Source organism: Rhodococcus sp. MurmanLake-1, from assembly GCF_056945715.1.
In genome coordinates this window covers 172,319-229,844 of sequence record NZ_JBWZNF010000002.1, presented here as the reverse complement: position 1 = coordinate 229,844, position 57,526 = coordinate 172,319, and the positions used below count along the sequence as shown (strand labels likewise).

Here is a 57,526-nt window from a genome sequence, read left to right as displayed (position 1 = left end):
CGAGGAATCTGTTGTCTCCATGAATGTTCGGGGCTTGATCACCATGCCCTCGAGGACTGTCGAGACGATATCGAGTTCCGGCGCGTAGGACTGCGCAGATTCGGCGGCGAATGCCGAACCAACTCCACCACCAGCGATTCCGAACAACGCAATCTCCGCATCCGGATTCAGCTCGGAATCCTGCAGCTGAAATGCTGCGCGCACTGCATCCAACTGGGCGTGCCCGGCGAACTTACCCGCGAAGACACCGTGGGGATCACGGTCTCCGTTGTTCCCGACGTCGGAAATCACTACGGCATAACCTTTTCCGAACATCAGCGCCAGTGGACCCAAGCCCGACCAGGAGGCGCCGTCCAGCGGATCGCCGCCGGTCCAGTGTGAACTCGGATGACAGTAGCCGCCGACGCTGTCGTTGGCCTCCTGATAGCTGATGATCTTCTTCTCCGACGCCGGCGTTCCGTCGATCGGGATCATCATGATTCCAGTGCTCACTACCGGCGTCGAACCGTCGATTCCGGTTGTGACATACATGATCTTGTAGGCGTCGAGCTGTCCCGGTTTGTATCCGGTGAACAGTACATCCACCTTCTTCGACTTCAGGAGATCACCGGGACGCTCGGCGCCGGTCAACACCGGCTCGTCGTAAAACGGATCATCGGCGGTGAGAGCAGTGAAGATCTCCTCTTCGGATGCGAACTCCCCTGAACTGAGAGCACCGACGGTGAACCCGTTGAATACCTCTCCCAGAGTTGGGGTGTCGGTCCGAAACTCCTCGGATACAGGAGTTTGCACGTCTTTCGGGACATCATTGTCCGGCACCCCAGCTCCGGCCGTTGCTGGCAGGACCAGCGCAACGGTCAGCGCTACCAGCGGCGCCGACCTTCGGAATGTCGCCGACGACATCACTGAACCGTCACTTTCAAACTGGAGAGGGCCGATTCGAGAGTTTGTGGGAGGGTCATCATCGGGCGGTGGCTCTCCAATTGAATTTCGTAGGGAACACTCAATGTGGCTACGAGCCGTGGCCAATCTTCTTCGACCATCGCTCGGTACTTCGGCAATAGCTGTGAGGTGATGTAGTCCCACCGGTCCTCGTACACCGACCAGTTCCAATCCGGCAGTGGCATCGTCACGTTCGCGGTGCGTCCGTCGGCGAGTGTCGTCGTGAACTCGAGGGGCCGGAACGAGCGAGGCGGGACCACGCCGGCGACCGAGGGCGAGCCGGCAACGGTCGATGCGTAGGTGATCGCTTCTCCCACATCACCTTTGTAGGCGCGCACGGTATCCCACTGGTCGCGGATGATCACCCCTTGCTCACGTTGGAGCAGCGCAACGTTCCCCAGTGCGATCCGATTCGAATCACTGGACGCGACATCACGCCAGGCGTCCATGACATCCTTGCCGAATAGTCCGGCACTCTGCATTTCCTCCAGTGCAGGAAGCCCTTCGTCCACGTATGCCTGATGCATCGGCATCAGATCCGAGAAGATGTTCTTCTGCATCACCAGGATCATCCCCAGCACATAATCCAAGTCGTCCGCCGTGACGTTCCTGCCCACCGCCGCGAGTGCGCGCAGCCCTGCCGGCAATTGGTTCAGCGCTTGCACGCCAACCTGATCCGTGACCTGAGAAACTATCGAATTGGCAACCTGCTGGAGATTCGGAAACGAGTACACGTCCGCCATCAGTTCGAAGTCGATCAGTCCCCCGCCGAAGTCCGCGCCTACCTGTCCGCCCATGCCCGCCCACTGCAATTCCGGGTGACCGAGTTGCAGATCCTCGTAGTAGCGGTACGACTTCACCAGGTTCGTGCGATTAGCCGACACTCCGGCGCGCGGATTCCACGATGAGAGATCGATTCCGGCGGCTTCCGTGGCAGCGACCAATCGATACTGAAACAGCAAGGCCGCATAGGATTCCGGATTGCGACCACTGGCGCGGGCTTCTTCCACAAGGGCTTGCAAGGTGCCGAGATCAGTCGGCAACGCGGGATGGACACCGCCCGGACCGTGTTCGGCATTCCGATTCACCAAAGGCAAATTCAAATACTCGTCCAGTTCGGACGCCGACGCTGATGTCTGGACAGACAGCAACGCGGACATCGCCAGCGCACATGCCGCCGTGGCTGCCAATACGTCTCGCGCCCAACGACGTCGCCGAACTACGGCCCCCAGGTGAAACCGCATATCGGTCCTCGTACTCAGGTCGGCAATCGCCCCGATCGATTGCCGAATTCATACTTACTTTGCAGTAAGATAGCTGAATCTGTAAGAAATACCAAATGCCGAATCAACATCTCCGCAGCGTCTGAAGCCATTGCAGATGAGAATCCTTTACCCCGCATGGCCGGCATCGAAACCCACTCGTCAAGCGATCGACCAGCTATCCGCGCTCCCAATCTGCGGCTCACATCCGCTCCGATCACAGTTCATTTTCAGCTCCCTCCCAGTAGATTCGTCAAACTTCCGAAAATTGTTGCACAACATACAGTTAGCTCTCACAACTCGTCACGCTCGGACGTTTGTCCGACTAGAATTCGGAGTTGTGAAAACTATCAGTTACCCATCTCGAAAGCCTGGTGCGCTATGGAGCACAGTCATTGGGATACTCACGGCCCTCGTACTTGCACTGGTGGGCGGAGCGCTGATGCCGTCGCTCGCTCACGCAGCGGACGGTGAGAGTGGAATCATCGAGTACTCCGCAGACCACTCGACCTGGGGAGATACTTCCAAAATCGTCTGGAGCACAGACATACTCATCCCGGGTGGGACCAACACAACCACATTTTACGTCCGAAACGCATCGGACCGCGCAGGTGAGGCACGCTTCTACGTCGGAGATTACGAAATCAGCGACGGCATGGAAGCATTCCTTCGTGTCGACGTAAACGGCGTCGCCGGCAATCCGCTCACCGTCACCGGCGATGCCGCCACACCAGGGACCCAGTTGAACTCGGTCCGCCTCGCACCGGGCCAAAGTGCCAAGGTTGTCTTCGTCATCGGAATGCCCTTCGAGGCAGGGAATTCGTCGCAGAACGGCAGTATTACGCCGAACTGGAGTGTGGACCTCACGCTTGATTCCACCGATACACCCGTCACGCCCGGCGGAACCGGATCACTCGATTTCGGTTCCCTGAATTTGGGGTCGGCGAGCTTCGGTTCACTCGACACCGGATCAGTAAAGACCGGATCTGCCAGCTCCGGATCGCTTGATGTCGGATCGCTCGGCGAGTCGGTCACATTCATCGGATAACCGCCCCCTACAACAATTCACAAAGTGAGGCCGGGTAGCAAATCTGCTACCCGGCCTCACTTCTGAACAGCTATTACGCTGGCGTCGACCGCACCGATATCATGCAGGTATCTGCACCAGATTCACGTCGAATCGCGCCAAGTTCAACGACTGATCCATTGACAACGCTGTCGCCGAATCCTTGTCGAAGGTGAAACGTATTGCCACATCGACGATCTTGCCGTCCTTCGACGTACTGACCACAGTTCCGTCCGCACCGACCGGCACTGGTACACCATCGAGCTTGACTTCCGTGACCGGCTTCAGCTGGGCAACCAGAGCAGCTCCGCCGGAGACACCCAGATCACTGGTCGACAGCTTTGCCTTCATTTCAGTTCCCTTGATCTCCAACGCGAAACTGGCGCGATAGGTCAGAACGTCGCCCGGCACGACAACCATTGTCGAAAGGTCGATCGGACCGTTCTGATCCGTCCATGTTGGTGCAGTGACGGTTTTCAGCGCCAACGAACCGGATTCGACCGGAGTAGTCACGACAGGGGTAGTCGTAGCCGGAACGGAAGTGGTCGTGGTGGGCTTGCCGCCGCCTGAGGAACCCAGCGAGCCGGTATCAGCACAGCCCGTCAGGAATGCCGCTCCGCCGAGTACGACCAGCGATACCCCGATCATTCTGGTACGTCTCGCGTTCCATCGACTTGCGGGAACGATACGATCATTCATCCGAACTCTCCCGTCCCCGAATTCCCTCTGTTCTTTATTCATCACTTCTGCCCGTCGATCCAGGCAGCGATCTCTGCGGGAGCTTCGCCGGAGGGGTTCTTCTCCGAGACACCCGTTGCGGCATTGACTCGATAAACGTTGGCGCCGTCCACGATCCACAGGTCGTCTGCGTCAGACTGCCACATCACGGTCGCAGTGGCGCTCACCGGTGTGCTCGACACCGCCGTACCCGAACTGTCGGTGACCACCACTGCGACGCTGGCACCGTCCTGCAGCAACGCTGCGCTGTAGCCGGTCAGCGATGTCTGCGCCGCACCCAATGCCACCGGCGCTTCCTTCGTGGTCGTGCTGGTTGTCGTGGTTGCATCCGTTGTCGTCGTTGCATCCGTTGTCGTTGTCGGAGTTGTCGACTGAGTCGTAGTGCTGGTCGAGGTCTCCGTTGTTGTGGTGGGACCGGTCGTGGTTGTCACGTCAGCCGTAGTGGGAGCCGTCGTCGACGTGCCTGTCGTTGTCGGTGTACTGGACGTGGTGGTCTCGGCAGCCGTCGCGGTTGTCGGAGCAACTCCGCGAGCAAGCTGCTCAGTTTCAGCGACAGCCGCGCCGGCGATCGAGCCTGCCTCACCTTGGCAATAGATGCTTGTCTGAGACGCAGGTTGGCGTAGGTTCCACCCTCGCCAGTCCGTTGACGATTCGCCCGTGATTCGGTTGATCGTGTAGATGCGAAGCGTGTACGTGTATGAGTTGAAAACGCTGTAACCAGCATCTGTGTAGTAGATAGTGGATGAGACCTGGGTTCCTACTGCGGCACCGACACCGGGATCGTATCCCCATGTTTTCATCAACGAGTTTCCGTTGTAGTACCGCGCCTCGTAGCGATATTGGGGGCCTATGTGACTCCACTTAACAGTGGACGATTGAGAGCCACCTATGCCGTTTGTCGTGCAACTGACGCTGCTCGTTGCAGGATTGATCTTCCCGCTCACGGTAATGGCACCACTCGTTGCGACGGCAGTGTCTGTGAAAGCCGCTGCGGTGCCGCTCACCTGCGTAACACCGATCAGTGCAAAGGCCGAGACACCGAGAACCGCAAGCTTTCGGAGCGAGAACGCCGAGCGATGTCCGCCTGTCCCGCTGCTCGAAGAAACCATCGGAAACTCCATCGTTGCCGCAGCTTCCGTGTCCACACTGCCAACTCCTCCACTCGGACCGTCATCCGAATCCTTGCGGCGAGAGTTGGGCCGGAAGGCAATGATCACCAATCCGCCGACCAACGCTCCGCCGAGGAAGATCGCGAGTGGGCTGGAGAGCCAAGCAATTGCGTAGCCCAGGCCCCCGACGCTGAAGAAAATGCGGTCGGCTTCGGTGATGAAGTAGGGCTCCACGTCTGGCTTGGCATTTGCGTCGCCCTTGAGAGTCACCGTGACGGAGTTACCAGCCTGCTGGTCAAGTTCGTACACGCGGTGTGTGATGCGCGTGCTCTGTCCGTTGACGACGCTTACGACGTCGCCCACTGAGAGGTCGGTGGCGGGCACGGTTCGAGCCAATGCCAAGGAGCCAGTGGTGATTTCGGGAGACATCGAACCCGAACGAAAGACGAGCGGCTTGATGCCGAACAGCATCGATGCCGCGGCGGCGAGAACACAGATGAGTCCAGCCACCGCCCCTATTGTCAGCGCGAGTTCGCGACCGGCACGTGCCGATCTCGAACTGCCGGGAGTAGTGTGATCAGACATGGTCACCTCAGGCCGTCGTCGCCGCGAACTGGAATGAAACATTGATCGACTTGTTCTGTTGTGCCGAAAGCACTCCCGTATCGAGCGCAACCTTGAAGCACAGAGTCTCAGAACCTGTATTCGCAGCCAACTGACGTCCTGTTGTGATGATCGGAGTCGCGGCAGTCGTCGACAAGCCGACCGGGCCGGCAATCAGGGTTGTGCAACTCTGATCGAGAACAGTCACCTTCATAAACGGGGCAAGCGCGGCCTCGCCTGTTGCGGTTGCTGCCATGGTGTATTTGAACTGTGCCGCGCCAGTGTTCTGTACAGGCAGAGTTGCCGTGACACTGTCGCCGGGCATCATGCCCGTCTTGGTCAACGCGGTGAAGCCGTAAGCAGTCGGATCTCCCGGGTCACCGTTGAGCTTCATCTCGATCGAACCGGTGCTGAATACGCCGGAAGTCGCTGTAGCGTTGTCAGTCCACGCAGCAAGAGTGCCAACGGCACCGAGGCCCAGGACAATTCCCACCGACATGATCGCGCGTGCGCGACCGCTGGTTGCGCCCCGGACCAGACGTGTACCGAGCGAGGCGGGCGCCTGCTGCTCCTCGTGCTTAGACATGGCTGTGCCTTTCTTGCTGCTCAACTCGAGGCGCCGGCGCACTCGGTTCGGAAGGTTGGGGGTCTGCAGACGCAGAACGTCGCCGGGTACGGTCACGGACCGATCCGACGAACATGAACACGGCATAGATCGACAGTGCGCCGACGACAACCGTCAGCATCACCGAGCGCATCTGCCCCGTGATGGCGTTGTATACGTACCCGATGTACGGCACGCTGTACCACACCTTGCCGCGAATCTGCTCCGGTACAACGGGATTCTGATCCGCTATCGGATTTGCATCGCCTTGTGTGACGAAGGTGAGATCACCAGCGGAGTTGAGTCGCACCATCGTGATTCGGTGCGTAACCACATCGGGCTTCCCCGACTCGATTTGGTAGGTGATCGCATCACCAGCCTGCAATTGGGCAGCGTCCTGCGGTTTCACCACGATAAGGGTGCCGGGTGGATAGGTGGGCTGCATCGAGCCGGTCAACACAGTGAAGGGCGTCGACCCCGTCAAACGTGGAACAACGACCGTCGACAACAGAATCGCCAGAACACCCAGCAGCAGAGCCCACGAGACAATATTGCGGATCCACCACCAGGCGCCGGTTCTCTGATCAGAACCCTTCACTGCGTGCGTCATACCGACTCCGCTTCGAATGAGAAGTGCACGCTCGTGGAGACACCAGAAGCAACGTCAGGACCGACAGTGCCACGCAGGCACAAGATATCGGTACCGCCGGCAGCGACAGTGCGCCATCCCGGAGCTGTCGGTACCTGAGCACCGACCATGGGCCCGTCGTAGATCGCGGTGCCGGCAGCTGTGCCTTGGGCGGGGCAACCGGCCTCTGAAGTCACTGGCGTCACCGCGAGTGAGAGCGGAACATCAGCGGAAGACTGCGCGACGTTCTGGATCCGGTAATTGAGAGGAACATTTCCGGAGTTGTGAACTGTCAACGGAGCCTGTGCATATGCGTTGGGGAACATACCGGTGGCGCCCAGAGCAGTGAAGTCGTAACTGCTCTGGCCGCTACCGGCACTGCCCACCGTCAGGTCGAGGATCCCGGACTGGATCGTGCCACCGGACAGTGTTTCAGCGGCCGTCCACCGCGCGCTGGTCTGCTGCACCGATACAAAGATCAGTCCGATGACCAGCGCGGCGGCAGTTGCCCACCAACGGTAGTGCTTACGCAAGCCTTAGGCCTGATCGAGAGTGACGTTGAAGTTCGTCAGATCGACCTGGCTGTCCTGCGAACTGTTGGTTGCTGGAGCCTTCGTGAAGTCGAAGACAACATTCACGCTGACGACGTTGTCGTTGTTCGCGGAAGTGATGACAACGCCTGTTCCGTTCGTCGGCAACGGAGTCGCTCCGACCGTCGCCGTCGTGACCGGAGCCATCTCGGCCTTCAGCGTGCCGGTTCCCGTGATCGTCGAAGCATCCGCCTTGAGCGTCGCGCTCAGATTGTTGCCCACAGCACCGATCTTGACGGAGCCGGAGTAGGTGAGGACGTCGCCAGGCGAAACCTTGAATGTGCTGATGGTGACGGGGGCCGCGGTACCACCGTTGACAGCTGCGTTCGAAACCGTCCACGACGGGGTTCCTTCGGTCGTCAGCGTCAGCTTGCCCGAAGAAATAGTGCCGCCGTTCAGAGGCGCGTTTGCGTTCCACGCCGCCATGGTTCCCGCGCCACCGGCGAGGAGAAGTGCTGCTGCACCGGCCGCGACTGCGCCCTTGGTTGCCTTGTTCATGGAGAACACTCTTTTCGTCTGGTCCCCGTGGCGGGGAGCTTGCAGGGTGAGAAAGCTGGTCGGATCCAGTCATGTGCGCCCTGGTACGGGCAGAGGGTTTCGTTCATCCGTGGTCAGTGAGGGGTCGTAGCGGTAAGTGCAGAGCGAGAGCGTGTTGCGGAAAGATTGCGAGCCGTTCTCGCGAACGGGCCATTCCTCTCTCGTGCTGTCGACGTCCGCTTGCGTCGTTTAGATTTTTACCACACGTATCAGTAATTTTTGGCGAAAAGCTGGTCGAATGTCCAGAAGATTGTTGAAACCTGAACTTGACTACAGAATCGCCTCTCACCTGGACTATTGGAAAAACCTAGCGCTTTGTTGCAACCCGTTTGCTGAAGTAACCTTCGTCCAGATGGTCCTTGGGGTCCGAAAATGAACGGAAACAGGTTCTACAAACTTTTGGTTTGTTTTGGAAATTGTTCGACTGCTGCTACTTCGAAAGCAGCGACAATCGAGCAACAACTAAGGCGGAGGCCCTACGCCTCGAAGACGGTCTCACCGCCGACAACCGTGCGCAGGACCGACAGTTCGTTCAATTCCCGAGAAGCGCTCCGCAACGGATCTCCGTCGAGCACAACAAAATCCGCCAAAAGTCCCACCGCTATCCGACCTTTGTCCGATGACTCACCGGTGAGACGGGCGGCAGCGCTTGTGTAACCGGCCAACGCATCGGACGCGGAAACCCGTTGCTCTGCACCCAGAACATGACCTTCTCGCGTCACACGGTGTACGGCTGTGTTCATCGTGAAGAGCGGGTTCACGGGAGTGACAGGGCAGTCGCAATGCAGCGCGTAGGCAAGCCCCGCCGCCACGACCGACGCCACGGGGCTGATCCGCTCGCCACGACCCGGTCCGAGGAACCGATCACGGTGCCGGTCGCCCCAGTAGTAGACGTGGTTCACGAAGATCGACGCCACCACCCCGAGTTCGACCATCCGCACGATCTGATCTTCCCGCAACGTCTGAACGTGCTCGAGTCGATGCGAAACTTCGACGTCCGGGTGTGCCGTCCGTGCCGCTGCAATTGCGTCCAGTGCAAAATCGATGGCTTGATCACCGTTGGTATGAATCGCAACCTGCCGGCCGGCAGCGTGATGTTCCGCGACGAGCACCCCGAGTGCACCTGCCGGGATTGCCATTCCGCCGCAGTGGCACCCGCCCAGATCGTGGTACGGCTCGGTCAGGGCAGCGGTGTGCAACTGAATCGACCCGTCCGAAATGAGTTTGACGCCGCCCACACGAACTCGGTCTGTCGAATCGGCGAGTTCACCCAATTGATCGTGAACCCCGTGGCCGAGGTAGAGGCGCGCACGCAGCCTCAAGTCACCATCGGCGTCGAGTTGCCGGTACGCCTCGTACATCTCGGCTGTGACGTACATGTCGTGAAAACTTGTCACGCCCACCGAAGCCATGACTTCCTGCGCCCGCAGCATCGCGACCTTGGACGCATCCGGGTTCATATCCGGAACAAGTCCGTGCACCAGAGACATTGCCGGAACCTCGCACAGTTCACCGGTGGGTACACCGTCACTGTCCCGAACGATGACACCACCCTCCGGATCGACCGTAGTGGCATCGATCCCGGCCTTCTCCAGTGCGACCGAGTTGACATAGATCCCGTGAGCAGACAAGTGCCGCACCAGAATCGGATGCTCGGTGGATGCCTTGTCCAGATCAGCTGCGGTCAGACCTCGATCCTCCGCCACAAGGCTGTCGTCGAAGCCCCACGCTTCTATGGGCTCGCCAACTGGTGTGATCGCGGCCCGCGCGGCCAACGCCGTGATCAACTGCTCGATGGTCGGGCACGCACTCGTCGTTGCGTCGACCCCACTGAGCATCAAACCCCACATCATCGGATGAAGGTGCGTCTCGATGAACCCCGGAACAACAACCGCTCCGGCGAGATCGACAACGGAGGTTTCGGAATCGGTCAGCGCCGAGATCTCGGCATCAGTTCCGAGGGCGACAAATCTGCCGTCCTTGACTGCCACAGCGGTGGCGTTATCGCCGACCGCACCGTCCATGGTCCTGATCTCGCCGTTGATGTAGATGTGGTCAGCCACCGTTGTCATACGCTTGTCTCCATTCGTTTTCCGACTACAGTCGTCGAGGACTTCTTCGCAGGTATCCGCGTCGCCACAACCACTCCGGCCAAAATCATTCCGGCACCTGCAAGTTGGACGAGAGTTGGGGTCTGTGCAAGCATCACCGCGCCGAACAGCAGTGCCGACGCCGATTGCAACACCAGGCTGGCGGCGACTGCACTGGCAGGCAGACGCTGACTGGCGCTGGCCACCAGGAGCCACCCGATCACCTGAGATACCAACGCGAGCAGGACAAGCCAGCCTTGAGCTACGAGCGAAGGCGTCAGATCCAAAGTTCCACTCACGAGGCCGTATGCACCTGCAGTGAGGGCAGTGGCTCCCGTCGAGACGAACATCGGCAGAGCCGTTCTACCCGCCGCCCGAGTAGCCAGACCCATCAGGAAGATGTAGACCGCGTAGGCGCCTGCGGCGATCACGGCAAACGACACTCCGACAGCAGGATTCGACCCGGTGAGCGTTGTGCTCGTCCCGGCTACCAGAGCAACTCCGACGAAGAGCAACGGAAGGCTGGCGACCAGTTCCCGGCCGATCCGTTGGCGCAGAACAACGTAGCCGAGGATTGCGACGAACAGCACCTGCAAATTCAGGATCACAGTCGAAAGACCTGCCCCGATCGAATGAATCGACTCGTGCCAGAGCACCAGATCGATTCCGAGGAACGCGCCGGCAAGCAAAGACTTCACGATCCAGGGCGCCGAGATCGAAGACCGGGATGACCGACGACGCTGAACGAGCACGAGTATGCCGAGAGGGATGAGCGCATAGAGACACCGAAAGAAGGCACCCGTCGACGGAGACACTCCTGAGAGTTCATAGAGCACCGAGGTCAACCCGAGGATGCATGCACCGGTGACGACTACGCGCAGGTCACGACGGCGTAGTTGATCGCCGGACGGCACGCGTGGCGATACTTCATCACTCATGGTGATAATGTATCACCGACGCAAAGCCTGTCATACAGGGAAGATGCGTGCATGAGAACTCCGGTTACCCGTGAACGCGTGATCGCTGCCGCAGCCGACCTGGTCGACAGCAAAGGCGCCGACGCTCTGGTACTGAGTCAACTCGCCGAGACCCTCGACGTCCGGCAGTCAGCCCTGTACAAACACGTCGACGGGGTCGACGACGTCCACCATCAACTCAGCCTCCTCGCACGCAACCTTCTCGCCGAACAACTGCGTGCCGCCGCGGTTGGTCTCTCGCGCGACGACGCCGTCATGGCGCTCGCAGACGCATGGCGTGCCTTCGTCCGGGTGCACCCCGGGCTCTACGCCATCACCGACCGCTACCCCACTGCTCCGCATCCCGATCTGGTCTCCGCCGTCGGCGAGGTGGTAGACGTCATCAACAAGGTGATCGCGGGATACGGTCTGAGCCCGGATGATTCGGAGCAGGCGGCGTGGTCTCTTCGTAGCGCGCTGCACGGTTTCTGCATCCTCGAATCGGTAGAGGGTCAACCGGCCGGCACCGACCCGGATCGGGTGTACCGAAGACTGGTCGAACTTCTCTGCGCCGGTATTGCTCGTATGTAAATACCGGCTCCTGTTATCGTCGGATGAAACGACACAGACCAAAAAGGATCAGACATGGTTGGTGAACTCGACATCTCCGGATAAAACCGGGCATGACGGCCACCGGCAGACGCCTCGGAGCGCTGCCGTAGTGGCCATGTTGTCGTTCACTTACCCGACTTTTTGCGGAGCAGCGTTGCCGCGCCCGCACGACACCTGAGGTCTATTCATGTCCGATACCTACATCGTTTGCTCGAATCTGTCTTTTGCCTGGCCGGACGACACTCCGGTCTTCGACGAATTGTCCTTCACGGTGCCCGGTGGCCGAACCGGGCTGGTTGCCCAGAACGGCGTCGGGAAAAGCACTCTGCTCAGATTGATCGCCGGTCAACTCCGCCCACGCGCCGGCAGTGTGTCCGTCGACGGCGTTCTCGGATACCTTCCGCAAGACCTTCCACTGACGGGCGATCTGACCGTTGCCGAGGTCTTGGGCATCGCCCCGACGCTCGCTGCGCTGGACGCTGTCGAATCCGGAGACACACGAGAAGAACACTTCACGACAATCGGGTCCGACTGGGACGTCGAAGAGCGGACCCGAGCCCAACTCGGCCGACTCAGTTTGAGTGACATGACGTTTGATCGTCGTCTCGACACTCTGAGCGGCGGGCAGGTCGTCTCGCTCGGACTGGTGGCTCAACTCCTGCGACGCCCCGATGTCCTTCTCCTCGACGAACCCACCAACAATCTCGACCTTGACGCGCGCCGCAGACTTTACGACGTTCTCGACGACTGGAGTGGCTGTCTGTTGGTAGTCAGCCATGATCGAGGACTACTCGACCGTATGGACCGCATCGCCGAACTTCACAGCGGCGAGATCAGCTTCTACGGTGGCAATTTCACCGACTACGAAGCTGCGGCACGCTCGGCTCGCGAGGTGGCGGAGAAGAACATCCGCAACGCCGAGCAGGACGTCAAACGCGAGAAGCGCGAACTGCAGCAGGCCCGAGAACGCGCTTCACGACGCGCAAGTAACGCTGCCCGCAATCTCGGGAACGCGGGCTTGCCCAAGATCTTTGCGGGGACCATGAAGCGCAATGCTCAGGAGTCGGCCGGCAAGGCGAACGAGACACACCACGCCCGGGTCGATGCGGCAAAGGACCGACTCGACAGAGCGGGCCGCGCTCTTCGAGACGACCAGACGATTTCGCTCGAGCTGCCAGGTACTCACGTACCTGCCGGACGCATGGTGTTCCTTGGTGAGCGAATGCAATTCGCGTTCGGCGATCGTGAGATCTTCGCCGACCCCGGCATTGACCTGGCCATTCGAGGACCGGAGCGTATCGCGTTGACCGGGCCGAACGGCGTCGGAAAGTCGACGTTACTTCGCATCGTCAACGGGGATGTTGCGCCGACTTCCGGTGAGGTCAAGCGAGCCGACGGCCGGGTGGCATATCTGTCGCAGAGGCTCGACCTACTCGACCCCGCACGCACCGTCGCCGAGAACTTTGCATTGTCGGCTCCAGGCCTTCCGGCCCCGGAACGCATGAACATCCTGGCGCGCTTCCTCTTTCGGGGTGCGGGTGCTCACCTACCCGTCGCTGCACTCTCGGGCGGTGAACGGCTGCGGGCTACGTTGGCATGCGTTCTCTTCGCCGATCCGGCCCCGCAATTGCTTCTTCTCGACGAGCCGACCAACAACCTCGACTTGGTGAGCGTTGCTCAACTCGAAAGTGCCCTGAATGCATATCAGGGGGCGTTCGTGGTGGTCAGCCACGACGAGAGATTCCTGGCCGAGGTCAAGGTCGAACGCTGGCTCAGGCTCTCGGACGGCCGTTTGACCGAGGTCGCCGCACCGGACGCAGTGGGCTGACACGACCAGTGAACAGGCGAAAGGCCTTCACACACATCGTGTGTGAAGGCCTTCGTCTGCACTACTGGTCAAGGCGTCCTGGTGTACACCGGATCGTCGAAGGATCGGCGTTGGGTCACCCAGTCAGTAGGCAGAACGTTTTCGATCACGTCTTCGCGAGATTCGTCGAACACGACGATCCGATCGGCGATTCGCCACTCACCACGGCGCCTTTCGAACCTGTCGACGTAACGGCACTTGATCGTGGCAAGCGTCTGCTTCACGTTCTCACCCGATCGCTCCTGCCGCAGAAAACACAAGCAGTACGACTCGCACTGAGCGACATCGCCGTTGACGTCGATCAGTATGTTGGAAATGCAGTGAATCGACGAGTCGATCGTCTTGTGCCTGAGCTTCATGTCTTCGATGAGCCCGTCGACGGTTCCGATGTAACCACCGTGGTTGTCTATCGCGTCGTCGAAGTAGCAGAAGGCTACGCTGTCGAAATCTTTCCGATCGACGGCCCGAGCGTAGCGATACAGAACTTCGGTGATTTCTTGCTTGTCAGCGAGGGACACAGCCCGTCTCCTGTTCTCCCGAGGTGATCAATCAACCTGCAGTTCAACGCCCTTGGTCTCCTTGATGAAGAAGACCGTGACGAGGGTGATCACGGCACAGAACACGAAGTATCCGGCCGGGGCGAGAGAGTTACCGGTCAAGCTGATGAGATAGGTGGCGATGAAGGGCGCGGTGCCACCGAGGAACATGTTGGTCACGTTGTTGCCCAAGGCCAGACCGCTGTACCGCACAGATGCTTTCAGCATTTCGACATAGGTCACGTACGAAGCACCGTTGACAACGGAAACGCAGATGAAGAGCACCGACTGACCGACAACCGCCTGCCAGATACCAGAACCGGCCATCATCATGAACATCGGTATTCCGAGAACCACTGCGGCGGCACTACCGGCGAACAGCACCGGCCGACGCCCGTACTTGTCGGCCATGTATCCCGAGATCGGCAACGTGATGACGCCGAGAACCAGTGCAAGAGAGGTGGAAAGGAAGGCAACGCGCGACGAGTGACCGCCGGTGGTCTGCAGGTACGTCGCGGCATACACCGAGGCGATGTAGTAGCCACCGGTGATGAGTGCGCCCAACAGGATGATCTTGACGACGCTGCCGCCGGAGGTACTGAGCAGCTCACGGATGGGAAGCTTCTTGGTCTCACCCTTGTCCTGCAGCTCCTCGAACTGAGGAGTGTCTTCCATCTGGCTACGGATCCAGATACCGATGCCGCCGATCAGCAGGCTGAGCAGGAACGGGATACGCCAAGCCCACTCGAGGATCTGCTCTTGCGAGAATACCGACGTCAGGCCGAGGGCCATGAGCGAAGCAGCCAGCGAACCCAGGTAGGTGCCGGTATTGACCATCGACGTCTGCGTCGCTCGCCACCGCTTGGGAGCGGACTCGGAGACAAAAGCGTTGGCACCGCCGAGTTCACCGCCGGCCGCGAAGCCCTGCAGGCAACGAGCCAGAACGAGGATGGACGTGGCCCACACACCCAGCGTGGCGTACGTCGGCAGCAAGCCCATGCCTGCTGTCGCCAGAACCATCAGAAGGATGGTCCAGGAGAGAGCATTCTTTCGGCCGTACTTGTCGCCGATGTGGCCGAAGAAGATTCCGCCGGGTACGCGTAGGAAGAAGGCCACGGCAAATGCTGCAAAGGTACCGAGCAGTGCTGCGTTCGGGTCGTGGGAAACGAAGAACAGCGCGGCGATTGTCGTGGCCATGTATCCGTAGATACCGAAGTCGTAGTACTCGACGACGGTACCGACGATGGCCGCGCGAATTACCTTCGTCGTCGACTGTCGTTCGGTTGCCACGCTGCTGCCCTCGGTGGATTCGGCTCTCGCCATGGTCTCATTCTCTGACATGTTGTTCCCTGCCTGGATTGGATACTGACTGGATTCGGTGCCGCGCAGACGTCGGACGTCAGGAGTGCGCGATGGAATGGACCGGTGCGCTCTCAGCGCTGGTCCTGGTGTAATTCGCCGCATTACGTCCCGCTACGCGGCCCATGGTCAAAGCGTTGGCAACTGCATTGCCGCCGCCCACGTATCTCAGTCCGAGGATTCCGGCGCCGGCCTCACCGGCCGCGTACAGACCCTCGATAGGTACTCCGGTGCTGCCGAGCACGGCCGCATCGGTGTTGATTTCCATTCCCGCATGCGTGCATACGAGCTCTGCCGGAAGGATTTTCGCGGCATAGAACGGTGCTGTCGCAATAGGATCCGGGTTGCCGACGGCACCCTTGTTTCGCAGCGTGCGATGACGGAGGAAGTCGTCGTCGTGACCGCTGGGCAATTGCTCGTTCCACCGACGCAGGGTTTGCGTCAATGTCGCAACCGGAACACCCGTAGCCACTGCAAGGTCTTCGATCGTATCCGCGCGAATCGTGCCACCGTCGGCAACTTCTTCCTCGATGCGTTCGGGATTCCAATCCGCATATCCCGGAGCCAGATTCACGCGAGCGTTCTCGTCGAAGATCATCCAACCGTATCCACCCTGATGGTCGATGATGCCGGTCGAGACGGCGTACGAGCTGTCCTCGTCCATGAATCGACGGCCGTCCTGGTTGACGTAGATCCGCGATTTCGGCGGAAAACCTGCCTGCCAGTGATGGAATCGCTGGAAGTAGACCGTGGGCAGCATCAGGCCCCAGCCGTCGCCCGCCACGGAAGCACCGAGGTCTTCGGCAAAACGAAGATGGTCTCCGCGACTCCCCTCGGCTGCGACGACGAACAAGGCGTCTCCGGCCTTGTTCGCGTCCGGGAAGTGGCGCGCCACCAAGCCCGGATCTTGCGCGAATCCACCGGAAGCAACAACGACGGCGCCCGCACGTACCTCGATGTCGTCGGCGACAACACCGACAACCCGACCGTCTTCCTCGATCAGCTTCTGCACCCGTGTTCCGAAGATGACCTCGATCCCGTGCTTACGACGAGCCTTGTCCAGCACCTGAATCAGTCCGTATCCCTGATCCTTGGGCACATGGCCGCGCCAGACGTCCTCGACGCCGGCCTGGGCGAGTCCCGGTTGGTGGGCGTTACCCGAGATCGCCGCTGGAATCTCGACGCCGAGTCCGATGAGCCATTCCAGTGTCGGACCGGCATTTTCGCAGAACGCACGAATCAATCCGGGTGAGAGCATCCACTGGTTGAGGTCCATGTAGTGCTGGAAGAACTTCTCTGCCGAGTCGTCGACTCCGAGGCCTGCCTGCACGCTTGTTCCGGCGGCCGTGAAGATTCCGGCCGAGAGCGCAGTGGATCCACCGAGTTCGGTTTCGGACTCGAACAGCAGAACGGATGCGCCTTCTTCAGCTGCCGACACCGCAGCGGCGAGACCGGCTCCGCCGCCACCGATGACAACGACGTCCCAGTGCTCGGTCATGAAAGTTCTCCAGTCTCCGCGATGATGCGGTGGTAAAGACCGTTCGACACCAACCCGCCGTCGACGGTGAGCTCCGTACCGGTGGTGTAGGTCGAACTGTTCGAGAGCAGGAACAGCACTGCTTCGGTGATCTCGTCGAGAGTTCCCATGCGTCCGAAGGGAACCGACTTCAGTGACGCGGCGACGAAGTCGTTTGCGCCGCCGAGCAGCGCCGTACCGACCAGTCCCGGGTGCACAGAGTTGACGCGAATCCCCCACTGCGCGAAGTTGCCCGCGGCCGACTTCGACAGACCGGTCAAACCCCACTTACTCGACGAGTAAGCCGGAGAGAAGTATCCGATCTGACCGGCGATGGACGAGATGTTGACGATCGATCCGCCACCACTCTCGCGCATCAGCGGCGCCACCGCCTTCATACCGTAGAACGGACCGAAGAGGTTGATCTTCATGGTCAGTTCCCAGATGTCGTTCGGGGTGTCCATGAATTCGAGCCGACGCGAGATGCCGGCGTTGTTGACCAGTCCACCGAGTTCCCCACGGGTGGTGCGAATTTCGTCGACAACCCGGTCCCAGGCCTCGGCATCGGTGACGTCCAGAAGATGAGCGGACGCCGATCCGCCGGCGGAGACAATGTCGTCGACCACGCCGGATGAATCCGAAACATCGGCAATGCAGACATGCGAACCGCGCGCGGCGAGAGTGCGCGCGTGATGCGCTCCCATCCCGGCAGCACCGCCGGTAACGAGAACGACGCCGGGATATTTCGTGGACTCAGACATGCCGCGAACCACCGTCCACCGCAATGCTGTGCCCGGTGACGTAGCGCGCGCTGTCCGAGAGCAGGAACAGCAGCGGGCCGAAGACCTCTTCGGGCGAGCCCAGACGATGCAGCGGCACCGCGTCGAGTGCGTTCGCGAGCGCGATCGGATCTTCTTGAACCCACTTCGTCATCGCCGTGTCGATGTAGCCGGGCGCAATGGAGTTGACCCGAATACCCTTGTCCCCGAACTCCACTGCGAGAGACTCCGTGAGGTGCGCGACGGCAGCTTTCGACGTGCAGTAAGCGCCTCTCCCCTTCCGCACACGCAGCGCAGATACCGAGGACATGTTGACGATGGCGCCGCCGGGACCGAGGTGGCGTGCCGCAGCCTGAGCACCGTAGAGCACTCCTTCGACATTGACACTCAGCGTTGCGCCGATCTGCTCCGGGGTAATCTCCTCGGCCAGCGCGAACGGGAAGATACCCGCATTGTTGATCCAGAAATCGACCCGGCCGAACTCCTTCAACGCCAACTGCGCAAGCAGTTCGTGCTCGTCCGGCTTGGTGACGTCGACCCGAGCTCCGACGACGCGACCCGGCTTGTCCGCCAGTGCTTTCGATTCCAGGTCCGTATTGATTCGTGCGGCCGTGGCGAGCATCTGCTCTTCGTTGATGTCGGCGCCGACGACATGTACGCCGCGTGTTGCCAGTCCTTCGGCGAACGTCGCACCCATCCCCTGAGCCGCGCCGGTCACCACTGCGACCTTGCCTGCCAACTCCGGGTACACCGCCGACATCTGCGTCACAACGGTGCGGCCCGGGTTCGTCTGGTCAGAGCTTTCGGTCATGATGTACTTCTCCTACTGAATATTGTTGTGCAAGAAACTTTTCGGTACTTCAGCCTTGTTCGGACACTCGAGGTGCGTCGTCTCGGGAGACGGTGCGGCGGGCGATCTTCCATTCCTCACCGACCCGAACCACGCGGTCATCGACAGTCGTCATCCGCACCAGTCGCGATTCGCCGCCGCGAGCGGTGGCAACTATCTGCAGGTACCCGCGCACTGCGAGAGCACTCTCGTCCACCGCCTCGACTACGAGATTGGTCAGAACGTGCCGATGCACCTCGTCGACGGCTTCCGCAGCAGCGTAAAAGCGAGCAGCAAACGCTGCAAGGTCGCCGAAACCGACCACGGGTTCCGGATAACTGGGTGAATGAAATTCACCGTTGGCCGTGAATGTCTGCGCCCAATCCTGCTGGCGCCCAGAGTCTATGCAATGACTCTGGTGGCCGTACAGCTGTTGGATTGCGACAACATCCTCCGTTGCCACGACGCGATAGTTGCTCATGAAGGTTCTCTCCGAACACGCTGCGCTGCATCCACCCGAAGGTTGTGCAGCTCCGTAAAGTGTGCGATAATCGCACACACTGTGCGATATGTTCAAAGCGTAGGTGGCATACCTCACAAACGTCAAGGAAGGGATTTGATGTCAGAGCTGAGCGAGGAACACCGACCGCGCAAAAGCGCAGTTCAAGTGGACTCGAGCATGTCGAAAACGCTGCACCACGGACTCGAGATCTTGGAACTCCTGACGTCCTATCCGCACGGTTTGTCAGTCACGGACATTGCCGACGGAGTGGGAGTCCACCGGACTGTCGCACATCGGTTGATCCGCACGCTCGAGGCTCATCACCTGTGCCGCAAAGACTCCTTCAAGCGCGTCACTCTCGGCGCCGGACTGGTCACCCTCGCCGAACCGGTGGAACAGGATTTACGAACCCTGGCCCGCCCGATACTTCAAGAACTTGCCGAGGCCACCGAGGCGACAGCACACCTGGTGGTCCGCGAGAGCGACACCGAAGTGCGCGCACTGATGGTGGTCGAACCGCGCAGCGCCAAGGTTCACGTCGCGTTTCATCCAGGGCAGGTTGATCCGATCGACCGCGGCTCCGCCGGGCTTTCCATTCTTGCCTCACTCCCACCGGTGAGCGGGGAACGAGAGGAAGTGACGGCGGCCCGCGCACGGGGTTACGCAGTGACCGTCGGGGAGGTCATCCCGTCCGTCCTGGGAATCTCGGCAGTCATCCCCGGCAGACGCCGCGACGCCATCTCCAGCCTCGGAATCTCCGTGTTCGACTCCGAGGATCAAGCAGCCCTGGGCGCCGAGGTCATGGCAGCGGCAAAAACCCTCGGCAGCATGTTGCGCTGATCCAGACAACAGGCTGATCCGAACACCAGTCGAGCCCCGGGAATACCCGGGGCTCGACTTTGTTGACTCCGAATGAGATAGTTGAACAATCAACTACCTGACATCAGCTTCACGGATACAAGGAGTACGACATGCCTGCTGTGACAGTCGAGAACATCTTGGCCCTGCCCCGCCTCGACGAGCCGGCAGAGTCAGCAGTCGACCGCCCCGTCAAGAGCATCACCACCGCACCGGTCGGATACGAAGGTGAAGGCTTTCCCGTCCACCGCGCGTTCGCCGGCATCGACCTCTCCGCCCTCGACCCGTTCATCCACATGGACCAGATGGGCGAAGTCAACTACGCACCCGGAGAGCCCAAGGGCACTCCGTGGCACCCGCACCGCGGCTTCGAAACCGTCACCTACATGATCGACGGCATCATGGAGCACCAGGACTCCAACGGTGGCGGCGGTGTAATCGGCGGCGGCGACACCCAGTGGATGACCGCGGGTGGCGGCATCCTTCACATCGAAACTCCGCCGGAGCACCTCGTCCTCAGCGGCGGCCTGTTCCACGGCGTCCAACTGTGGGTCAACCTGCCTCGCGACAACAAGATGGCATCTCCGCGGTACCAGGACATCACGGGCAACAAGGTGGCCCTGCTTTCCTCGCCGGACGGCGGAGCCTTGGTGCGCGTCATCGCCGGAGACATCGCCGGCCACGCCGGACCCGGATCGACGTACACACCCATCGCGCTCTCCCACACCACTATTGCCCCGGGTGCGAGCCTGACTCTGCCCTGGAACCCCGAGTTCAACGCCATCGTCTACGTGCTCGCCGGCGAAGGAACGGTCGGAGCCGAGCGTCGACCCATTCGAGTAGGGCAGACGGCTGTCTTCGGACGCGGTGACTCCATCGCCGTCGCCGCTTCCGATCGCCAGGATTCGCGGACCGAATCCCTCGAGGTATTCATCCTCGGTGGCAAACCGATTCGTGAGCCCATCGCGATGGCCGGGCCGTTCGTCATGAACACCAAGTCCGAGGTCATGCAGGCCTTCGAGGACTTCCAGGCCGGACGCCTCGGATCCATCCCGGCAGCACACGAAAAGCTGAGCTGACATGTCGTCGGTGGTCGTCCAACGAGCAGCCGAACGTGCGCACCTCAACTACGGCTGGCTCACCGCGCGTCACAGTTTCCCCTTCGCCGGAAACTTCGATCACGCCGCGTACGCGCACGGACTTCTGTTGGTGAACAACGACGACATCATCGAAGCCGGCTCCGGTTTCGACACTCATCAGCACCGCGATACCGAGATCGTGACGTGGGTGCTCAGCGGATCTCTGGTTCACCAGGATTCCGCTGGGCACTCCGGCGTCATCCATCGCGGACTCGCGCAGAGAATGAGCGCCGGTACCGGAATCCTGCACTCCGAGCGCAACGATCGCTTCCGGGCCGACGGCTCACGCGTCACCGAACCCGTTCACGTCGTTCAGATGTGGATACCGCCGGACGAATCCGGAGTGACCCCGAGCTATCAGGAACTCGACATCAACTCCGAACTCGACGGCGGTGGCCTGATCACCCTGGCATCGGGGATGCCTGCGCATCGCGGTCACAGCGCCATCGGCCTGCACAACAAACATGCGGCACTACATGTTGCTCGCCTCGAGACCGGCGGGTCGGTATCTCTTCCGGATGCGCCGTACGTGCACGGGTTCATCGCCAGCGGCACTGTCGACGTCGAGGGAGTCGGATTGCTGGGACCAGGAGATTCGTTGCGACTCAAGGACACTGGCGGTCAACGAGTCGAGGGAATCGACGATGCGGAGATACTCGTGTGGGAGATGCACGCGTCGACGAACTGACGACACCACCGAGTACGCCCAATGTTCGGACTACACAGCAGGTTCGTCGTAGGGTGGATGCCGGTAGTGGTGGATCCGGTAGTGATGGATCCCGGTGGCACAGAAGGAGGAGCCATGGCATCTGGTCGAGCACAGGCCCCACGGACGACACCGCACATCGATGTGCACCGCTCCGGTGATCGCTTGAAATCCCGCGTCTCCTGGCTGGATTCGAAACATTCGTTCTCGTTCGGACAGCATTACGATCCGGACAACACTCATCACGGATTGCTGCTCGTCAACAACGACGACACCGTACTGGCGGGAACCGGTTTCGATACCCATCCGCACAAGGACATGGAAATCGTGACCTGGGTGCTTCGCGGTTCGCTCGTGCACCAGGATTCCATCGGCCACACCGGCGTCATCTATCCAGGCCTCGCCCAGCGCATGAGCGCCGGCACCGGAATCATGCACAGTGAGAAGAACGATTCGTGGCGTATTGGCGGCGAACAGCATTCCGACCCCGTGCATTTCATCCAGATGTGGGTGGTACCCGACGAAGGTGGACTGACTCCCGGCTACGAACAACTCGAGATCGACGACGAACTGCTGCGCGGCGGTCTGATCCCGGTGGCCTCCGGAATGGAGCGCTACAAGGATCATTCGGCGATTCGCATCAACAACAAGAACGCCGCCATGCACGTCGCGCGGATTCTGCCCGGCACCTCCGTGAATCTTCCCAGCGCACCGTTCCTGCACGTCTTCGTTGCGCAGGGCACTGCCGAGATGGAGGGCGTCGGCACACTGTACGAGGGTGATGCCGTCCGGTTGAGCGATTCGGGTGGGCAGCAACTGACCTCCGACGCCGGGGCGGAAGTCCTCGTCTGGGAGATGCATTCACGTATCGGTGGTTGAGACCCGGTCTCGGCAGGACTGGGTGCGCTGGAGATACTCGACGGATGAGCATCGACAACTCCGCCGCACCCGTCACGCAACTTGACCCCCTCAACACCTTGATGGGTGTGCGCGCCGTATCGGTCGTGCCGGGCGACTTGGCCTTCGCGCAGGCAGTCGGCCCGCGCTTCCACGATCACCGTGGCAAGACGGTGCTCGGTTCCATCGGCGTCATGATCGACGGTGCCATGGGCGGCGCGGTGTACTCGGGGCTGACCTCGGGCCATCAATCCGTGCTCGCGCAGGTCACGGTCAGCGCGGGCGCCGACATTCCCGCTCTCGCAGACGTCGGCGCCACCGGCACGCTCGTGCATCTCGACGACGGCGTCGGGCTCGCGTCCGGTCAACTTCGCGACGAGAACGGCACCCTCCTGGCCGTGATGGCCGGCCGCGCAATGGTGGTCTCGCGTCCACCCGTCGTCGGAATCGACGACTACGTGGACGGTGCGCCGCTACCGGTCCCGACGCCGGAGAAAACGAGCAACCTGAGTGGGTTGTCGGGGTCCGACGTCGTCGAAGGTATCCGAGGCGGCAAACTCGAACGCGGACCGCTCGCCGGGCTACTCGATCTTGCTGTCGTCGACGTGACGCCAGGTTCCGTCGTCGGTGAGTTCTCACCCGTGGCCTGGATGGCCAACCCGCTGGGCGCCGTGCAGGGTGGTGTCCTCATCTCGGCAGTCGACGCCGTTACGGGACTGGCAGCACAGACCCTGACCAGCGCCGATCAGGACTATCGCGTCCTCGACCACAAGATCGACTTCCTGCGATCACCCGACATCGGTGGGCCGGTCTTGCGCGCCGAAGCCTCCGTGATTCGCGCCGGGCGCAGGCTCGCGCTGATCGAAACTCGCATCGTCGACGCCGGCGGGCAGGTCTACGTACGGGCCACCTCGAGCATCCAGATGCTCTCCCAGCAAGTTCACAGCGGATAACCAGTTCCGCACCAGGTCGCCCGTCCACCATTGAGACAACAGCCCACACAATGGAGGTACAGCGGCGTGAACAAAGACATCGAAGCGAGCAGGCTACGCGTGAGCCGTCGACGGGCCCTCGCTCTCGGCGGAACCATCAGTCTCGGCGGGCTCATCGCAGCCTGTTCCGGTAACAGTGGCACCGCCACGACGACTTCGGCCGCGGCTGCATCGACGACAACCACTTCCGGCGCTTCCGCAGCGGCCACGTCCGGCGATGCCGTCACCGCACTTCTGGCCAAAGCACCGCAGTGCGTCATGAGCAAGGAAGAGACACAGGGCCCCTACTGGTTCGACGTCGACTCCATTCGCGGCGACATCCGCGAAGACCGTCCGGGCACCACACTGCAGGTGGCAATGCGCGTGCAGGACAACAGCCAGTGCAACGTCGACGGCAGCATCGGCGCGGTCTCCAACGCCGTCGTCGAGATCTGGCACTGCGACGCCGGCGGCGTGTACTCCGGCTTCGAATCCGGTTCGCTGAGCGCCAACGGCGGCGGCGGTGGCGGAACTCCCCCGGCCGGCGGGATGGGTGAACCTCCGTCAGATGCACCCGGAGGAATGGGCGGCGGTATGGGCGGTTCCGGAGAGACCTCCGACGGTTCGTACAGCGTCGGCGACACCGAAGCCACCACCACCGACGACGGCACCTACCTGCGCGGTGCCCAGACCACCGATGCAAACGGCATCGCGCAGTTCACCACGATCTTTCCCGGCTGGTACATGGGCCGCACCACCCACATTCACGTCAAGGTGCACATCGACAAGAAGACGGTCCTCACGTCGCAGACCTTCTTCGACGAGACCCTTCTCGACGAGGTGTACTCGCAGTCCCCGTACAGCGAGCACACCGGTCGTGAGAACAACACGAACAACGCCAGTGACGGCATCTACGACGACACCGGCCTCATGACCGTCGAGAAGCAGTCGGACGGTTCCTACCTCGCCGTCATCAACCTGGGTATCGACGCCTGAGGTAGGAGCCAGGTCAGCCGCCGACGTATGCCGCGAGGTGCTTTCCGGTGAGGGTGGAGCCGTCGGCGACGAGCTCCTCGGGAGTGCCTTCGAAGACGATCCGACCGCCGTCGTGACCAGCTCCAGGGCCGAGGTCGATGATCCAGTCGGCGTGCGCCATCACGGCCTGGTGGTGCTCGATGACGATGACGGACTTACCGGAATCGACGAGTCGATCGAGCAGGCCGAGCAACTGCTCGACGTCGGCCAGGTGCAGTCCGGTGGTCGGCTCGTCGAGGACGTACACGCCACCCTTCTCGCCGAGGTGCGTCGCCAGCTTGATGCGCTGACGCTCACCGCCCGACAGCGTCGTCAACGGCTGGCCGATCGTGAGGTACCCGAGCCCCACGTCGACCAGTCGGACGAGGATCTTGTGCGCAGCGAGCGTCTTCGCCTCACCGTCGCCGAAGAACTCCTCGGCCTCGGCCACCGACATCGTGAGAACCTCGTTGATGTCCTTGCCACCGAATTTGTATTCGAGAACTTCCGCCTGGAAGCGCTTGCCTTCGCACTCCTCGCAGAGAGTGGCAACGCCGGCCATCATCGCCAGGTCGCTGTAGATGACGCCGTTGCCGTTGCACGTCGGGCAGGCGCCTTCGGAGTTGGCACTGAAGAGCGCCGGCTTCACGCCGTTGGCCTTCGCGAATGCCTTGCGGATCGGGTCGAGCAGCCCGGTATACGTTGCCGGGTTGCTCCGACGCGAGCCGCGGATCGCACTCTGATCGACCGACACCACGTCCTCGCGTTTCGCGAGCGAGCCGTGGATCAGCGAACTCTTACCCGATCCGGCCACACCAGTCACCACGACCAGTACACCGAGCGGTACGTCGACATCTACATCTTGGAGGTTGTGTGAGTTCGCTCCACGAATCTCGATTGCTCCGGTGGACTCCCGCACGGTCTCCTTGAGGGCGGCCCGGTCGTCGAAGTGACGCCCGGTGACCGTATCGCTGGCTCGCAAGCCATCGACTGTGCCCTCGAAGCAGACGTTTCCACCGGCGCTACCCGCGCCTGGCCCGAGGTCGACGATGTGATCGGCGATCACGATCGTCTCCGGCTTGTGCTCGACAACGAGCACGGTGTTGCCCTTGTCCCGCAGGCGCAGCAGAAGATCGTTCATCCTCGCGATGTCGTGCGGATGCAGGCCGGTAGTGGGCTCGTCGAATACATACGTGATGTCGGTGAGCGAGGAACCCAGGTGCCGAATCATCTTGGTGCGCTGAGCTTCACCACCGGACAGCGTTCCCGACGGACGGTCGAGGCTGAGGTAGCCGAGTCCGATCTCCACGAAGGAGTCGAGCGTTTCGCCGAGCGTCGTGAGCAAAGGCGCGACCGATGGTTCCTTCAGACCGCTGACCCATTCCGCGAGATCGCTGATCTGCATCGAGCAGGCGTCGGCGATGTTGACGTCCTTGATCTTCGACGACCGCGCGCCCTCGCTCAGCCGCGTCCCGTCACATTCGGGGCAGGTGGTGAACGTGATCGCCCGCTCGACGAATGCCCGGATGTGGGGCTGCATCGCGTCGACGTCCTTGGCGAGGAACGACTTCTGAATCTGCGGAATCAGACCCGTGTACGTCAGGTTGATGCCTTCGACCTTGATCTTGGTCGGCTCTTTGTAGAGCAGATCGTTCAGTTCCTTCTTGGTGTACTTCTTGATCGGCTTGTCGGGATCGAAGAAACCGCAGCCGCGGTAGATCCGGCCGTACCAACCCTCCATGCTGTAGCCGGGGACCGTGATCGCACTCTCGTTGAGCGACTTGGTGTCGTCGTACAACGCGGTCAGATCGAAATCGTTGACCGCCCCTCGTCCCTCACATCGCGGACACATGCCGCCGGTGATCTTGAAGCTACGACGCTCTTTCGTCTGACGTCCGCCGCGTTCCATCGTGACCGCGCCTGCTCCGGAGATCGAGGCCACGTTGAACGAAAACGCCTGAGGCGAACCGATGTGAGGCTTTCCGAGACGGCTGAACAAGATGCGGAGCATCGCGTTGGCGTCGGTGGCGGTTCCGACTGTCGAGCGCGGGTCGACGCCCATCCGCTGTTGATCGACGATGATCGCGGTGGTCAGGCCGTCGAGAACATCGACGTCCGGCCGCGCGAGCGTCGGCATGAATCCTTGAACGAAAGCGCTGTAGGTCTCGTTGATCATCCGCTGCGATTCCGCGGCGATCGTACTGAACACCAGCGAGCTCTTTCCCGAACCGGAGACGCCGGTGAATACCGTCAGCCTCCGCTTCGGGATCTCCACGCTGATGTCTTCGAGATTGTTCACCCGCGCGCCTTGCACGCGGATCAAATCGTGGCTGTCTGCAGTGTGCAGGGCAGTCATCGTGTCTCCATCTGTCAGTCGATCGCCGACGGTCTCAGCGCAGTTGACGGTCTCAGCGCAGTTGACGGGCTCAGCGCAGTTCTTGAATACGGATCAGGTTTCCCGCTGGGTCGCGGACGGCGCAATCGCGAACGCCGTACGGCTGCTCGGTCGGTTCCTGGACGACGTCGATGTCGCCGGCCTGAAGCCGCTCGAACGTATCGTCCAGATCTTTGGTGGCCAGAAGAAGTCCGCCGTACGTGCCCTTGGCCATCATCTCGATGATGGTGCGGCGCTCGTCGTCGGTGATTCCGGGATCGACGGCCGGCGGATGCAACACGATGGAGGTGCCGGGCTGGCCGGGCGGCCCCACCGTGATCCAACGCATCCCGTCGTAGCCGACGTCGTTGCGCACCTCGAAGCCGAGGGTGTCGCGGTAGAAGTTCAGGGCGGCGTCAGGGTCGTCCTGCGGAAGGAAACTCGAGTGAATGGTGATGTCCATGGCGATCACGTTAATTGCGGTTGTGGGTTCTGCGCTTCTCGATTCCTGATCGGTCTGGTGACTTGTTTGGACACGCAGGACGGCATTCCAGCCGTCGACTGCTCGGCCTCGCGCCGATAGACGCTGGGCGGGACCCCTACCAATTCGGTGAACTTACTGCTGAAAGTGCCGAGAGAGCTGCAGCCGACTTCGAAGCAGACGTCCGTGACACTGAGGTCCCCGCGGCGCAGTAACGCCATTGCGCGCTCGATTCGCCTGGTCATCAGGTATGCGTACGGCGGTTCGCCGTACGCCTGACGGAATTGGCGACTGAGATGCCCCGCAGACATGTTCACTCCCCGCGCGAGCGCCTCCACGTCCAGAGGCCGCGCGTACTCCCGGTCGATACGGTCACGCACGCGTCGTAGTCGCGCGAGGTCCTGCAGGTGCGGATCTGCGGCAGGTCTGCTGGTCACGTATTCGATCGTGCCATGCGGTACCGACGTTGCCCAGCACAAGAGATGAACTGGGGTGTGGAGCGATCACGCACACACCGAGCAGTTCGTCATGATCGTGTAAGGATGGAGAAATGACCACGGCTCATCGCTCAGGCATCGACCTCACCCACCTCGACGGCGACACACGGGCGCAGGACGATCTGTTCGTCCACGTCAACGGAAAATGGCTCGCCGAATACGAGATTCCGGCAGACCGCGCAGTCGACGGGGCCTTCCGGACGCTCTACGACAAGGCCGAAGAAGACGTACAGACCATCATCACCGAAGCCGCGGAGTCCAACTCTGCCGCCGGTACCGATGCACAGCGCATCGGCGACCTGTACTCGAGCTTCATGGACGCCGACGCCGTGGAGGCCGCGGGCCTCAGCCCCATCGACGACGAGCTGGACGCCGTCGCCGATGCGCCGGACCGGTCGTCGTTGGCCACCGTGATCGGACGCCACCAGCGCGTCGGCGTCGGCGGTGCCATCTCGCATTACGTCGACACCGATGCCAAGAATTCCGAGCGGTACCTGATCCACTTCAGCCAGTCGGGAATCAGCCTGCCCGACGAGTCGTACTACCGCGAGGACAACTACGCGGAGATCCGCGAGAAGTACGTCGCGCACATCGACAAGATGTTCACCCTCGCCGGCGTCGGCTACGATGCACAGCGTGTGTTCGAACTCGAGAAGAAGATCGCGGCCGGGCATTGGGACGTCGTCAAGCGTCGTGACGCAGATCTGAGTTACAACCTCGTGGGCTTCGAGGAACTGACCGAGCAGAACCCCGGTTTGGACTGGGCGGCATGGCTGTCCGGTCTCGGCGCCGATTCGGAGAAGTTCGCCGAGATCGTGGTCCGTCAGCCCGATTTCCTGCACACCTTCACCGCACTCTGGGCGTCGGAGTCACTCGACGACTGGAAGGCATGGGCGGCGTGGAAGGTGCTGCACGCTCGCTCCCCCTACCTGCATTCCGCGCTGGTCGACGAGACCTTCGCTTTCTACGGCACCACGCTCTCGGGTACCGAAGAGAACCGTGAGCGCTGGAAGCGCGGGGTCAGCCTGGTTCAGGATCTGCTCGGCGAGGCCGTCGGCAAGCTCTACGTCGACCGTCACTTCCCCGCTGAGGCGAAGACCCGCATGCTGGAACTGGTCGCCAACCTACAGGAGGCGTACCGCCGCAACATCTCCGACCTCGAGTGGATGAGCCCGCAGACTCGTGAGGCCGCATTGGCCAAGCTCGAGAAGTTCACCCCGAAGATCGGTTACCCCGACAAGTGGCGCGACTACGCCGGTCTCGATATCTCGGCTACCGACCTGGTGGGCAACTACCGTCGTGGATACGCCGCCGAGTACGACCGTGACCTGGCCAAGCTGGGTGGCCCCGTGGACCGTGACGAGTGGTTCATGACGCCGCAGACCGTCAACGCCTACTACAACCCGGGCATGAACGAAATCGTGTTCCCCGCAGCCATTCTCCAGACGCCGTTCTTCGACGCCGCAGCCGACGATGCCGCCAACTACGGGGGTATCGGCGCCGTCATCGGCCACGAGATCGGGCACGGCTTCGACGATCAGGGCGCCAAGTACGACGGCGACGGCAACATGGTCGACTGGTGGACCGACGAGGATCGTAGCGAATTCGGCAAGCGCACAAAGGCTCTCATCGAGCAGTACAACGAGTTCGAGCCCAAGGAACTGCCGGGCCACCACGTCAACGGTGAATTCACGATCGGCGAGAACATCGGCGATCTCGGCGGGCTGTCGATCGCGATCGCGGCGTACAAGATCGCGACCGAAGGTACCGAACCTCCGGTCATCGACGGACTCACCGGTCTGCAGCGCGTGTTCTTCGGGTGGGCGCAGGTATGGCGCACGAAGGCCCGTGAGGCCGAAGCGCTTCGCCGTCTGGCCGTCGACCCCCACTCGCCGCCGGAGTTCCGGTGCAACGGCGTCGTCCGCAACCTCGACACGTTCCACGAGGAGTTCGACGTCAAGCCCGGTGACGCACTGTATTTGGAGCCGGAGAAGCGTGTGAAGATCTGGTAGCAAGGGCAAGCCCCTGTGCGCGCTTAAGGACCCCCTGGACTCCCTGAGCGCGCACGGGGCCGAAGGCCCTACCGGGCGTACATGATCACCCCGACGCCGACCAGACAGATCAGCGCACCGGCGATGTCGAAACGATCCGGGCGGAATCCGTCCATCACCACCGCCCACAGCAGTGAACCCGCTACGAAGATCCCGCCGTACGCGGCGAGGATGCGCCCGAAGTTCGCATCGGGTTGCATGGTCGCGACCAGACCGTAGAGACCGAGCGAGATGACGCCGAGCCCTACCCAGATCCAGCCCTTGTGCTCGCGAATTCCCTGCCACACCAACCACGCGCCCCCGATCTCGAGCAGCGCGGCGAGTACGAACAGCAATAGCGAACGTGCGACGGTCATGCCGCACACAGTATCGCTACAGACGTACCCCGGTCTCCGCGGAAAAGAAGTACACCTCGCCGGCCTTGGGCAGCAGATGAAGCGACTCCCCCGGTGCCACCGACATCTTCCGATCGACGCGAATGACAATTCGGCCGGATCGGCTCTGCCACTGCGAATCCGGGGCACCCTTTGCATAGACGAACGATTCGGCGCCCAGCTCTTCAAGCAGGTCGGCATCCACGGCCAGCGAGCCCTTTCGCCACGCTCCCACCAGATCCCACGACTCGGGACGCACTCCCACGACGACCCGCTCCCGCTCGGACGCCCCGGTGGGCAGCGGAATCCGCAGGTCACCGAGCACTGCGACGGTACCCTCGACCGGCGCTTCGATCAGGTTCATGCCGGGCGATCCGATGAAGGCGGCCACAAAGGTGTTGACGGGGTTGTCGTAAAGTTCCCGCGGCTTCGCCACCTGCTGCAAACGACCGTCCAGCATCACCGCCACCCGGTCCCCCATCGTCATCGCCTCGACCTGATCGTGGGTGACGTAGACCGTCGTGGTGCCGAGTCGACGCTGTAAGGCAGCGATCTGCGACCGCGTGCTCACGCGTAGTTTGGCGTCCAGATTGCTGAGCGGCTCATCCATGCAGAACACCTTGGGATGGCGAACGATGGCCCTACCCATGGCAACTCGCTGACGTTGCCCACCGGACAACTTTGCCGGTTTACGTCCGAGCAGCGGTTCGAGTTCAAGCATCCGTGCTGCCTCGAGTACCCGCTCGCGCCGTTCGGACTTTCCCACTCCCGCGTTCTGGAGCGCAAAACCCATGTTCTGCTCGACGGTCATGTTCGGGTACAGCGCGTAACTCTGAAACACCATGGCGACGTCACGTGCTCGCGGCGCGAGATGCGTGACGTCCGTGCCGCCGATCTCGATCCGGCCGTCCGACGCGGATTCGAGACCGGCGAGCATTCGCAGGCTGGTGGACTTACCGCAACCGGAAGGTCCTACGAGTACCAGGAACTCACCGTCGGTGATGTCGAGGTCGAGACGGTCGACCGCCGGTCGATCGGTTCCTTCGTAGCGGTGCGTGACTCCCGCGAATTGCACGTTGGCCATGAGTGCTCTCTCCTACTACTTCGGCAGCTTGGGGGTGATCTGCCGGTCGATGATCTGCTGCAACTGGGTGGCAACGCCGGCGAATGTCGATGCGACGTCGGCCTTCTGGAGAGCGATCTGCTCGAGTCCCGTGCCGATGATCTGATCCCCACCCGGGACGAACACGCGTGCGTAGTCCTGCGAGCGCGTACGCGAAAGCTGATCCACGGCGGTACGGGAGTTGGGGTTCGCGTCGAGGAACGCCTTCATGCTCGGCTCCGAGGTTGCCGACTTGCGGACCGGCATGTAGCCGACGTTCTGCGAGAAGTACGCCGTGTTCTCACCGTTGGTGATGAAGTCGATGAACTTGAGCGCGTTCTTCTTACGCTGATCGGAGATCTTGGACGGGATGGCAAGTCCGGCGCCGCCGGTGGGGCAACCGGGAGTTCCGTCCACTGCCGGGAGGAAAGCGGTACCGAAGTCGAAGTTCGCAGTCTTCTTGATGCCGGAGAGGTCACCCGTGGACGCGATGGTCGACGCCAGGATGCCCGTACCGAATTCGTTGGCGATGTCGGTGGAGACCGCGGCGTACTTCTTGTCGTGAATCATGCTGGAGAGGAATTGACCTGCAGCAATGGTCTTCTCGTTGTCGAGCTGCAGATTCCACTGGTCGGAGTACGATCCGCCGAAGGTCCAGATGGGGCCTTCGTAGGTCCAGCCCAGGTAATCCTTCGCGTTGCCCCACCCGTGTGCCAATTTGCCGTTGCCCACGACCTTCTGCAGCTCTGGTCCCCACTCGTCGAACTCCTGCCACGTCGCCGGCCCACGGTCGGGAAGACCGGCCTGCGACCAGACCGCCTTGTTGTAGTAGAACAACGGCGTCGACCGCGCGTAGGGAAGCGCGTAGTGCTTGCCCTGGAACAGGTAGTCGGCGAGCAGTGAATCGACGTAGTCGGCCGAGTCGACGCCCACCTCGGAGAAGAGTCCGTCGAGCGGCTCGATCGCTCCGGCAAGTGCGTAGTTGAACCACCAGACATCCGAGAGCACAACCACATCGGGCACATCTCCGCCGGAGAGGGCAGCGTTGAACTTTTGTGCCACCTCTTCGTAGTTCTTGCCGCCGTCCACCAAGTTGACCTTCAGGTCCGGGTACTTGGTCTGGAAGCGGTTGATCAGTTCCTTCTCCACGTCGGTGGACTTACCCGGGTGGTTCGACCAGAAGGTGATGGTGTTGGAATCACCCGACGCACCGGATGTTCCCGCAGCATCAGCGCTCGACCCGCCGGAACCCGCGCACGCGGTGAGTGCGGCGCCGGCGGCGATTGCACCGCCGAGGCTCAAGAATCCGCGCCTGTTCATGTTTGCCATTACTGCTCCTCGAAAAAGAAATGTGACGGGAAAAGCTGTCAGCCCTTGACCGCACCGGAGGTGAGGCCCTTGATCATGTGTCGTTGCAGCACAAGGAAAATCACCAGAATCGGCAGCATCGTCAGCACCGTTCCTGCCATGACCGGACCCCAGTTGGTGAGTCCGTCGTTGTTCTGCAGCTGGGTCAATCCGATCGGCAGCGGCGCTACCGAGGAATCGTCGGACATAAGGAACGGCCACAGGTACTCGTTCCACTCGTTGACCACCGTGATGATGCCGAACGCCACCATCGTGGGTCCGGAAACGGGGAGCACCACGCGCCGGAGAAGCCGCCAGTGACCGGCGCCGTCCATCCGCGCCGCCTCGATGATCTCCGAAGGAATCGAGAGGAAGTGGTTGCGCATGAGGAACGTACCGAAGGCTACACCCGCGAGCGGAACTATGATGCCCTGGAACGTGTTACGCCAGCCCCACTCTGCCACGAGTGCGTAGTTCGAGATCACGGTGATCTGATTCGGCACCATCAAGGCGGCGATGATGCCGAGAAAGACGAAGTTCTTCCCCGGGAAACGCAGGAACACCAACCCGTACGCACTGAGAGTGCCCAGAACGAACTTCGCCGCGGACAGAATCGTCGTGATGACTATCGAGTTCCGCAGAAACATCCAGAACGGGACCGATGTTGTTGCTTCGGAGTAGTTCTCGGGATGCAGCGACGACGGCCACCACGTTGCCGGCTGAGTGTAGATCTCCGGCCGCTCCTTGAACGAGGTCATCACGATCCAGTAGAGCGGCAGGACGATGATGATCAGGGCGATCACCATTGCCGCGTACCCGAGGACCTTCACGCCGACCTCACGCCGGTCCACGTTCCTGCGGTCCGGGCCGGGCCGGACGACGGAAGTCGGAGCAGCGCTTTTCTTTTCCTCTACCGCTGTCATTTCTCTTCTCCCCGATCCATGGCACGAACCTGGTAGACGGTGATGATCAGCAGGATCAGGAACATGATGGTCGCAACCGTCGCGCCGTAGCCCGCCCGGAAGTTTCGGAACGTCTCGTTGTACACCTGGTAGACCATGGTCGTCGTCCCTGTCCCCAGCGGGCCACCTCGGGTCATGACGTTGATGATGTCGAAGACCTGGAGCGAGTTGAGCATGACGGTGATGGAGAGGAAGAACGTCGTCGGGCGCAACTGAGGCAGGAGAACCCGGCGGAACTTGGTCCACGGCTTGGCGCCGTCGATTTCGGCAGCTTCGTTCAACTCCTGCCGAACTCCTTGCAGCGCAGCAAGGTAGATGACAAACGTGTAGCCGAGGTTCTTCCACATGTACGTCACGGTCACCATGAACAGCGCCCAGTGGGGATCCTGATAGAAGTCGGGCGATTGGAGTCCGACACGGTGCAGGAGATCCTGGATCAGACCGAAGTTGGGGTCGAAGACGAACTGAAACGCGACACCGATCGCTGCACCGGAGATCACGAACGGCGCGAAGATGGCCGACCGGACCAGGTTTCGCCCGACGAGCTTGCGATCGAGCAGCATGGCCAACGCCAAACCGATGACCATCGAACCCACAACGGTGACCAACGTGAATACCACTGTGTTGGTGACGATCTGCCAGGTGTCGCTTCGTCCGAACCACTCGCGGTAATTGCTCAGCCCGATGAACGTCGCCTTCGGGTCCGCAATGTTCCAGTCGAAGAAAGAAAGTCGGATGTTGTCCACCAGCGGGCGATAAGTGAACAAGATCAACAACGCGAGATTGGGACCTACCAAGAGCGCAAAGAGCGCGTAGTCACGCCATGGTCTGCCCCACAGACCTGGCTTGCCTGAAGTGGGCAGCGTTCTTTCCGGACTCGATCTCACTGAGGCAGTCTGACCGCCCGCAACGAATGAATGGTGAACGTACAAGACACTCGAGTTGAACGCGACACGAAAAAGGCCCTGCGCGAATACTTCTCGCGCAGGGCCTTCGTCGACTGTGTCTAGCGGTTCCAGTCACCCAATCCGTCGGCGCCGCTGAGGACTCCACCTGCGGTGTTCTGCACGATCACCGGGTCGCCCTTGCCTGCGTTCTCGAAGAACCACTTGGCGTCCTCGGTGCTGACGTTGAGGCAGCCGTGGCTGACGTTGGTGAATCCCTGTTGCGCAACCGACCACGGAGCTGCATGAACGAAGATGCCACTGTAGGAAATTCGCGTCGCGTACTCGACGTAGGTCCGGTATCCCTCGGGAGAATCGATCGGAACTCCGTACGTGGACGAATCCATGTACATGTCGCGCAGCTGCTCGCCGACGATGTACGTGCCGTTCGGTGTTTCGTGGCCCGGCTTGCCGAACGACGTCGGCATGGTGCGCACGACCTCGCCGTTGCGGGTGACGGTGACCTGCTTGGTGTTGTCGTCCGCGACGGTGACGAGTGCGTCACCGATGTTGAACGTGGAGTGCGAATCACCGGCGTCGACGGTCACGGAGATGTTCGCCGGCCAGAACTGTGCCGGCTTCCAACGGACCTGGCTGTCGTTGATCCAGTAGAAGCTGCCCTCGACCGGAGGATCGGTGGTTACGCGAATAGCGCGTTCAGCCGTGGCACGGTCGCCGACCGCCTCGTTGAAACGAATGATGATCGGCTGTGCGATACCGACTGTCTCACCGGCAGACGGGTTGAGCGAAGGCGCGGAGAAGTTGGGAGCGCCGATGGGCGCCTGAATCGGTGTACCCGGGATGCCCGGAACCGGAATCGCCGGATCGAGGTACGGCACCCCTGGAATGACGGGCAAAGGAATGTCCGGTCCACCGGGGAAGAGAGGAACGGCCGCGGAAGGTCCGGCGAGAGCAAGGCCGGCAGCCACCGCTCCGACGATTGCCACGGCAACCCGTGACGTCCGACGACCCTGTTTGCTGCCCATGTCACTACCTTCGCTCGACTGACCACGTACTCACGTGGATTTTGCGCGGCCGGCATCGATACCCGCCTGGTACCGATGCCGATGCACATTCGGACGCACCCGCTGGGAGCACACCTACACACCCGAGCACGCCAAAGAGAGCAAACCGCACATTTCCATAGTCATTAACACACAAAAGCGGCAATCGAGCAATTCGGATGTTCGCCCAAACGTTGCTATCCCTCGCTGCGGGCAGCCGCCAACATGGATTCGATGGAGATGAGTTTGGTTCGCGGTCGCCCGGCGGCGGCACCGGATGCGCGTTCTGCCTTGTCGATACGCTGCCACCCTTGATAGTCCACCTGATCCGGCGACCGGTCTGCCAGCAGAACCTGCAACTTGTCGGCATCCTCGGCGGGGGTTGCGAGGCGTCCACCAGCGAAGTCGTCGAAGATCATCGACACGGTCTCGGCGGAGCAGTACTTGTTGGTGCCGATCACGCCAGTCGGTCCGCGCTTGATCCAACCCGCGACGTAGACACCCGGGATCGGCGTGCCGGTCTCGGTGTCGATCACTCTGCCGTTCTCGTTAGGGATCACGCCGCGAGCGTCGTCGAAGGGCAAGTCGGCCATCGGTGTGCCGCGGTATCCGACCGACCGAAGCACCAGGGAGGTGTCGATCGTCTCCTCGGTTTCGGTAGGCCGGGCGGAGAGCTGACCGGTCGGCGTTGCCACCAATTCGTTTTTCACGATCCGCACCTGTGAGACTGCACCGTCGCCGAGGATCTCGACGGGAGAGGTGAGGAACCGGAGAACGATCCGCTTGCGAGAAGGATCCGCGGTACGTGAAGCAAATTCCTGCGCCTGCTTGACCTTGAGCAGGACGGACGGCTCGGCGGCATCGCTGTCCACGAACGCCTGACTGGCCTCGTCGAGTTCGGCTTCGATCGGGTCGACGACTACGTCCACGTTCGCCATCTGTCCTAGCGCCAACAGTTCGGGATTGGTGTACGCGGCCTGCGCCGGCCCGCGACGCCCGAGAATGACGACCTCACGAATCTTGCTGTCACGCAGAGCTTCCAATGCATGCTCGGCGAGGTCCGTCTTCGCAAGCTGGTCAGGGTCGGTCACCAGGATGCGTGCGACGTCGAGTGCGACGTTGCCGTTTCCGACGATCACCGCTCGCTCGCCGGACAGATCGAAAATCCGATCGGCATATCCCGGGTGGCCGTTGTACCAGGCGACGAACTCGGTGGCAGCGTGACTTCCCGGCAGATCCTCGCCTGGGATCTCGAGCTTGCGATCCCCGGCAGCGCCCACCGCGTAGATCACTGCGTGGTGATGGTCCAAGAGTTCCGAATGCGAGATGTGGGTGCCCACCTCGACGTTGAAGTGGCAGCGCACAGTCTTCTTCGCGACGACGGCGCGGAACTGGTCGGTGACGCCTTTGGTTCCGGGATGGTCCGGCGCCACGCCGGCGCGCACCAATCCGTAGGGAGTGGGAAGTCGATCGAACATGTCGACCTCGACGCGCGGCTTGCCGGTCAGTTCCATCGCCGCGTAACAGGCGGCCGGGCCGGATCCGACGATCGCCACTTTCAGCGTTCCGAGCTCGGGATCGATCTTGGCCATCGTGATCGGCTCGGGCCAGTCCGGGCCCATCGGATGCTTCTCGAAGTACGACGCGTTCATCTGCAGATACGGCGCGTCGTCCTCGTCGAGTTCGTTGTCCGGGAAGATCGCCTCGACCGGGCATTCGTCCACACACGCACCACAATCGATGCAGGTGTCGGGATCGATGTAGAGCATTTCGGTGGTCGCGAACGGAGCTTCGTCCGGTGTCGGGTGAATGCAATTGACCGGACACACGTCAACACACGAGGCGTCGTTGCAGCACGGCTGCGTGATCACATACGCCATGACATTCCCCTATCCCTGAAACACGAAGCACGAACTGATTCCCAGACTATAACGTGTTCCAATTTGGCGCGAGAATCGTTTTCAGATCACCCCATTGCGCTTCAGCAGCCATACCGCCTGCACGGTGGCGTGACCTCGCCATTCCAACGCCGCGGCGGGCGAATAGCTGTCGAAATCCACCGCCCAGCCGCCGTCGTCGTGTTGCCTCGCAGCGAGTGCCGACAGTTCGGAGTCGATCACCGCCGCATCGAACAACGCGCGGGTCGGCCCGCCGGGAAGCGGTGAGAAATCGAGGGGCCGCATGAATTCGCCCTCAGCTCCCCCGTCCACGTGCACCAAGCCGTCGGCCGGGATTCGTTTACCCAGAGCATTCACCAACGACGACACCTCGGGGTTCGAACTGTGTACCGCGTCGAGAAACTGCAAGGCAAAGGCCAACTCGAGGGCATGCAGAGAATCCGCCCCGGCGATCGCGTCGAGGCAATATCGAACGGCAGAGGCGAACCACGGATGTTCGGCGACGGCCTCGTCGAATTCGGCGACGCGAGCCGCTGCAGCACACACGATGCTGGTGATCTGCAACGACGGCGCCGTCGAATCGGCGTCCACCCAGAAGGGTGCACAACCAGCCGGGTCGGAGATCGGGAAGGCGAACGGTAAACCGCCGCCTGCCGGCGAATTGGTCTGCAACCAATCGCACAGCTCGACCGCTCTGGGCGTCGGCGTTCCGATGTCGGCAAAGGCTTCGAAGGCATGCAGCGCTCCGCCCGGTTGGCTGGTTGCCGAGCGGAGATCCGGTTCGAGTCCCCAGCCGTACCCGCCGTCAGGGTTGCGATAACCGTCCACGGCCGAAAAAGCCGCGGCCGGGTCACCCTGTCCGAGAATCAGATTCAGTCGATGCCGATCGAGAGTCCGGGCATGTCCCGCCATGAACCCGACGGCCGCCGTGAGATCAACACTCATGAAGGACGGTTCAGGATTCGTCGCCGTCGAGCCGGAAGCCGACCTTCAATGTGACCTGGAAGTGCGCCACGGCGCCGTTCTCGATGTGGCCGCGAGTTTCCACCACCTCGAACCATTCGAGGTTGCGCACCGTCTCGTTCGCCCGAGCGATGGCGGTGCGAATTGCCGCGTCACTGCTCTCGGTGGACGAGCCGACGATCTCGGTCACCCGGTACACGTTGCTGCTCATGGCATTCCCTTCGTGTCAGATTCGACGAACCAACTCCTGCGCCTCGGCGCCGAGCCTCGCAAGGCGAAGATCACCGAGAGCTGTCACAGCACTACCCAACCTGTTGGTGGTGAAACCGAGCGAGAGTCCGCTGGACAGGTCCGCATACGCTCCTGAACCGCCGACTCCGTAGTGGCCTATCGCATTCCGCGGCTGCCGCCGCGCGGCAATGATCGGCGGGTGGTAACCGAGAGTCCAGTTGGGCCGCACCGCGAGCACGTAGTCCCGATCGCGAGTCTGGATGGTCGACATCTGGTCGATGGTCGACTCCTTCAGGAACCGCTTCCCGTCGATCACGCCGCCGTTCGCGATGGCGCCGTACATCTTCGCGAGCGCACGGGCGCTGAACACGCCGTTCCACCCCGGCATCACTGCGTCGTTGACAGCCGGGTTGCGCACCATGACGTCGAAACCGTCGGGCATCGCGGCCTCCGCAAGTCCGCGAGTCGGACCGACGTGTGAGAGCACGGTCGAGGCGAAGGCCCAGTTCAGCCCCGCAGGGTTGATGTGCGGGAACAGCTTCGCAATTCGTGGACGCTCGGTTTCGGGTACGCGATACCAGAATTCGTCGACTCCGAGAGGCTTCGCTATTTCCGCTTGCACGACGTCGATGAACGGCTGGCCGGACACCCTGGCTACAAGTTCGGCTACCAACCACCCGTAAGTCACAGCGTGATAGCCGGGGCCTCGGAGCCGACGCGGATCCGGCTTCTCGGCAGCCAAGGCGGCAACGACGGCGTCGTAGTCCATCAGGTCGAGAGGATGCGGCATCAGTCCACGCACTCGGTGAAGACCCGCTCGATGTGACATCAGTTCGCGGACGGTGATCTTGTCCTTGCCTGCCGCTGCGAATTCGGGCCAGTACTGGGCGACCGGAGCGTCGTAGTCGATGAGCCCGCGTTCGGCGAGTCGATGAACGACTGTGCTGGCTACGCCTTTGCCCGTCGAGAAGGACAGCGACACCGTGTCGTGGTCCCAGCGCCTATCACGGTCGGCATTGCCGGCCCAGATGTCGAGCACTTTCTCGCCGCCCAGGTACACGACCAGCGCGCCGCCGCCTTGTTGCGGTTGGCGATACATCGCGAAGAAGCGGTCGGCCAGGGGAAGGAATCGCCGGTCCACGTACAGCTCGGTGCGCGAAGGCACCTCCACCCGGGCGAGCGAACCCCGTCGTGCATTGGGAGTCATCGCGTCCTCCGATCCCCACTGATTCAAGTTGTCCGGTCACCGGATCGGTGGCGGGAGCTTGACACCATTGTGACCACTGTCACGCAAGGGGTTCAGGACCGGGGTGCACTCACGGGGTGACCCACGTCGAAGTGCCGTCACTGAAACATCCCTGACCTGTGGCAATGTTGAAAACAAGGGTGGGTCCGCCTGAGCAGATGGCTCCGACGTCCTCGTCACCCACCGCCGCTCTGCCTCCTGGTCCGCTGAGCACCACGGCAAAGGGTGAGGAATCGGTGCGGCCGAGTGCGAGCGAACCGGGGCCGTACGCAATGGCAGCAAGCACTCCACCGCGCGACTCGGCGGCAGCGACGCCGCCGAAGAGCCCCACGCCTGCAGACCTGCCGCCGTCGCGTGAATCTGCGACGCCGACGCCGTCACCCTCCACGTGCGAAATCGCATAACTGGAGGGATCGGCCACCGCTCGGCATGCGGATGACCCGTCGACGATCGTCTGATCTTGGCCGCGCGCCGAACAATCCAACGTCGCAGCAGCGGCCGTTCCGCTGCCGAGAGACAATCCGAAGGCGGCCAGAACGATGCCGCCCGCCGCCAAACCTGCTGCTCGCTGTTTCCGGCGATCCATATCCAACCCCCACAGTGCATTCGACGTGACCGTACATTCGACGTCTAATCGAATTACCCGATATGTCCGCCTCTGACGCTACCCGTCTTTGTTCTTCCTATCTCGGTCCTTGCTCGGTTGAACACGTTTGGGTTCACCGGGCATTTTGGGATAGTTCGGGGGGTACGGCAGATCGCCCAGTCCTGCCGCCAGATCCCTCTCCCACATCTCCAGCAGAACGTCGAGGGCAAAGGCCTTGTCGTGCATCGCTTCCATCGGATCACCACGGTCGGCGAGCAGGCCGGGAACCGTGGCAATGGTGCAGTCGTCCGGATGCACGTCGCGCAGTTCGTCCCAGGTCACCGGCGTCGACACTGTTGCGATCGGAGTCTTACGGGCTGAGTACGCCGCCGCGATGGTCCGGTCGCGGGCATTCTGATTGAAATCGATGAAGATTCGCTCCCCCCGCTCTTCCTTCCACCATGCCGTGGTGGCGCGGTCGGCACTACGACGCTCGACTTCGCGAGCAAGCGCGATACCCGCGTGACGGACCTCGACAAAATCCCAGCGCGCTTCGAGCGGGATGTAGACGTGAAGGCCTCGGCCACCGGAAGTCTTGGGGAATCCTTCCAATCCCAACTCGTCGAGTAGCGGACGAAGGACTTCGTCCGCTATCGCTACGGCCTCGTCGAACCCGGTCCCCGGTTGCGGATCGAGATCGATGCGGAGCTCGTCCGGATGGTCGGTGTCCGGGCACCGCACGGCCCACGGATGAAACGTGACGGTACCGAGATTGGCAGCCCACACGATGTTCGCAGCACGGCGCACTCGAAGGACGTCGGCCTTGCGACCCGACGGAAACGTGACCTCGCAGGATTCGACGTGCTCTGGCCGCTTCGCCGGAAGCCGCTTCTGGTAGACCTCTTCGCCCTCGATGCCGTCGGGGAACCGCTGAAGATGTGTGGGCCGATCTCGGAGCGCACGCAACGCTGCACCCTGCAGTGCCACTGTTCGGTAGTACTCGACAAGATGCCGCTTGGTTCCGCCGTCCTCACCCAACTGCGGATAGTAGATCTTGTCCGGGCTCGACAACCGGACCGCGATCCCGTCGACGTCCAGTTCCTCTGCCGGGCTCGCCATCACTTACCGCCTGCAAGTACATCCGCGAAGTCGTATCGCACCGGAACCTCCAACTGATCGAATGTGCATTCGTCGGGCACCCTGTCCGGACGCCAGCGCAGGAACCGCGCGGCGTGTCGAAAGCGTTCCCCTTCCATCTGGTCGTACGCCACTTCGAGCACCCGCTCAGGACGAAGCGGAATCCAGGAGCGGTCTGCGGCCGATCTCCACCGGCTGGCCTCCCCCTCGGCCACTACGTCGTCCCCGAGGCGCAACGGTTCGAGGTCGGCCAACAACTCGATCCGCCGCGCCGCGGTGAAAGCAGAAGCGCCACCGACCATCTTCAATTCGGAACCGTCGTACAGACCAAGAAGCATCGACCCGATACCCGGCTGGCTCTTGTGGGGACGGTAGCCCAGCAGTACGACATCCGCGGTCCTGGCGTGTTTCACCTTGATCATCTCGCGTTTGTTCGGCAGGTACGGTCCCGCCAGCTTCTTGGCGACAACCCCGTCGAGACCCGCGCCTTCGAAGGTCTCGAACCAGGCCATTGCTTCGGTGCTGTCGGCCGTCGCTGCAGTGACGTGGCAACTCGGCCCGCCACCGACGCAATCGAGGAGCAACGCACGTCGCACACCGAAGTCCTCGATCGAGACGTCGCGATCCCCGAGCGCCAGTAAATCGAACCCGACAAATTGCGCGGGCGTCTGTTCCGACAACAATGCGACGCGACTCGCGGCGGGATGAATCCGCTCGGAGAGCGCTTCCCAACTCAGGCGCGTCACACCGTCGATCTCACGGGGAACCACCAGTTCTCCGTCCACCACACATTTTTCGGGCAATTCAGACTTGACGGCTTCCACCGCCTCGGGAAAGTACCGCGCCAAGTCCTTTCCTCCTCGCGACCCGAGTACCACTTCGTCACCATCACGAAAGATGATTGCTCGAAATCCGTCCCATTTCGGCTCGTACGACCACGTCGGGTCACCGGACTCGGGCTGAGGCGGCACAGTGGCCGCAGCCTTCGCGAGCATCGGGGCAAGCGGCGGCATCAGGGGTAGCTCCACCTACCCATACTGACAGTCCGGTTGGCAATTCGACTACCGATGTATTGGAATAGGTCCCGAACAATCTACGAACCAACAGAATTATCCAAGAATCAACAAAGGGGTCCTTATGTCCGGAATCGTCCGGCGACTTTGCACTGCGGTGATCGCAACTTCTGCAATCGCCGCCTTCACCGTCGGTTGCGGTTCCGACATCGAGCCGAAAGCCATTGCGGAATCGTCTTCCTCGGTTGCCGATTCGACCACTACCTCCGCGGCCCCGACCACCTCGAAGATCACCGGCCAGGAGGGCTCCGACGACGGCGGCGACGTCGACATCGACGTGTCGATCGGTGATTGCGTCAAACTCGGCGGTACCACGACGGCCGCGGAAATCGACAACGCGGACTGCGGTAGCAAGGATTCCAACTACAAGGTGGTCGCCAAGGTTCCCACCTCCGACCAGTGTGCCTCCGATGTCGACTCGTACTACTACGAGACCCTCGCGGGTGACGAGCAGGGCGCTGTCTGTCTCGACGTCGACTGGGTAGTCGGCGGATGCATGGACCTCGGCAGCGGAATGGATGAGCCCACCCGCATCGAATGCTCGGATACCAGCGGCACCAATGTAGTCGAGGTCGTCGAAATCCTGCAGAACTCCACGTCGATCGACGAATGCGGTTCGGGGGCAGACTCGGGATTCGAGCACCCGGAACGTAAGTTCACGGTCTGCGTCGCAACGCTCTGATTCGAGCGCCCTCCCGAAAAACACCTGTGCGCCTTGCCAACCGATCTCGGTTGGCAAGGCGCACAGCGCTTTCTACAGCCGGCGGTTTCTACAACCAGCCCCGACGTTTGAAGATCGTGTAGAGACTTCCACACGTCAAGAACATCATCGAGAGCGCAAACGGATAGCCCAAGTGCCAGTGCAGTTCCGGCATGTCGTCGAAGTTCATTCCGTACACGGTTCCGATGAGCGTCGGCGCGAAGAGAATTGCCGCCCACGCCGAGACCTTCTTGATCTCCTCGTTCTGCGCGTAACTCGCCTGCGTCAGATTGCGCATCTCCTCGTTCTGGTTCTGCGACACCAGAGTTGCGTTCACCGTGAGGATGTTTCCGAGCAACTGACGAAATCCGTCGGCCCGCTCCACCACAGTCGTCGCATGGTCGGTGACGTCGCGGAGGTAACGCTGGAGTTCCTCGTCCGTGTGGTACTTGTCGAATCCTGCCGACAACCCACGCAGCATCCCCAGCAGCGGACGAGTCGCCCGCTGGAATTCGATCACCTCACGGGTCAGTTCGTAGATGCGGCGCGAAACTCCGGGATCGCCACTGAACACTTCGGTTTCGATCTCGTCGATGTCGTTCTGCAGGCCGGCCACCACCGGGGCGTACCCGTCGACGACTGCGTCGAGAATGGCGTAGAGAACGGCCTCGGTACCCAACCGCAACAGGTCAGGATCGTTCTCCATGCGAGTCCGCACCGCCGAGAGATCCGGCGATTCACTGTGACGGACGGTCAGAATGAAGTTCGGACCACAGAAGATGTGCAACTCGCCGAATTCGACCCGCTCGGTCTCGTCGCGGTACCGCGCAGCACGCAGGACCACGAACAGTGTCTTGCCGTAGCGCTCGAGCTTCGGGCGCTGGTGCGCGACAATCGCATCCTCGACCGCCAGCTCGTGGAGATCGAAATGCTGTGCAGCGGCATACAACTGGGCGTCATCGGGCCGGTACATCCCGATCCACGCCATCGACTGCGAATCCGGAAGGCATGACAGTGCTTCCGCCAGCGTGGACGGCGACGCTATCCGCTCGCCGTCGCGGTACACGCCACTGTTGACGACGGTCGATTCGACGGGCGCCACCGCCTCGGGCGGGGCAGCCTTGACGACGGTGCGTGCGGCACGCGAGTGCCCGGGATGTGAGTCACCGAGACCCGCGGAACGACGTGGCAGTACCGACCGTGAACGACGAAATTCGCGCATGCTGAACAGCTTTCGAGGGAAGAGTGAACGACGACGCTTGCTTCACAGCAAAGCCGAAGCCGATGAACACACGATGAAGCTGCAGCAAAATACCGGAACAACCCGGGCGGCTACAGCTTCAGTTGGTACTCGGAGGTTGGCCACGCATTACAGCCACACCTCCTCTTCCCTGAATTCCTACGCAAGTCCGCGCACGACGCCAACATGCTACCCCGACTGTCAGAGCGGGACAAACCGAACGACAAGCCGCAGGACAGCACGAACCGGTCGGAGGAAACCCGCTCGACGAATGCAGCTTTCAGTCAGTTCGCAGCGCGCAATCCGCCGATCAAGAGTTCGACGATCTGGTCCGCCAACGACTCCGTCTCCGCCAAAGTCTGCCCTTCACGCCTTCGGTACCAGAGGTCGATGCCGTTGAGACTGCTGAGGAGTACTTTTGCCGCCATTCGCGGCGAGCTCGCACGAATGGAACCATCCGCGACACCTTCGGTCATCACGTCGACGAACAGATTCTCGTAGTCGAGTCGCAGCGAATTCAGTTCCACGAGGACTTGCTGTTGCCTCGGCTTGAGCGCGGAGTTCATCTGGCCCCGGACACCTTGGTGGATCGTGTGGTGGTACCCGAGATGTGTCATGAGATTGACCAGGTGGGCGTGCGACATCGCTTCGAGACGCGCGAGGCCGCTGTCTGCCCCGTCGATCCGAGACTCGACCTCCGCGCGGAGCAGGCTCATCCCGCGCTCGTAGATTGCCAGGTAGATGTCGAACTTCGAACGAAAGTGGTAGTAGACAAGACCTTTGGTGGCCCCGATTCGATCGGCCAGCAAATCCATGGTCGTGGCCGCGTAACCGTCTTCGGCAAAGGCGTCGGCGGCGCTGGTGATGATCGCGGATCGCACGTCCGGAAGATCACTACTCATTCGACTTCCACTCCCATTCGCACTGCCTGCCGGCCCTTGACTGTTTCCACGCTATCGCATAGTAATACTGAGTAGTATCCCAGATCAGAGAGGTTTTCCAATGTCGTTGGATTTTTCCGGCAAGGTAGCGATCATCACAGGCGCAGGCGGCGGACTCGGCCGTTCGCATGCATTGGCCCTCGCCGCACGCGGCGCACGCGTCGTCGTCAACGACATGGGTGGCTCGGTCAACGGCAGTGGCGGCGCTGATACCGCAGCAGCCAAGGTAGTGGCGGAAATCGTCGAGTTGGGTGGCGAGGCGATCGCGGACCACTGCGACATCACCGACGTCGACGCCGTTGCCGCCATGGTCGCGACGGCCCTGGACAAGTGGGGCCGCGTGGACATCCTGATCAACAACGCCGGAATCCTGCGCGACAAGTCCTTCATCAAGGCCGAGCTCGACGACTTCCGCAAAGTCATCGACGTGCATCTGATGGGTTCCGTCATCTGTTCCAAGGCAGTCTGGCCGCACATGGTCGAACAGAACTACGGACGCATCCTCATGACCACGTCGGCGTCGGGAATTTACGGCAACTTCGGCCAGGCAAATTACGGCGCCGCGAAGTCCGGCGTCGTCGGCCTGATGAACGTTCTCGCTATCGAGGGCGAACGCAAGGGCATCCGCGTCAACTCGCTGGCCCCGACCGCCGCGACCCGCATGACCGAAGACCTCCTCGACGAGAAGACTCTCGCTCTGCTTGCACCCGAATCGATTTCACCCGGCGCACTGTTCATGGTCTCCGATGACGCACCGACCAAGACCATCCTCAGCGCTGGTGCCGGTGTCTTCGCGATCGCTCGCATGGAAGAGTCGCAGGGCGTGTACATCCCCGAAGGCGCACTCTCCCCTGAGGTCGTCGCCGAACGGTGGTCCGAGATCAGTGACATGACCAATTCCGTCCAGGTGCCCGCGGCGTTCGATCAGACCCGCCGGTTCGTCGAGAAAGCTGTAGCCGAGCAGCCTGCCAACTGAGCAGGGCAACCAGCCAACTGATCGATCCTGCTCCCCCTAAGGTGTGGTGGTGACCACACCAACGGGAGTTTCGATCGTCGACATCGTCGACAGACTGGGAATGACGTTCCTCAGCGGAGGCGACACCGTCGACGACGCCCGCACTGTCAGCCGAGTGACCCTGCACGAAGGGTCCGGAGTCACGCAAGGCAGTGCGGGCGCCGTCGTGCTCGGCGCAGGACTGGCCGAGTCGGCCGACATTGCCACTGCAGTAAAAGAATACGGTTCGGCCGGAGCCGTCGCGCTGATCGTCAGGGAGCCATTGGCCGTCGACGAAAGCGTCGCACGGGCGGTCGCCGAAGCCGATATCGCACTACTGGGAATGGTCAAGGATGCAAGCTGGCTGCAAAGTGCGTCGCTGATCAACGAGATCCTCGAATCCGGCAACAACGGGGACCGCACGTCCGCCGCCGACGCCGACCTGTTCGATCTTGCCAACTCGATCGCTCAGGTATTGAACGGCCCGGTCACCATCGAGAATCAGTCGAGCCGGATCCTCGCGTTTTCGGCGGATCAAGCCTTCGGCGACGAGGCACGTAAGCAGAGCGTCCTCGGACATCAAGTGCCGCAGCACTATTCCGACCGGCTCAGGTCAATGGGGTACTTCAACAAGATCTACGGCTCTACCCTGCCGGTATTTCTACCGGGTATCGGGCCGGGCATCAGGCCCCGGGTCGGCATGCGAATACATGCGGCATCCCAGATCCTCGGTTCGATCTGGGTGATCTTGGACGAGGAGCCGAACGAATTGCAGGTGAAAACGCTCGTCGAGGCGGCGGGGGTAGCCGCGATGAGTTTGCTTCGCGCCAAGCTGGCCGCCGATTCCGCACGACGGCTGAGGTTGGGCGAGGTGATCACGCTACTGAGTGGCGGCACTTCGGCCAAGGAAGCGGCCGAGCGACTGGGCTACGGCCGCTCGAAAGCAAACGTACTTGCGGCCGGCTTCCGTAGCGGCGCCGGCGCATCGTTGGAGGCCGAAGCCGACGTCGATCAACTGGCCCTGACACTCAATACCTATCTCGACCAAGTATTTCCGTTGTCGGTGGCGGCAGCGATCGGTGGCACCGTCTACGCCGTCATCCCACACACCCGGCACCAGACCGACGACGACTACGTGCGTCGGATCGCGTCGGAGTTTGCAGACCGTTCCCGTTCGGAAAAGTCGGTGGTCATCGGAATCGGTGCGACAGTGGCCGACGTGATGACGCTGGAGAAGTCACGCGACGAAGCCGACCGAGCGCTTCGCGTTCTGAGGTCGACGTGGAATTCCTCGGGCCGGACCGTCGCGCGCGCCGACGACGTGCAGATCAATTCCCTACTTCTGCGCCTCTCCGACGCCCTGGCGGACGAGAACGAGACCGCGTCGGGTCCGCTCGCGGTACTGCGTGAGTACGACCGCACTCACGACATCAACCTCGTGGACACCCTTCGAGCCTGGCTCGACACGTTCGGCGACATTCCGGCGGCCGCGTCGTTGGTTCACATCCACGTCAACACGTTTCGATACCGCCTCAAGAAGCTTGCCGGGATTGCCGGAATCGATCTCGATGATCCGGAAACTCGATTCAGCCTGATGCTCCAGCTTCGTCTCTTCTATCCGACAGCGTTGTAGCGATCTACCAAGTCTCACGAAACATTCGTAAATCCGGACGATGTTCTCCTCCTTTTGTTGGGTGAGGATTCAAGCAATCGTTTATTGCTCCTGACCCGACAGACCTCGCGTCACTCGGGCGGGACTACACCTTCCGGAGGCACCATGAAACAACGGTCCTACGCACTGCTGGCTGCGGCAACTGGCACCGTTCTTGCCCTGACCGCGTGCTCATCGGGTGGCTCGTCGGGTTCGGGTTCGGGTTCGGGTGAACCCGTCACGGACGGCACCTTCAAATTGGCTCTCGTGGCCGACCCCGGCGCTCTGAATCCGCTGATGACGGCCGCATCGCCGGCGCACCAGCTGGCGCGTCTGAGCTACGACTATCTGCTCCACCCGGATCCCGATACCGGTGTCACCAAGCCCTGGCTCGCCGAGAAATGGGAAGAGACAACCACTTCCGCGTCCTTCACCATTCGCGACGGCGTCACCTGTACCGACGGATCCGCTCTGACTGCCCAGACTGTCGCCGACAACGTCAATTTCATCACCAACGCAGCAAACAAATCTGCTCTCCGCGGGGTGTACGCACCGGCAACTGCGAGCGCCACCGCCGACCCGGCGACGCGGACAGTGACGGTCACGACTCCGGAGCCCTCTCCGTTCCTGCTTCTCAACCTGGCGCGAATACCGATCATGTGCGAGGCCGGGTTGAAGGACCCGACGGCGGCAAACAAGACGACCTTCGGGTCGGGCATGTTCCAGATGACAGAGGCAGTCGCGAACGATCATTACTCCTACGTCCGGCGCGACGGCTACAACTGGGGACCGGACGGCACCACCTCGGATACGGCTGGAGTACCCAAGAATGTCGTCGCGTCCATCATCACGAACAACAGCACAGCGGCCAACCAGGTGTTGTCCGGTGATCTGAATGCCGCAGCAGTTTCGGGCCCCGACCAGGATCGCATGAACGCCGCGAACCTGGACACCGTCAAGCAGCCTGCTCCGGCGGGCGAGATGTTCTTCAACCACAGTCCCGGCAATCCGACGAGCGATCCTGCCGTCCGCAAGGCTCTGATCCAGGCTCTCAATCTCGACGACCTCGCCGAGATCTTCACGGCCGGTCGCGGAACCAGATCGACCACGATGGTGTCCATCGAACCGCGGGCCTGCATCTACGACTCTGTCGCCGGAAACCTGCCGGACTTCGATACCAGTGCAGCCGCAGCAACTCTCGAGTCTGCGGGCTGGAAGGTCGGCGCGGACGGTAAGCGCAGCAAGGACGGCACACCGCTCCGAATTCGGATGGTGTACGAGACGTTCGGTGACGCGACCGATGCTGCCGCCGACGTCGCGGTCAACGCGTGGAACGACCTGGGCGCCACCGTTGAACTCACCAGCGGCGACTCGAACAAGATTCTCGATGTAGCACTCAGCGGCAAGGACAACACGGCGTGGGATGTTGTCTGGGAGCCGATCAACGTCGCGCTGCCCAGCATGCTGGTCCCCTTCCTCTCCGGTCCTGTGCCCGCTGCGGGAATGAATTTTGCGTCGATCTCCAACCCGGCCTACGACGCAGCCGTCACCAAGGCTTCCGGGCTGACGGGCGAGGACGCTTGTGCCGCTTGGGCAGACGCTGAGTCCGAGATCATCAAAGCAAACTCGGCGGTACCTTTTGCCGACAAGATCACGACTCTCTACTTCAACAATGCGGGTCTTGCATTCGGCCGCAATTTCATCGGTTCGGCCCTGCGCCTGTACCAGTAGACCGCCGGTAGCGACCGGGGAAATCGTCGTGTTTCGCCGGTCGCTGTCGGTATACGGACAGGTATTCACCGATCCAGGCGGTTTTCGTGGGATCGGACGAAAATCGACCCGATTTTCGTGAGGATCGACAGAGATGCGCGTCACGTCATGCGCCAAGATTTAGCAGTCAACACTCAATCGCGCCCTCACGTTTTTCGCTCGGGCCCCAGCTCCATCCCGGAGGCACCATGAAACACCGCTCCTATCCAACACTTGCGGCAGCCGCAGGGCTCACGCTTGTGTTGTCTGCTTGTGGCTCGGGAGGCACGTCCTCGGGCGCCAGTGGCGGTGAACCGGCCACGGACGGGACCTTCCGTTTCGCCCTGCAGGCCGATCCGGGCGCACTCAACCCGATCATGTCGGCAGCGTCGGCGACCGCAGAGTTGTCGCGTTTGGCCTATGACTACCTCGTCTACCAGGATCCCGATACCAGTGAAGTCGGACCGTGGTTGGCCGAGAAGTGGGAAGAGACCCCGACCTCGGCGTCCTTCACCATCCGCGAAGGGGTGACCTGTACCGACGGATCCACGCTGACTTCCCAGACCGTCGCGGACAACATCAACTTCGTGGCCAATCCGGACAACGGTTCACAGTTGCGCGGGTCCTCCGTTCCGACCGGTGCCACTGCAACCGCCGACGCTGCAGCGCGCACCGTCACGGTCACCACTCCGGCGCCGAGCCCGTTCCTGCTTCTCAACGTCGGTCGCCTGCCGATCCTGTGCGAGGCCGGGTTGAAAGATCCGACAGCGTCGAACAAGAAGTCGCTCGGCACCGGCATGTTCGAAGTCACCGAAGTCGCCGCCAACGATCACTACACGTTCCAGCGTCGCGAGGGCTACAACTGGGGCCCCGACGACACGACCTCCGACACCCCGGGTGTCCCCAAGACGGTCATCGCCGCGATGTCGCCGAACGTGAGCACCGCCGCTAACCAGCTTCTCTCGGGTGAACTCAATGCAGCTCCGATCGCCGGTCCGGACAAGGACCGCGTCGCGGCAGCCAATCTGGACTCGGTCGGCCGTCCGCTGCCTTCCGGTCAGATGTACTTCAACCAGATCGCGAGTAATCCCACCAGCGATCCCGCAGTGCGCAAGGCCCTGATCCAGGCGGTCAATCTCGACGACCTCACTCAGGTCATCACTGCCGGACACGGAGTCCGGGCAACCAGTCTCGTCGCCGTCGAACCGCGCGCCTGCGTCTACGACTCCGTCGCAGGCAACATTCCGGACTTCGATCTCACTGCCGCCAAGGCAACACTGGACGCTGCAGGTTGGACCGCTGGTTCTGACGGCAAGCGAAGCAAGGACGGAAAGCCGCTCAATCTCCGTCTCGTGTACGACGGCACAGACGATCCGCGCAACGCAGCAGCAGAACTCGCTCAGTCGGCGTGGTCCGAACTCGGCGCAAACGTCGAGGTGATCGGCGGCGACTCGAACAAGATCATCGACGTCATCCTGAGCGGCAAGGACAACTCTGCCTGGGACATCGCCTGGGTCCAGATCAACTCCTCGCTGCCCAGCACCTTCACCGCCTACTTCACCGGTCCGGTTCCCGCTGCAGGCAAGAACTTCGGGTCGACAAGCAACCCCGCGTACGAAGCAGCAGCCACCAAGGCTTCCGGTCTGACCGGTAGCGACGCTTGCGACGCTTGGGCCGACGCCGAGTCGGAGCTCACCAAGACGATCTCCGCTGTGCCGTTCTCGGATTCAGTTATGAACGTGTACTTCAACAAGGCTGGACTCTCATTCGGTAAGTCGCTCAACGGTTCTGCGTTGCGCCTCTACCAGTAGGTCGCCCGCCCACTCTGAATATCTTCCCGCCCCAGCATCCCGCCCTCCGGAAAGACAGCCCATGAGTCAAACTATTGAAGCCGCGAAACCAGAAGCGGCGCCTCAGGCTCGAGCAAAGTGGCTCGAGTCCGACAGCTGGCCCGCATATCTTCTGCGTCGTTTCGGCACCTTCGTGATTTCACTCTGGGCGCTGGTGACTGCGGCGTTCCTGATGCTCCAACTGATTCCGGGCGACCCGGTTCGGTTGGCTCTGGGAATGAACGCACCGGTCGAACTGGTCGAGACAACGAGGTCTCAGCTCGGTTACGACCTTCCCTTGTGGCAGCAGTACTTCCGATTCGTCGGCGGGTTGCTGAGCGGGAATCCCGGTGACTCGATCACCTTGAGGACTCCGGTCTTCGAGGTGATCGCGTCCCGCCTCCCTGCAACACTCGAACTGGCTGTACTCACAGTGGTCACGGTGCTGCTACTGGGCATTCCGATCGGCCTCATCTTCGCTGCACTGACCCGCAACGGTCGACGACGCGGAGTCGAGATCGGTTACACCGCAACGTCAGGCACCATCGCCGTGATCCCCGAGTTCATGTTCGGTACGGCGCTGGTCTACCTCTTTGCCGTCACGTTCCCTGTTCTGCCCGTCGCCGGCCGAGGTGGACCGGAAAGCTACATCCTCCCGGTCGCGGCCATGTCGATCGGTGCCATCGCCTCGATGTCGCGCATCGTCCGTGCAGAGGCACTCGGCGTGTTGGACATGGACTACATCCGTACGGCGCGCGCCAAGCGAATGCCCGTGGCACGAATCTACTTCCGTCATGCAATGCCCAACCTCATGACGTCGACGCTGACGCTCGCCGGACTCCTCCTGGGTGGTCTGATTGCCGGCACCGTGCTCATCGAGAGCATCTTCGCCTGGCCCGGCATGGGCATGGCGCTGGTCAAGTCCATCACCGAGAAGGACTACCCGCTCGCCCAGACACTGGTCGTGATCTACGGCGCCATCGTCCTTCTCATCAATTTCATCGTCGACGTGGTGCTCGCTCTCATCGACCCACGATCCACAATTCGGGAGAACTGAGTTGAGCACCTCACCTACGGCCCCCACTGCGGCCCCCAAGACGCCCCCGCGACGACACTGGATCGTCGGAACGTTCCGCACCCCATTGGGAATCCTGGCCCTCACCTTCCTGACCGCTCTGATCGCCCTCGTCATCTTCGGACCGATGATCTGGGGTGACGCCGCTGTCGCAGCCAACCCGAAGGCACTCTCTCAGGGACCGAGTTCCGAGCACATCTTCGGCACCGACGCCGGCGGGCGTGACGTCTTCGCCCGCACGATGACCGCCGCGAGACTGTCGGTGCTCATGGCTCTCGGAGCCGTCGCACTCGGTGTCACAATTGGCCTGATACTCGGTACGCTCCCGACGCTCGCTCCCCGCTGGGTCGGACGAATGGTCGTGGCATTCCTCAACTTCGCCATCGCATTCCCCGGACTGCTCCTCGCGATCTTCCTGTTGGTCGTTCTCGGACAGGGTGCGGGCAGCGCGGTGATCGCCATCGGCCTCGCCCTGGCCTCGCCGTTCGCGAGGTTGACGTACGCACTGGCTTCGTCGGTCAACGGACGCGACTTCATCGACGCAGCACGCATCCTCGGGGTCACCAAGCCGGGGCTGCTGTTCCGCCACATTCTCCCCAATATCCGTGAACCACTCATCGTCAATGCCAGCATCGCTGTCGGCAGCGGCCTGGTGGTCTTCGCCGGACTCTCGTTCCTCGGCTTGGGCATTCAGCCGCCTGCATTCGACTGGGGCCGGATGCTCAACGAAGGTCTGTCGAAGATCTTCGTCAACCCGGCCACCGCGCTTGCCCCCGGCATCGCCGTCGTGCTCGCCGGCTTGACCTTCACGCTGCTCGGCGAGGCCATTGCTCGCGGCGCGGGAGTTCGCAGCCCGATCAGCAGTCGCCTGCCGAAGTGGAAGCCGATCAACCGGAAAACTGCCCAGGCCGATTCGGCGCCCAGTGACGAGGACGCAGTTCTCACCGTCCGCAACATGTCCGTCGCAGTCCCCGCGGGTGACGACTGGCGTCGCCCCGTCGACAACATCAGTTTTACAGTTCATCGCGGCGAAACCGTGGGCATCGTCGGTGAATCCGGCTCCGGAAAGTCACTGAGTTGCATGGCAATCGCGCAGCTGACCGACCACCCCACCGTGGTCGACGCCGGGCTCATCGAGTTCGACGGCACCGTGCTGATGAAGGACGGGAAGCGGCCGGACAACGCGGCTTCGCGCAAGGTTGCCCGCCAACTCGGCACACGTATGGCGATGGTGTTCCAGGATCCGATGTCGTCCATGAATCCGTCTCTCAAGGTCGGATACCAGGTCGCCGAGATCGGTTGGCTCCACGAAGGTATGAGCAAGGTCGACGCGAAGAAGGCGGCAGTCGAGCGACTGAACGCCGTCAAGATCCCCGACGCGCCCAGGCGTGCGAAGCAGTACCCCCACGAGTTCTCCGGCGGTATGCGTCAGCGCGCGATGATCGCCATGGGTCTGATGGGCAAGCCCGCTCTGATCATCGCGGACGAACCCACCACTGCGCTCGACGTGACCGTTCAGCGTGAGGTTCTCGGGCTGCTCCACGAGGTTCGCGAGGAAACCGGCGCCGCAATCCTTCTCATCTCGCATGATATGGCCGTCATCACCGGCATGTGCACCCGTGTCCTGGTCATGTTTGCCGGCGAAATCGTCGAAGACATCGCAGTCGACGATCTGATCGCCGGTCGTGCAAAGCATCCGTACACCCGCGCGCTGATCGCCGCGGTCCCCACCATGAGCACCGATCGCGACAAGCCGCTTGCCACCGTCGACGAAGCCTGGCAGGTGGAGAGCCTCGACGCCGAGGAGAGCACCGCCGACATCGAGTTGGAAGAACTGTTGGCTGTTGCAGAGGAGATCCGATGAGCAGGCTCGAATTCCGTGACGTCAACGTCCACCTCGGTAGCGGTTCGAAAAAATTCCACGCCGTCAAGAACATCAATCTCGACATCCCCTCCGGATCGGTGGTCGGTCTCGTCGGTGAATCGGGTTCCGGAAAGTCGACACTGGCGCGAGCAACTGTCGGCTTGGCCGAGCCCAGTTCCGGCCAGATCCTTCTCGACGGTGTGGACGTCGCTCACGCCCGCGGCGCGACCGCTCGTCTGCGCCACCGGATCCAGATGGTCTTCCAAGATCCGTACTCGTGCCTCGACCCGCGAATGACCATCGGCCAGTCACTCGCCGAGGCGCTGCGGTCCACCGAGCGTCGTGACAAAGCTCGCCGCAACCGCGGCGACCGCGCTGCCGAGGTGGCTCGACTCCTCACCACCGTCCAACTGCCGGTGGAGAAGGCGCACGAATACCCGTCGTCGTTGTCTGGTGGTCAGCGCCAACGCGTTGCCCTCGCGCGGGCTTTGGCAGCCGCACCGGCAGTTCTGCTTGCCGACGAAATCACCTCCGCTCTGGACGTGTCCGTGCAGGGCGCGGTTCTGAATCTGTTGGTGGATCTGCAGAAGCAGTTAGGTCTGACGGTTCTGTTCGTCAGCCACAACCTGGCGGTGATCCGCTATGTCTGTGACCACGTCGCAGTCATGCTCGGCGGCGAAATCGTCGAGCACGGGCCGGTTCTCGACGTGATCGATTCGCCCAAGGAGCCGTACACGGCAAAGCTGTTGTCCGCGATCCCGACCTTCGGGGAGCCGATGTTCCAATGACAACGCCGACCACTCTCGACTCCCCCGCTGCCGTAGCCCGTGCCGAAGAACGTCGTTCGGCGAGAATCCAGGATTACGCGTCCGTGGTCACACCGACCAGCATCGCCGTCTCAGCGTCGGGACGCATTGCATACGTACGTACCGAAGCGAATCCGGCCGCGGATACCAACGAGCACTCGATCTGGTTGGCTTCCCCGCAACTACAGCTCACCGCGGGACCTGCCGACACCTCGCCGGCATGGCATCCCGTTTCCACGCTGTTGGTCTTCGTTCGGCCGGATTCCTCGGGCACACCGCAACTGTGGAAGGTCGACGCCACCGGCGGGCCCGCCGTTCAGATGACCACCACGGCGCAGCTCCCGCTCGGCGCTGGGGCACCAGTGTTCTCTCCCGACGGTGCTCGAATCGCCTTCAGTGCCCCGGTCGACCGCACTGCCGCCGGATCGTCACACCTCTTGGTGGCGAAACGCCTCAACTACAAGGTCGACGGATCCGGTGTCCGGGGCAGCGTTCGGGCGCACTTGTTCGAGTTCGATCTGGCCGCCGGCTCGCTTCGGCAACTGACGGACGGCGATTGGGACGCTTCGCATCCCGCGTACAGCCCCGACGGCACCGAACTTGCTTTCACCGCGGCGATGGACGGCAATGCCGATCTGACACGGGCGAGCTCCGCGTGGACCGTATCGCTGACTGATCTCGCCTCGGCTCCGCGGATGCTGGGGCACGCACGCGGCATCGCCGGACCACTTACGTGGACACCTGTCGGCGACGCCGTCGTAGCAGTCGGTTGGCACACGCCGATCATTCACAACAACGAACTTCTTGTCCTGCACCGCGACCAGCGAGTGGAAGACCGCAGTCTGACATCCGAACTCGACCGAAACGTCATGCCTGGCGGGACCGGTTATCCCGGTGGCGCACCGTGTTTCACCGCCGACGGCGACATCGTCTTCTGCATCCGCAACCACGGCTCCACCGAACTGCACAAGGTCGATTTCGGATCAGGCTCCGTCTCAACACTTCTCACCGGAGAACAGACAGTGGTCTTCGGTCTTGCCCTGACGTCCGAGAAGGCCGTCGTCGCGCTTGCAACGGCGACGTCCTTCGGTGAGGTCGCCGTCATCGACCTCGAGACTCGTGCAGTCGAAACCGTCACCGAATTGAACACGGAACTGACAACTTCCGTCGCGTTTCCAGTCGCCTCCGAGCGTTGGTTCGACATCAGCGACGGCACCCGTGTTCAGGGTTGGATCTTGCGCGACCCGAACGTCACGGGCGCCGGTCCACTGGTTCTGGACGTCCACGGCGGACCACACAATGCCTGGACCGGTACACCCACCCCGATGCACGCGTACCACGCGGAACTGGTCGCGCTCGGATACACGGTCTTGATGATCAATCCGCGGGGAAGCGACGGCTACGGCAACGAGTTCTTCGACGGTGTGCGTGACGGTTGGGGTGAGGCGGATCGCGCCGACCTGCTCGAACCAGTCGAAACCCTTGTCGCCGAAGGGATGGCCGATCCGAAGCAACTGGTGCTCACGGGCTACAGTTACGGCGGATTCATGACGTGCGCCCTGACGTCCGTCACCGATCGGTTTGCCGTCGCAGTCGCTGGCGGCCTTGTCTGCGACATCGCGAACACGGCGGGCCCCTCGGACGAAGGCATCTTGCTGCAGACGGTCGAATTCGACCCGCAGTCATCTCGGGTACAG

The 57,526-nt window shown here is 61.8% G+C and carries 53 protein-coding genes (2 of these 53 cut by a window edge); 19 read left to right on the top strand and 34 right to left on the bottom strand.

Annotation, left to right across the window (positions count from 1 at the left end):
* Both AC2ETI_RS07390 and AC2ETI_RS07385 read right to left on the bottom strand, forming a co-directional pair.
* Window positions 1-903: the 5' portion of a lipase family protein gene (locus tag AC2ETI_RS07390; RefSeq protein ID WP_483633731.1), read on the bottom strand. It extends 483 nt beyond the left edge of the window; only the first 903 of its 1,386 coding nucleotides appear in the window; the start codon lies at window positions 901-903; its stop codon lies beyond the left edge, outside the window.
* A complete protein-coding gene (locus AC2ETI_RS07385; RefSeq protein ID WP_483633730.1) occupies window positions 903-2,186 on the bottom strand; it encodes a hypothetical protein in 1,284 nt (427 codons plus the stop codon). The genes AC2ETI_RS07390 and AC2ETI_RS07385 overlap by 1 nt, the downstream gene beginning before the upstream one ends.
* A 460-nt stretch (window positions 2,187-2,646) precedes the next feature.
* Between AC2ETI_RS07385 and AC2ETI_RS07380 the strand changes: the two genes are divergently transcribed.
* Window positions 2,647-3,252 (top strand): hypothetical protein, encoded by a 606-nt coding sequence (locus AC2ETI_RS07380; protein WP_283384066.1) that lies wholly within the window; start codon window positions 2,647-2,649, stop codon window positions 3,250-3,252.
* A gap of 99 nt (window positions 3,253-3,351) precedes the next feature.
* Here AC2ETI_RS07380 and AC2ETI_RS07375 read toward each other — a convergent pair whose 3' ends face one another.
* The 8 genes from AC2ETI_RS07375 to AC2ETI_RS07340 form a co-directional block, all read right to left on the bottom strand.
* A complete protein-coding gene (locus AC2ETI_RS07375) occupies window positions 3,352-3,969 on the bottom strand; it encodes an alternate-type signal peptide domain-containing protein (protein WP_483633729.1) in 618 nt (205 codons plus the stop codon).
* A gap of 41 nt (window positions 3,970-4,010) precedes the next feature.
* Window positions 4,011-5,702 carry a signal peptidase I gene (locus AC2ETI_RS07370; protein WP_201026960.1) on the bottom strand — a complete coding sequence of 564 codons (1,692 nt, stop codon included), beginning with the start codon at window positions 5,700-5,702 and terminating at the stop codon, window positions 4,011-4,013.
* A 7-nt stretch (window positions 5,703-5,709) separates the two neighbouring features.
* Window positions 5,710-6,306 (bottom strand): SipW-dependent-type signal peptide-containing protein, encoded by a 597-nt coding sequence (locus AC2ETI_RS07365; RefSeq protein WP_029256183.1) that lies wholly within the window; start codon window positions 6,304-6,306, stop codon window positions 5,710-5,712.
* Entirely contained in the window at window positions 6,299-6,934 is a 636-nt protein-coding gene (locus AC2ETI_RS07360) for a signal peptidase I (protein WP_024488237.1), read from the bottom strand. Before AC2ETI_RS07360 ends, AC2ETI_RS07365 begins: the two co-directional genes overlap by 8 nt.
* Window positions 6,931-7,485, bottom strand: coding sequence for a hypothetical protein (locus tag AC2ETI_RS07355; RefSeq protein WP_029256184.1), 555 nt, complete (start codon window positions 7,483-7,485; stop codon window positions 6,931-6,933). The genes AC2ETI_RS07360 and AC2ETI_RS07355 overlap by 4 nt, the downstream gene beginning before the upstream one ends.
* Window positions 7,486-7,488: 3 nt before the next feature.
* The gene (locus AC2ETI_RS07350) at window positions 7,489-8,040 is read right to left on the bottom strand and encodes an alternate-type signal peptide domain-containing protein (RefSeq protein ID WP_024488239.1); all 552 of its coding nucleotides are present in this window, start codon (window positions 8,038-8,040) and stop codon (window positions 7,489-7,491) included.
* A gap of 515 nt (window positions 8,041-8,555) precedes the next feature.
* A complete protein-coding gene (locus tag AC2ETI_RS07345) occupies window positions 8,556-10,151 on the bottom strand; it encodes an amidohydrolase (protein WP_483633728.1) in 1,596 nt (531 codons plus the stop codon).
* The gene (locus AC2ETI_RS07340; RefSeq protein WP_029256186.1) at window positions 10,148-11,107 is read right to left on the bottom strand and encodes a DMT family transporter; all 960 of its coding nucleotides are present in this window, start codon (window positions 11,105-11,107) and stop codon (window positions 10,148-10,150) included. The genes AC2ETI_RS07345 and AC2ETI_RS07340 overlap by 4 nt, the downstream gene beginning before the upstream one ends.
* A gap of 51 nt (window positions 11,108-11,158) precedes the next feature.
* Here AC2ETI_RS07340 and AC2ETI_RS07335 point away from each other — a divergent pair, with 51 nt between their 5' ends.
* Together AC2ETI_RS07335 and AC2ETI_RS07330 are read left to right on the top strand one after the other, a co-directional pair.
* Window positions 11,159-11,716, top strand: coding sequence for a TetR/AcrR family transcriptional regulator (locus AC2ETI_RS07335; protein WP_003940110.1), 558 nt, complete (start codon window positions 11,159-11,161; stop codon window positions 11,714-11,716).
* A gap of 208 nt (window positions 11,717-11,924) precedes the next feature.
* A complete protein-coding gene (locus AC2ETI_RS07330; protein WP_483633727.1) occupies window positions 11,925-13,565 on the top strand; it encodes an ABC-F family ATP-binding cassette domain-containing protein in 1,641 nt (546 codons plus the stop codon).
* A 68-nt stretch (window positions 13,566-13,633) separates the two neighbouring features.
* Here AC2ETI_RS07330 and AC2ETI_RS07325 read toward each other — a convergent pair whose 3' ends face one another.
* The 6 genes from AC2ETI_RS07325 to AC2ETI_RS07300 form a co-directional block, all read right to left on the bottom strand.
* Window positions 13,634-14,122 (bottom strand): nuclear transport factor 2 family protein, encoded by a 489-nt coding sequence (locus tag AC2ETI_RS07325; protein ID WP_378666922.1) that lies wholly within the window; start codon window positions 14,120-14,122, stop codon window positions 13,634-13,636.
* Window positions 14,123-14,149: 27 nt separating this feature from the next.
* Window positions 14,150-15,463: an MFS transporter gene (locus tag AC2ETI_RS07320; protein ID WP_007731424.1), complete on the bottom strand. Its 1,314-nt coding sequence runs from the start codon at window positions 15,461-15,463 to the stop codon at window positions 14,150-14,152.
* Window positions 15,464-15,539: 76 nt separating this feature from the next.
* The gene (locus AC2ETI_RS07315) at window positions 15,540-16,997 is read right to left on the bottom strand and encodes an FAD-dependent oxidoreductase (protein ID WP_483633726.1); all 1,458 of its coding nucleotides are present in this window, start codon (window positions 16,995-16,997) and stop codon (window positions 15,540-15,542) included.
* Window positions 16,994-17,776, bottom strand: coding sequence for an SDR family NAD(P)-dependent oxidoreductase (locus AC2ETI_RS07310; RefSeq protein WP_020909036.1), 783 nt, complete (start codon window positions 17,774-17,776; stop codon window positions 16,994-16,996). Before AC2ETI_RS07310 ends, AC2ETI_RS07315 begins: the two co-directional genes overlap by 4 nt.
* A complete protein-coding gene (locus AC2ETI_RS07305; protein WP_070386415.1) occupies window positions 17,769-18,605 on the bottom strand; it encodes an SDR family NAD(P)-dependent oxidoreductase in 837 nt (278 codons plus the stop codon). The genes AC2ETI_RS07310 and AC2ETI_RS07305 overlap by 8 nt, the downstream gene beginning before the upstream one ends.
* Before the next feature lie 49 nt (window positions 18,606-18,654).
* Complete coding sequence (locus tag AC2ETI_RS07300; protein WP_021345469.1) at window positions 18,655-19,104, bottom strand: nuclear transport factor 2 family protein; 450 nt, start codon at window positions 19,102-19,104, stop codon at window positions 18,655-18,657.
* Between the two features lie 138 nt (window positions 19,105-19,242).
* Here AC2ETI_RS07300 and AC2ETI_RS07295 point away from each other — a divergent pair, with 138 nt between their 5' ends.
* From AC2ETI_RS07295 to AC2ETI_RS07270, 6 genes are all read left to right on the top strand, one after another.
* A complete protein-coding gene (locus AC2ETI_RS07295) occupies window positions 19,243-19,965 on the top strand; it encodes an IclR family transcriptional regulator (protein WP_029256190.1) in 723 nt (240 codons plus the stop codon).
* Window positions 19,966-20,096: 131 nt separating this feature from the next.
* Window positions 20,097-21,062 (top strand): pirin family protein, encoded by a 966-nt coding sequence (locus AC2ETI_RS07290; RefSeq protein ID WP_483633725.1) that lies wholly within the window; start codon window positions 20,097-20,099, stop codon window positions 21,060-21,062.
* Between the two features lies 1 nt (window position 21,063).
* A complete protein-coding gene (locus AC2ETI_RS07285) occupies window positions 21,064-21,810 on the top strand; it encodes a pirin family protein (protein WP_020970713.1) in 747 nt (248 codons plus the stop codon).
* A gap of 114 nt (window positions 21,811-21,924) precedes the next feature.
* The gene (locus AC2ETI_RS07280) at window positions 21,925-22,707 is read left to right on the top strand and encodes a pirin family protein (RefSeq protein WP_020970714.1); all 783 of its coding nucleotides are present in this window, start codon (window positions 21,925-21,927) and stop codon (window positions 22,705-22,707) included.
* A 44-nt stretch (window positions 22,708-22,751) separates the two neighbouring features.
* The gene (locus AC2ETI_RS07275) at window positions 22,752-23,678 is read left to right on the top strand and encodes a PaaI family thioesterase (protein WP_134999054.1); all 927 of its coding nucleotides are present in this window, start codon (window positions 22,752-22,754) and stop codon (window positions 23,676-23,678) included.
* A gap of 66 nt (window positions 23,679-23,744) precedes the next feature.
* On the top strand, window positions 23,745-24,692 hold the full coding sequence (locus AC2ETI_RS07270) for an intradiol ring-cleavage dioxygenase (RefSeq protein WP_483633724.1): 948 nt from the start codon (window positions 23,745-23,747) through the stop codon (window positions 24,690-24,692).
* Window positions 24,693-24,705: 13 nt separating this feature from the next.
* Here the strand turns inward: AC2ETI_RS07270 and AC2ETI_RS07265 are convergent, their stop codons facing one another.
* The 3 genes from AC2ETI_RS07265 to AC2ETI_RS07255 form a co-directional block, all read right to left on the bottom strand.
* Window positions 24,706-27,066: an ATP-binding cassette domain-containing protein gene (locus AC2ETI_RS07265; protein WP_092764352.1), complete on the bottom strand. Its 2,361-nt coding sequence runs from the start codon at window positions 27,064-27,066 to the stop codon at window positions 24,706-24,708.
* A 70-nt stretch (window positions 27,067-27,136) separates the two neighbouring features.
* The gene (locus tag AC2ETI_RS07260; protein WP_020909044.1) at window positions 27,137-27,547 is read right to left on the bottom strand and encodes a VOC family protein; all 411 of its coding nucleotides are present in this window, start codon (window positions 27,545-27,547) and stop codon (window positions 27,137-27,139) included.
* Between the two features lie 5 nt (window positions 27,548-27,552).
* The gene (locus tag AC2ETI_RS07255; RefSeq protein ID WP_019745214.1) at window positions 27,553-28,002 is read right to left on the bottom strand and encodes a helix-turn-helix transcriptional regulator; all 450 of its coding nucleotides are present in this window, start codon (window positions 28,000-28,002) and stop codon (window positions 27,553-27,555) included.
* Between the two features lie 113 nt (window positions 28,003-28,115).
* On the opposite strand from AC2ETI_RS07255, the gene AC2ETI_RS07250 reads away from it, so the two are divergent.
* Window positions 28,116-30,074, top strand: coding sequence for a M13 family metallopeptidase (locus tag AC2ETI_RS07250; RefSeq protein ID WP_483633723.1), 1,959 nt, complete (start codon window positions 28,116-28,118; stop codon window positions 30,072-30,074).
* 68 nt (window positions 30,075-30,142) lie between these two features.
* Here the strand turns inward: AC2ETI_RS07250 and AC2ETI_RS07245 are convergent, their stop codons facing one another.
* From AC2ETI_RS07245 to AC2ETI_RS07185, 13 genes are all read right to left on the bottom strand, one after another.
* On the bottom strand, window positions 30,143-30,469 hold the full coding sequence (locus tag AC2ETI_RS07245; RefSeq protein ID WP_003940244.1) for a YnfA family protein: 327 nt from the start codon (window positions 30,467-30,469) through the stop codon (window positions 30,143-30,145).
* 16 nt (window positions 30,470-30,485) lie between these two features.
* A complete protein-coding gene (locus tag AC2ETI_RS07240; RefSeq protein WP_483633722.1) occupies window positions 30,486-31,571 on the bottom strand; it encodes an ABC transporter ATP-binding protein in 1,086 nt (361 codons plus the stop codon).
* 15 nt (window positions 31,572-31,586) lie between these two features.
* Window positions 31,587-32,918, bottom strand: a complete 1,332-nt coding sequence (locus AC2ETI_RS07235; protein ID WP_003940485.1) for an ABC transporter substrate-binding protein — start codon at window positions 32,916-32,918, stop codon at window positions 31,587-31,589.
* 38 nt (window positions 32,919-32,956) lie between these two features.
* Entirely contained in the window at window positions 32,957-33,859 is a 903-nt protein-coding gene (locus AC2ETI_RS07230; RefSeq protein WP_483633721.1) for a carbohydrate ABC transporter permease, read from the bottom strand.
* Window positions 33,856-34,830: a carbohydrate ABC transporter permease gene (locus tag AC2ETI_RS07225; protein WP_003940557.1), complete on the bottom strand. Its 975-nt coding sequence runs from the start codon at window positions 34,828-34,830 to the stop codon at window positions 33,856-33,858. The genes AC2ETI_RS07230 and AC2ETI_RS07225 overlap by 4 nt, the downstream gene beginning before the upstream one ends.
* Before the next feature lie 74 nt (window positions 34,831-34,904).
* The gene (locus AC2ETI_RS07220) at window positions 34,905-35,828 is read right to left on the bottom strand and encodes a L,D-transpeptidase (RefSeq protein ID WP_124567765.1); all 924 of its coding nucleotides are present in this window, start codon (window positions 35,826-35,828) and stop codon (window positions 34,905-34,907) included.
* 215 nt (window positions 35,829-36,043) lie between these two features.
* Window positions 36,044-37,726, bottom strand: a complete 1,683-nt coding sequence (locus AC2ETI_RS07215) for an FAD-dependent oxidoreductase (protein WP_166809169.1) — start codon at window positions 37,724-37,726, stop codon at window positions 36,044-36,046.
* Window positions 37,727-37,807: 81 nt separating this feature from the next.
* Window positions 37,808-38,689: a hypothetical protein gene (locus tag AC2ETI_RS07210; protein WP_095968564.1), complete on the bottom strand. Its 882-nt coding sequence runs from the start codon at window positions 38,687-38,689 to the stop codon at window positions 37,808-37,810.
* Between the two features lie 10 nt (window positions 38,690-38,699).
* Window positions 38,700-38,918 carry a dodecin gene (locus tag AC2ETI_RS07205; RefSeq protein ID WP_003939815.1) on the bottom strand — a complete coding sequence of 73 codons (219 nt, stop codon included), beginning with the start codon at window positions 38,916-38,918 and terminating at the stop codon, window positions 38,700-38,702.
* 15 nt (window positions 38,919-38,933) lie between these two features.
* On the bottom strand, window positions 38,934-40,145 hold the full coding sequence (locus AC2ETI_RS07200; RefSeq protein WP_095968563.1) for a serine hydrolase domain-containing protein: 1,212 nt from the start codon (window positions 40,143-40,145) through the stop codon (window positions 38,934-38,936).
* Window positions 40,146-40,254: 109 nt separating this feature from the next.
* Entirely contained in the window at window positions 40,255-40,770 is a 516-nt protein-coding gene (locus AC2ETI_RS07195) for a DUF6764 family protein (RefSeq protein ID WP_483633720.1), read from the bottom strand.
* Window positions 40,771-40,848: 78 nt separating this feature from the next.
* Window positions 40,849-41,889 (bottom strand): non-homologous end-joining DNA ligase, encoded by a 1,041-nt coding sequence (gene ligD, locus AC2ETI_RS07190; RefSeq protein ID WP_483633719.1) that lies wholly within the window; start codon window positions 41,887-41,889, stop codon window positions 40,849-40,851.
* Window positions 41,889-42,935, bottom strand: coding sequence for an ATP-dependent DNA ligase (locus AC2ETI_RS07185; RefSeq protein ID WP_483633718.1), 1,047 nt, complete (start codon window positions 42,933-42,935; stop codon window positions 41,889-41,891). Before AC2ETI_RS07185 ends, ligD begins: the two co-directional genes overlap by 1 nt.
* Before the next feature lie 109 nt (window positions 42,936-43,044).
* Here AC2ETI_RS07185 and lppU point away from each other — a divergent pair, with 109 nt between their 5' ends.
* Window positions 43,045-43,662 carry an LppU family putative lipoprotein gene (gene lppU / locus AC2ETI_RS07180; RefSeq protein WP_483633717.1) on the top strand — a complete coding sequence of 206 codons (618 nt, stop codon included), beginning with the start codon at window positions 43,045-43,047 and terminating at the stop codon, window positions 43,660-43,662.
* 88 nt (window positions 43,663-43,750) lie between these two features.
* On the opposite strand, the gene AC2ETI_RS07175 is transcribed toward lppU, so the two are convergent.
* A complete protein-coding gene (locus AC2ETI_RS07175; protein ID WP_007731382.1) occupies window positions 43,751-44,902 on the bottom strand; it encodes a magnesium and cobalt transport protein CorA in 1,152 nt (383 codons plus the stop codon).
* Window positions 44,903-45,204: 302 nt separating this feature from the next.
* Window positions 45,205-45,822 carry a TetR/AcrR family transcriptional regulator gene (locus AC2ETI_RS07170; protein ID WP_020970727.1) on the bottom strand — a complete coding sequence of 206 codons (618 nt, stop codon included), beginning with the start codon at window positions 45,820-45,822 and terminating at the stop codon, window positions 45,205-45,207.
* Window positions 45,823-45,922: 100 nt separating this feature from the next.
* Between AC2ETI_RS07170 and AC2ETI_RS07165 the strand changes: the two genes are divergently transcribed.
* The 8 genes from AC2ETI_RS07165 to AC2ETI_RS07130 all read left to right on the top strand — a co-directional run.
* Window positions 45,923-46,837: an SDR family NAD(P)-dependent oxidoreductase gene (locus AC2ETI_RS07165; protein ID WP_269576914.1), complete on the top strand. Its 915-nt coding sequence runs from the start codon at window positions 45,923-45,925 to the stop codon at window positions 46,835-46,837.
* Window positions 46,838-46,886: 49 nt separating this feature from the next.
* Entirely contained in the window at window positions 46,887-48,488 is a 1,602-nt protein-coding gene (locus tag AC2ETI_RS07160) for a PucR family transcriptional regulator (RefSeq protein ID WP_037120543.1), read from the top strand.
* A gap of 144 nt (window positions 48,489-48,632) precedes the next feature.
* Window positions 48,633-50,237, top strand: coding sequence for an ABC transporter substrate-binding protein (locus tag AC2ETI_RS07155; protein WP_134999050.1), 1,605 nt, complete (start codon window positions 48,633-48,635; stop codon window positions 50,235-50,237).
* A 227-nt stretch (window positions 50,238-50,464) separates the two neighbouring features.
* Window positions 50,465-52,066 (top strand): ABC transporter substrate-binding protein, encoded by a 1,602-nt coding sequence (locus AC2ETI_RS07150; RefSeq protein WP_483633716.1) that lies wholly within the window; start codon window positions 50,465-50,467, stop codon window positions 52,064-52,066.
* 61 nt (window positions 52,067-52,127) lie between these two features.
* Window positions 52,128-53,141 carry an ABC transporter permease gene (locus tag AC2ETI_RS07145; RefSeq protein ID WP_019745232.1) on the top strand — a complete coding sequence of 338 codons (1,014 nt, stop codon included), beginning with the start codon at window positions 52,128-52,130 and terminating at the stop codon, window positions 53,139-53,141.
* A gap of 1 nt (window position 53,142) precedes the next feature.
* Complete coding sequence (locus AC2ETI_RS07140; protein ID WP_020909058.1) at window positions 53,143-55,023, top strand: dipeptide/oligopeptide/nickel ABC transporter permease/ATP-binding protein; 1,881 nt, start codon at window positions 53,143-53,145, stop codon at window positions 55,021-55,023.
* Window positions 55,020-55,811 (top strand): ABC transporter ATP-binding protein, encoded by a 792-nt coding sequence (locus AC2ETI_RS07135; protein ID WP_020970730.1) that lies wholly within the window; start codon window positions 55,020-55,022, stop codon window positions 55,809-55,811. The genes AC2ETI_RS07140 and AC2ETI_RS07135 overlap by 4 nt, the downstream gene beginning before the upstream one ends.
* A protein-coding gene (locus tag AC2ETI_RS07130; protein WP_483633715.1) for a serine hydrolase crosses the window boundary here: on the top strand, window positions 55,808-57,526 show its 5' portion. The gene runs 1,641 nt beyond the window's last position; only the first 1,719 of its 3,360 coding nucleotides appear in the window; the start codon lies at window positions 55,808-55,810; its stop codon lies off the right edge, out of view. Before AC2ETI_RS07135 ends, AC2ETI_RS07130 begins: the two co-directional genes overlap by 4 nt.

Excerpts from the sequence above, each read along its gene's own strand:
- AC2ETI_RS07240 (WP_483633722.1), bottom strand. The coding sequence starts at position 31,571 with ATGGCCAACGTGCAATTCGCGGGAGTCACGCACCGCTACGAAGGAACC.
- AC2ETI_RS07145 (WP_019745232.1), top strand. The coding sequence starts at position 52,128 with ATGAGTCAAACTATTGAAGCCGCGAAACCAGAAGCGGCGCCTCAGGCT.
- AC2ETI_RS07200 (WP_095968563.1), bottom strand. The coding sequence starts at position 40,145 with ATGACTCCCAATGCACGACGGGGTTCGCTCGCCCGGGTGGAGGTGCCT.
- AC2ETI_RS07370 (WP_201026960.1), bottom strand. The coding sequence starts at position 5,702 with ATGTCTGATCACACTACTCCCGGCAGTTCGAGATCGGCACGTGCCGGT.
- AC2ETI_RS07320 (WP_007731424.1), bottom strand. The coding sequence starts at position 15,463 with ATGGCGAGAGCCGAATCCACCGAGGGCAGCAGCGTGGCAACCGAACGA.
- AC2ETI_RS07285 (WP_020970713.1), top strand. The coding sequence starts at position 21,064 with ATGTCGTCGGTGGTCGTCCAACGAGCAGCCGAACGTGCGCACCTCAAC.
- AC2ETI_RS07275 (WP_134999054.1), top strand. The coding sequence starts at position 22,752 with ATGAGCATCGACAACTCCGCCGCACCCGTCACGCAACTTGACCCCCTC.
- AC2ETI_RS07360 (WP_024488237.1), bottom strand. The coding sequence starts at position 6,934 with ATGACGCACGCAGTGAAGGGTTCTGATCAGAGAACCGGCGCCTGGTGG.
- lppU (WP_483633717.1), top strand. The coding sequence starts at position 43,045 with ATGTCCGGAATCGTCCGGCGACTTTGCACTGCGGTGATCGCAACTTCT.
- AC2ETI_RS07340 (WP_029256186.1), bottom strand. The coding sequence starts at position 11,107 with ATGAGTGATGAAGTATCGCCACGCGTGCCGTCCGGCGATCAACTACGC.
- AC2ETI_RS07295 (WP_029256190.1), top strand. The coding sequence starts at position 19,243 with ATGTCAGAGCTGAGCGAGGAACACCGACCGCGCAAAAGCGCAGTTCAA.
- AC2ETI_RS07375 (WP_483633729.1), bottom strand. The coding sequence starts at position 3,969 with ATGAATGATCGTATCGTTCCCGCAAGTCGATGGAACGCGAGACGTACC.
- AC2ETI_RS07345 (WP_483633728.1), bottom strand. The coding sequence starts at position 10,151 with ATGACAACGGTGGCTGACCACATCTACATCAACGGCGAGATCAGGACC.
- AC2ETI_RS07315 (WP_483633726.1), bottom strand. The coding sequence starts at position 16,997 with ATGACCGAGCACTGGGACGTCGTTGTCATCGGTGGCGGCGGAGCCGGT.
- AC2ETI_RS07265 (WP_092764352.1), bottom strand. The coding sequence starts at position 27,066 with ATGACTGCCCTGCACACTGCAGACAGCCACGATTTGATCCGCGTGCAA.
- AC2ETI_RS07245 (WP_003940244.1), bottom strand. The coding sequence starts at position 30,469 with ATGACCGTCGCACGTTCGCTATTGCTGTTCGTACTCGCCGCGCTGCTC.
- AC2ETI_RS07215 (WP_166809169.1), bottom strand. The coding sequence starts at position 37,726 with ATGGCGTATGTGATCACGCAGCCGTGCTGCAACGACGCCTCGTGTGTT.
- AC2ETI_RS07335 (WP_003940110.1), top strand. The coding sequence starts at position 11,159 with ATGAGAACTCCGGTTACCCGTGAACGCGTGATCGCTGCCGCAGCCGAC.
- AC2ETI_RS07385 (WP_483633730.1), bottom strand. The coding sequence starts at position 2,186 with ATGCGGTTTCACCTGGGGGCCGTAGTTCGGCGACGTCGTTGGGCGCGA.
- AC2ETI_RS07165 (WP_269576914.1), top strand. The coding sequence starts at position 45,923 with ATGTCGTTGGATTTTTCCGGCAAGGTAGCGATCATCACAGGCGCAGGC.
- AC2ETI_RS07135 (WP_020970730.1), top strand. The coding sequence starts at position 55,020 with ATGAGCAGGCTCGAATTCCGTGACGTCAACGTCCACCTCGGTAGCGGT.
- AC2ETI_RS07365 (WP_029256183.1), bottom strand. The coding sequence starts at position 6,306 with ATGTCTAAGCACGAGGAGCAGCAGGCGCCCGCCTCGCTCGGTACACGT.
- ligD (WP_483633719.1), bottom strand. The coding sequence starts at position 41,889 with ATGGCGAGCCCGGCAGAGGAACTGGACGTCGACGGGATCGCGGTCCGG.
- AC2ETI_RS07170 (WP_020970727.1), bottom strand. The coding sequence starts at position 45,822 with ATGAGTAGTGATCTTCCGGACGTGCGATCCGCGATCATCACCAGCGCC.
- AC2ETI_RS07155 (WP_134999050.1), top strand. The coding sequence starts at position 48,633 with ATGAAACAACGGTCCTACGCACTGCTGGCTGCGGCAACTGGCACCGTT.
- AC2ETI_RS07205 (WP_003939815.1), bottom strand. The coding sequence starts at position 38,918 with ATGAGCAGCAACGTGTACCGGGTGACCGAGATCGTCGGCTCGTCCACC.
- AC2ETI_RS07330 (WP_483633727.1), top strand. The coding sequence starts at position 11,925 with ATGTCCGATACCTACATCGTTTGCTCGAATCTGTCTTTTGCCTGGCCG.
- AC2ETI_RS07230 (WP_483633721.1), bottom strand. The coding sequence starts at position 33,859 with ATGACAGCGGTAGAGGAAAAGAAAAGCGCTGCTCCGACTTCCGTCGTC.
- AC2ETI_RS07305 (WP_070386415.1), bottom strand. The coding sequence starts at position 18,605 with ATGACCGAAAGCTCTGACCAGACGAACCCGGGCCGCACCGTTGTGACG.
- AC2ETI_RS07350 (WP_024488239.1), bottom strand. The coding sequence starts at position 8,040 with ATGAACAAGGCAACCAAGGGCGCAGTCGCGGCCGGTGCAGCAGCACTT.
- AC2ETI_RS07235 (WP_003940485.1), bottom strand. The coding sequence starts at position 32,918 with ATGGCAAACATGAACAGGCGCGGATTCTTGAGCCTCGGCGGTGCAATC.
- AC2ETI_RS07210 (WP_095968564.1), bottom strand. The coding sequence starts at position 38,689 with ATGAGTGTTGATCTCACGGCGGCCGTCGGGTTCATGGCGGGACATGCC.
- AC2ETI_RS07310 (WP_020909036.1), bottom strand. The coding sequence starts at position 17,776 with ATGTCTGAGTCCACGAAATATCCCGGCGTCGTTCTCGTTACCGGCGGT.
- AC2ETI_RS07150 (WP_483633716.1), top strand. The coding sequence starts at position 50,465 with ATGAAACACCGCTCCTATCCAACACTTGCGGCAGCCGCAGGGCTCACG.
- AC2ETI_RS07260 (WP_020909044.1), bottom strand. The coding sequence starts at position 27,547 with ATGGACATCACCATTCACTCGAGTTTCCTTCCGCAGGACGACCCTGAC.
- AC2ETI_RS07280 (WP_020970714.1), top strand. The coding sequence starts at position 21,925 with ATGGCATCTGGTCGAGCACAGGCCCCACGGACGACACCGCACATCGAT.
- AC2ETI_RS07175 (WP_007731382.1), bottom strand. The coding sequence starts at position 44,902 with ATGCGCGAATTTCGTCGTTCACGGTCGGTACTGCCACGTCGTTCCGCG.
- AC2ETI_RS07195 (WP_483633720.1), bottom strand. The coding sequence starts at position 40,770 with ATGGATCGCCGGAAACAGCGAGCAGCAGGTTTGGCGGCGGGCGGCATC.
- AC2ETI_RS07290 (WP_483633725.1), top strand. The coding sequence starts at position 20,097 with ATGCCTGCTGTGACAGTCGAGAACATCTTGGCCCTGCCCCGCCTCGAC.
- AC2ETI_RS07220 (WP_124567765.1), bottom strand. The coding sequence starts at position 35,828 with ATGGGCAGCAAACAGGGTCGTCGGACGTCACGGGTTGCCGTGGCAATC.
- AC2ETI_RS07380 (WP_283384066.1), top strand. The coding sequence starts at position 2,647 with ATGCCGTCGCTCGCTCACGCAGCGGACGGTGAGAGTGGAATCATCGAG.
- AC2ETI_RS07250 (WP_483633723.1), top strand. The coding sequence starts at position 28,116 with ATGACCACGGCTCATCGCTCAGGCATCGACCTCACCCACCTCGACGGC.
- AC2ETI_RS07300 (WP_021345469.1), bottom strand. The coding sequence starts at position 19,104 with ATGAGCAACTATCGCGTCGTGGCAACGGAGGATGTTGTCGCAATCCAA.